Source organism: Mesorhizobium sp. P2_C7 (assembly GCF_056404515.1).
On the sequence record NZ_JBFUDW010000008.1, the window covers coordinates 225916 to 283586 of the forward strand.

Annotated in this window: 50 protein-coding genes, 1 pseudogene and 1 riboswitch (1 of these 52 running past the window's edge); of the genes and pseudogenes, 22 read left to right on the forward strand and 29 right to left on the reverse strand. The window is 63.0% G+C overall.

Annotation, left to right across the window (positions count from 1 at the left end; all coding sequences use genetic code 11):
- The 3 genes from glmS to AC1D2G_RS18840 form a co-directional block, all read right to left on the reverse strand.
- Nucleotides 1–762, reverse strand: the beginning of a protein-coding gene (glmS, locus tag AC1D2G_RS18830; RefSeq protein WP_477227334.1) for a glutamine--fructose-6-phosphate transaminase (isomerizing). It extends 1062 nt beyond the left edge of the window; 762 of the gene's 1824 nt are visible here — the first part of the coding sequence; its start codon is at nt 760–762; its stop codon lies off the left edge, out of view.
- Between the two features lie 175 nt (nt 763–937).
- Nucleotides 938–2296: a bifunctional UDP-N-acetylglucosamine diphosphorylase/glucosamine-1-phosphate N-acetyltransferase GlmU gene (gene glmU / locus AC1D2G_RS18835; RefSeq protein ID WP_477415848.1), complete on the reverse strand. Its 1359-nt coding sequence runs from the start codon at nt 2294–2296 to the stop codon at nt 938–940.
- 153 nt (nt 2297–2449) lie between these two features.
- Nucleotides 2450–3196 (reverse strand): cytochrome c biogenesis CcdA family protein, encoded by a 747-nt coding sequence (locus tag AC1D2G_RS18840; protein ID WP_184873922.1) that lies wholly within the window; start codon nt 3194–3196, stop codon nt 2450–2452.
- Between the two features lie 180 nt (nt 3197–3376).
- Here AC1D2G_RS18840 and AC1D2G_RS18845 point away from each other — a divergent pair, with 180 nt between their 5' ends.
- The 8 genes from AC1D2G_RS18845 (at nt 3377) to rpmG (ending at nt 12442) form a co-directional block, all read left to right on the forward strand.
- Nucleotides 3377–3754: a COG4315 family predicted lipoprotein gene (locus tag AC1D2G_RS18845; protein WP_477303771.1), complete on the forward strand. Its 378-nt coding sequence runs from the start codon at nt 3377–3379 to the stop codon at nt 3752–3754.
- 364 nt (nt 3755–4118) lie between these two features.
- Nucleotides 4119–6755, forward strand: coding sequence for a type I DNA topoisomerase (gene topA / locus AC1D2G_RS18850; RefSeq protein WP_477415850.1), 2637 nt, complete (start codon nt 4119–4121; stop codon nt 6753–6755).
- 6 nt (nt 6756–6761) lie between these two features.
- Entirely contained in the window at nt 6762–9068 is a 2307-nt protein-coding gene (gene rnr, locus AC1D2G_RS18855; RefSeq protein WP_477415852.1) for a ribonuclease R, read from the forward strand.
- On the forward strand, nt 9068–9514 hold the full coding sequence (locus AC1D2G_RS18860; RefSeq protein ID WP_477415854.1) for a DUF983 domain-containing protein: 447 nt from the start codon (nt 9068–9070) through the stop codon (nt 9512–9514). The genes rnr and AC1D2G_RS18860 overlap by 1 nt, the downstream gene beginning before the upstream one ends.
- An 86-nt stretch (nt 9515–9600) precedes the next feature.
- Nucleotides 9601–10341 carry an NUDIX hydrolase gene (locus AC1D2G_RS18865; RefSeq protein ID WP_477415856.1) on the forward strand — a complete coding sequence of 247 codons (741 nt, stop codon included), beginning with the start codon at nt 9601–9603 and terminating at the stop codon, nt 10339–10341.
- Nucleotides 10342–10364: 23 nt separating this feature from the next.
- A complete protein-coding gene (locus tag AC1D2G_RS18870; protein WP_477415858.1) occupies nt 10365–11543 on the forward strand; it encodes an MFS transporter in 1179 nt (392 codons plus the stop codon).
- Between the two features lie 118 nt (nt 11544–11661).
- Nucleotides 11662–12120, forward strand: coding sequence for a YqfO family protein (locus AC1D2G_RS18875; protein ID WP_457152723.1), 459 nt, complete (start codon nt 11662–11664; stop codon nt 12118–12120).
- 154 nt (nt 12121–12274) lie between these two features.
- A complete protein-coding gene (gene rpmG, locus AC1D2G_RS18880) occupies nt 12275–12442 on the forward strand; it encodes a 50S ribosomal protein L33 (protein ID WP_006201775.1) in 168 nt (55 codons plus the stop codon).
- A gap of 85 nt (nt 12443–12527) precedes the next feature.
- Here the strand turns inward: rpmG and AC1D2G_RS18885 are convergent, their stop codons facing one another.
- From AC1D2G_RS18885 to AC1D2G_RS18930, 10 genes and pseudogenes are all read right to left on the reverse strand, one after another.
- A complete protein-coding gene (locus AC1D2G_RS18885; protein ID WP_477415860.1) occupies nt 12528–13211 on the reverse strand; it encodes a DJ-1/PfpI family protein in 684 nt (227 codons plus the stop codon).
- A gap of 52 nt (nt 13212–13263) precedes the next feature.
- Nucleotides 13264–14331, reverse strand: a complete 1068-nt coding sequence (locus tag AC1D2G_RS18890; RefSeq protein WP_477415862.1) for an ABC transporter ATP-binding protein — start codon at nt 14329–14331, stop codon at nt 13264–13266.
- A gap of 4 nt (nt 14332–14335) precedes the next feature.
- A complete protein-coding gene (locus tag AC1D2G_RS18895; protein ID WP_095085142.1) occupies nt 14336–15184 on the reverse strand; it encodes a carbohydrate ABC transporter permease in 849 nt (282 codons plus the stop codon).
- Nucleotides 15184–16107, reverse strand: a complete 924-nt coding sequence (locus tag AC1D2G_RS18900; protein WP_457155155.1) for a carbohydrate ABC transporter permease — start codon at nt 16105–16107, stop codon at nt 15184–15186. Before AC1D2G_RS18900 ends, AC1D2G_RS18895 begins: the two co-directional genes overlap by 1 nt.
- Nucleotides 16108–16287: 180 nt before the next feature.
- Nucleotides 16288–17565: an ABC transporter substrate-binding protein gene (locus AC1D2G_RS18905; protein ID WP_477415864.1), complete on the reverse strand. Its 1278-nt coding sequence runs from the start codon at nt 17563–17565 to the stop codon at nt 16288–16290.
- A 29-nt stretch (nt 17566–17594) separates the two neighbouring features.
- The gene (locus tag AC1D2G_RS18910; protein ID WP_477303789.1) at nt 17595–18782 is read right to left on the reverse strand and encodes a PLP-dependent transferase; all 1188 of its coding nucleotides are present in this window, start codon (nt 18780–18782) and stop codon (nt 17595–17597) included.
- Entirely contained in the window at nt 18779–19513 is a 735-nt protein-coding gene (locus AC1D2G_RS18915) for a FadR/GntR family transcriptional regulator (RefSeq protein WP_457153576.1), read from the reverse strand. The genes AC1D2G_RS18910 and AC1D2G_RS18915 overlap by 4 nt, the downstream gene beginning before the upstream one ends.
- A 126-nt stretch (nt 19514–19639) precedes the next feature.
- Nucleotides 19640–21119, reverse strand: a pseudogene (locus AC1D2G_RS18920) (FAD-dependent monooxygenase).
- 553 nt (nt 21120–21672) lie between these two features.
- Nucleotides 21673–23046: a PleD family two-component system response regulator gene (locus AC1D2G_RS18925; protein ID WP_457153577.1), complete on the reverse strand. Its 1374-nt coding sequence runs from the start codon at nt 23044–23046 to the stop codon at nt 21673–21675.
- A gap of 33 nt (nt 23047–23079) precedes the next feature.
- Complete coding sequence (locus tag AC1D2G_RS18930; RefSeq protein WP_095088146.1) at nt 23080–23451, reverse strand: response regulator; 372 nt, start codon at nt 23449–23451, stop codon at nt 23080–23082.
- A 225-nt stretch (nt 23452–23676) separates the two neighbouring features.
- On the opposite strand from AC1D2G_RS18930, the gene AC1D2G_RS18935 reads away from it, so the two are divergent.
- Both AC1D2G_RS18935 and AC1D2G_RS18940 read left to right on the forward strand, forming a co-directional pair.
- The gene (locus AC1D2G_RS18935; protein WP_477415866.1) at nt 23677–23976 is read left to right on the forward strand and encodes a DUF3572 domain-containing protein; all 300 of its coding nucleotides are present in this window, start codon (nt 23677–23679) and stop codon (nt 23974–23976) included.
- Nucleotides 23973–24626: a hypothetical protein gene (locus AC1D2G_RS18940; protein ID WP_477415868.1), complete on the forward strand. Its 654-nt coding sequence runs from the start codon at nt 23973–23975 to the stop codon at nt 24624–24626. Before AC1D2G_RS18935 ends, AC1D2G_RS18940 begins: the two co-directional genes overlap by 4 nt.
- Nucleotides 24627–24699: 73 nt before the next feature.
- Here AC1D2G_RS18940 and AC1D2G_RS18945 read toward each other — a convergent pair whose 3' ends face one another.
- The gene (locus tag AC1D2G_RS18945) at nt 24700–26226 is read right to left on the reverse strand and encodes a hypothetical protein (protein WP_477415870.1); all 1527 of its coding nucleotides are present in this window, start codon (nt 26224–26226) and stop codon (nt 24700–24702) included.
- A 201-nt stretch (nt 26227–26427) separates the two neighbouring features.
- The gene (locus AC1D2G_RS18950) at nt 26428–27003 is read right to left on the reverse strand and encodes a GNAT family N-acetyltransferase (protein WP_477227347.1); all 576 of its coding nucleotides are present in this window, start codon (nt 27001–27003) and stop codon (nt 26428–26430) included.
- 65 nt (nt 27004–27068) lie between these two features.
- Between AC1D2G_RS18950 and AC1D2G_RS18955 the strand changes: the two genes are divergently transcribed.
- Complete coding sequence (locus tag AC1D2G_RS18955; RefSeq protein ID WP_477415872.1) at nt 27069–28397, forward strand: DNA polymerase IV; 1329 nt, start codon at nt 27069–27071, stop codon at nt 28395–28397.
- 154 nt (nt 28398–28551) lie between these two features.
- Here the strand turns inward: AC1D2G_RS18955 and AC1D2G_RS18960 are convergent, their stop codons facing one another.
- Nucleotides 28552–29058: a hypothetical protein gene (locus AC1D2G_RS18960; protein WP_477415874.1), complete on the reverse strand. Its 507-nt coding sequence runs from the start codon at nt 29056–29058 to the stop codon at nt 28552–28554.
- A gap of 200 nt (nt 29059–29258) precedes the next feature.
- Between AC1D2G_RS18960 and AC1D2G_RS18965 the strand changes: the two genes are divergently transcribed.
- Both AC1D2G_RS18965 and AC1D2G_RS18970 read left to right on the forward strand, forming a co-directional pair.
- Entirely contained in the window at nt 29259–30140 is an 882-nt protein-coding gene (locus AC1D2G_RS18965) for a DMT family transporter (RefSeq protein ID WP_095088135.1), read from the forward strand.
- A gap of 140 nt (nt 30141–30280) precedes the next feature.
- The gene (locus AC1D2G_RS18970; protein ID WP_457153417.1) at nt 30281–30739 is read left to right on the forward strand and encodes a hypothetical protein; all 459 of its coding nucleotides are present in this window, start codon (nt 30281–30283) and stop codon (nt 30737–30739) included.
- A 43-nt stretch (nt 30740–30782) separates the two neighbouring features.
- On the opposite strand, the gene AC1D2G_RS18975 is transcribed toward AC1D2G_RS18970, so the two are convergent.
- The 3 genes from AC1D2G_RS18975 to AC1D2G_RS18985 all read right to left on the reverse strand — a co-directional run bounded on the left by AC1D2G_RS18975 (nt 30783) and on the right by AC1D2G_RS18985 (nt 37303).
- Complete coding sequence (locus tag AC1D2G_RS18975) at nt 30783–31571, reverse strand: potassium channel family protein (RefSeq protein ID WP_477415876.1); 789 nt, start codon at nt 31569–31571, stop codon at nt 30783–30785.
- Between the two features lie 52 nt (nt 31572–31623).
- The gene (gene dnaE / locus AC1D2G_RS18980) at nt 31624–35118 is read right to left on the reverse strand and encodes a DNA polymerase III subunit alpha (protein ID WP_477415956.1); all 3495 of its coding nucleotides are present in this window, start codon (nt 35116–35118) and stop codon (nt 31624–31626) included.
- Nucleotides 35119–35290: 172 nt separating this feature from the next.
- The gene (locus AC1D2G_RS18985) at nt 35291–37303 is read right to left on the reverse strand and encodes an acetyl-CoA carboxylase biotin carboxylase subunit (protein ID WP_477415878.1); all 2013 of its coding nucleotides are present in this window, start codon (nt 37301–37303) and stop codon (nt 35291–35293) included.
- Nucleotides 37304–37499: 196 nt separating this feature from the next.
- On the opposite strand from AC1D2G_RS18985, the gene AC1D2G_RS18990 reads away from it, so the two are divergent.
- The 6 genes from AC1D2G_RS18990 (at nt 37500) to AC1D2G_RS19015 (ending at nt 42276) form a co-directional block, all read left to right on the forward strand.
- Nucleotides 37500–38627, forward strand: coding sequence for an S-(hydroxymethyl)glutathione dehydrogenase/class III alcohol dehydrogenase (locus AC1D2G_RS18990; RefSeq protein WP_477415880.1), 1128 nt, complete (start codon nt 37500–37502; stop codon nt 38625–38627).
- Between the two features lie 67 nt (nt 38628–38694).
- Entirely contained in the window at nt 38695–39264 is a 570-nt protein-coding gene (gfa, locus tag AC1D2G_RS18995; RefSeq protein ID WP_477415882.1) for an S-(hydroxymethyl)glutathione synthase, read from the forward strand.
- Between the two features lie 67 nt (nt 39265–39331).
- Nucleotides 39332–39799, forward strand: a complete 468-nt coding sequence (locus tag AC1D2G_RS19000) for a YaiI/YqxD family protein (RefSeq protein ID WP_477415884.1) — start codon at nt 39332–39334, stop codon at nt 39797–39799.
- A gap of 27 nt (nt 39800–39826) precedes the next feature.
- Nucleotides 39827–40504 (forward strand): DUF1345 domain-containing protein, encoded by a 678-nt coding sequence (locus AC1D2G_RS19005; RefSeq protein WP_477415886.1) that lies wholly within the window; start codon nt 39827–39829, stop codon nt 40502–40504.
- A gap of 97 nt (nt 40505–40601) precedes the next feature.
- The gene (locus tag AC1D2G_RS19010; protein ID WP_477415888.1) at nt 40602–41483 is read left to right on the forward strand and encodes a cytochrome b/b6 domain-containing protein; all 882 of its coding nucleotides are present in this window, start codon (nt 40602–40604) and stop codon (nt 41481–41483) included.
- A gap of 1 nt (nt 41484) precedes the next feature.
- On the forward strand, nt 41485–42276 hold the full coding sequence (locus AC1D2G_RS19015; RefSeq protein ID WP_095087897.1) for a molybdopterin-binding protein: 792 nt from the start codon (nt 41485–41487) through the stop codon (nt 42274–42276).
- Between the two features lie 57 nt (nt 42277–42333).
- On the opposite strand, the gene AC1D2G_RS19020 is transcribed toward AC1D2G_RS19015, so the two are convergent.
- Nucleotides 42334–43335 (reverse strand): hypothetical protein, encoded by a 1002-nt coding sequence (locus AC1D2G_RS19020; RefSeq protein WP_477415890.1) that lies wholly within the window; start codon nt 43333–43335, stop codon nt 42334–42336.
- Nucleotides 43336–43556: 221 nt separating this feature from the next.
- Nucleotides 43557–43643, forward strand: a riboswitch (glycine riboswitch).
- A 149-nt stretch (nt 43644–43792) separates the two neighbouring features.
- On the opposite strand from AC1D2G_RS19020, the gene gcvT reads away from it, so the two are divergent.
- Genes gcvT through gcvP form a run of 3 tightly spaced genes read left to right on the forward strand, consistent with a single transcriptional unit; the run spans nt 43793 to nt 48095 of the window.
- The gene (gene gcvT / locus AC1D2G_RS19025) at nt 43793–44893 is read left to right on the forward strand and encodes a glycine cleavage system aminomethyltransferase GcvT (protein ID WP_477415892.1); all 1101 of its coding nucleotides are present in this window, start codon (nt 43793–43795) and stop codon (nt 44891–44893) included.
- A 5-nt stretch (nt 44894–44898) separates the two neighbouring features.
- Complete coding sequence (gcvH, locus tag AC1D2G_RS19030) at nt 44899–45267, forward strand: glycine cleavage system protein GcvH (RefSeq protein ID WP_095088133.1); 369 nt, start codon at nt 44899–44901, stop codon at nt 45265–45267.
- Between the two features lie 17 nt (nt 45268–45284).
- Nucleotides 45285–48095, forward strand: a complete 2811-nt coding sequence (gene gcvP / locus AC1D2G_RS19035) for an aminomethyl-transferring glycine dehydrogenase (protein ID WP_477415894.1) — start codon at nt 45285–45287, stop codon at nt 48093–48095.
- Here the strand turns inward: gcvP and AC1D2G_RS19040 are convergent, their stop codons facing one another.
- The 9 genes from AC1D2G_RS19040 to cpaB form a co-directional block, all read right to left on the reverse strand.
- Nucleotides 48096–49271 carry a GGDEF domain-containing protein gene (locus tag AC1D2G_RS19040; RefSeq protein ID WP_477415896.1) on the reverse strand — a complete coding sequence of 392 codons (1176 nt, stop codon included), beginning with the start codon at nt 49269–49271 and terminating at the stop codon, nt 48096–48098.
- A gap of 279 nt (nt 49272–49550) precedes the next feature.
- Nucleotides 49551–50021 carry a tetratricopeptide repeat protein gene (locus AC1D2G_RS19045; RefSeq protein WP_457151445.1) on the reverse strand — a complete coding sequence of 157 codons (471 nt, stop codon included), beginning with the start codon at nt 50019–50021 and terminating at the stop codon, nt 49551–49553.
- Between the two features lie 200 nt (nt 50022–50221).
- Complete coding sequence (locus tag AC1D2G_RS19050) at nt 50222–51187, reverse strand: type II secretion system F family protein (protein ID WP_477415898.1); 966 nt, start codon at nt 51185–51187, stop codon at nt 50222–50224.
- Nucleotide 51188: 1 nt separating this feature from the next.
- Nucleotides 51189–52154: a type II secretion system F family protein gene (locus AC1D2G_RS19055; RefSeq protein ID WP_477415900.1), complete on the reverse strand. Its 966-nt coding sequence runs from the start codon at nt 52152–52154 to the stop codon at nt 51189–51191.
- 4 nt (nt 52155–52158) lie between these two features.
- Entirely contained in the window at nt 52159–53580 is a 1422-nt protein-coding gene (locus AC1D2G_RS19060) for a CpaF family protein (RefSeq protein WP_477415902.1), read from the reverse strand.
- Nucleotides 53577–54791 carry a CpaE/TadZ family protein gene (locus AC1D2G_RS19065; RefSeq protein WP_477289049.1) on the reverse strand — a complete coding sequence of 405 codons (1215 nt, stop codon included), beginning with the start codon at nt 54789–54791 and terminating at the stop codon, nt 53577–53579. Before AC1D2G_RS19065 ends, AC1D2G_RS19060 begins: the two co-directional genes overlap by 4 nt.
- Nucleotides 54792–54823: 32 nt before the next feature.
- Nucleotides 54824–55093 (reverse strand): hypothetical protein, encoded by a 270-nt coding sequence (locus tag AC1D2G_RS19070; RefSeq protein ID WP_477415904.1) that lies wholly within the window; start codon nt 55091–55093, stop codon nt 54824–54826.
- Between the two features lie 4 nt (nt 55094–55097).
- Nucleotides 55098–56543 (reverse strand): type II and III secretion system protein family protein, encoded by a 1446-nt coding sequence (locus AC1D2G_RS19075; protein ID WP_477415906.1) that lies wholly within the window; start codon nt 56541–56543, stop codon nt 55098–55100.
- A 32-nt stretch (nt 56544–56575) separates the two neighbouring features.
- Nucleotides 56576–57502, reverse strand: a complete 927-nt coding sequence (gene cpaB / locus AC1D2G_RS19080) for a Flp pilus assembly protein CpaB (RefSeq protein ID WP_245331172.1) — start codon at nt 57500–57502, stop codon at nt 56576–56578.
- Nucleotides 57503–57671 lie beyond the last annotated feature (169 nt).

The window sequence follows — 57671 nt, forward strand, 5'->3', positions numbered from 1 at the left end:
CTTCTCCATGAAATGGCGCCGGTTGCCCTTGTCGACCATGAAGCTGGTCGAGAGCGACTGCTGCCGCTTGCGGTCGACCTTGTTGCCGTCGATGTCGAAGATCGTGACGCCGTCGCGGCGCACCACCGCCCAATCGCCATCTTCGAGATAGGTGATCGAATTGGTGAACGGGGCGAGCGCGATGGCGTCGGAACCCAGGAACATCTCGCCGTCGCCATGGCCGACAGCCAGCGGCGGGCCATTACGGGCGCCGACGATCAGGTCCTCGTCGCCTTTGAACATGATGGCCAGCGCGAAGGCGCCTTCCAGCCGCTTCAGCGCCTGGTGCGCGGCCTCGACCGGCTTCAGCCCCCTGGCCAGTTCGCGCGCCACCAGATGGGCGACGACCTCGGTGTCGGTCTGCGAAGAAAAGCTGTAGCCGTCACGCTTCAACTCGTCGCGCAATTCCGCGAAGTTCTCGATGATGCCGTTGTGGACGATGGCGACGCCGTCGGAAAAATGCGGATGCGCATTGGTCTCGTTGGGCACACCGTGCGTTGCCCAGCGCGTGTGGCCGATACCGATCGTGCCATCGAGCGGATCGTCCTTGAGCCGACGTTCGAGGTTGATCAGCTTGCCTTCGGCGCGCCTGCGTGCAAGCTGACCATGTTCGATGGTGGCGACGCCGGCCGAGTCATAGCCGCGATATTCGAGCCGTTTCAGCGCGTCGACGATGAGCGGCGCAACCTGCGAGTGGCCGACGATTCCAACGATACCGCACATGCAGACAGCCCCCAATTCCCCATGGAAAACCAGCACTATTTAGGGATGGCCGGCCTGCCGCGAAAGTCACATTGCATTTCGCCCCGTGTAACGGAACGCTTCTGTACGCATGCACCATGACAGACCGCTCTTGCAATCCGGTTACTGCAATCATTCGGTTTTTTGCCGGCCGGTTTTACTTTTTCTTCGCGGCCGCGGCCGAAGCAAAGCGCTCACGCAATTCCTTGGCCTTGCCAGGAATGGTCTTCTGGCGGGCGCGACCGAAGGCCAGCGCATCGTCCGGCACGCTTTCGGTGATGACGCTGCCCGACGCGATGTAGCCGCGCCTGCCGATGGTGACAGGCGCCACCAGAGAGGAGTTCGATCCGATAAAGGCGCCCTCGCCGATGTCGGTGAAGAATTTCGAGTAGCCGTCGTAATTGCAGGTGATGGCGCCGGCCCCGATGTTGGCGCCCGCGCCGACGCGGGCATCGCCGATATAGGTCAGGTGATTGACCTTGGCGCCGTCCTCGATGGTCGCCTGCTTGACCTCGCAGAAATTGCCGACCTTGGCCTTGTTCCTGAGATCGGCCCCGGGTCGCAGCCGAGCGAATGGCCCAACTTCGCAATTCGAGGCGATGGTGGCACCCTCGAAATGGCTGAAGGCATGGATCTTGGCGCCGGTGGCGATCTTCACACCCGGACCGAACCAGACATTGGGCTCGACGATCGTGTCGGCGCCGATTTCGGTATCATGCGAGAAATACACGGTCTCCGGCGCGATCAGCGTCACGCCCGACAGCATCGCCTCGTGGCGGCGGCGCGCCTGCCAGATACCTTCGGCCTGCGCCAGTTCGGCGCGGTTGTTGATGCCGAGCGCGCTTTCGAAGCTGGTCTCGGTGGCCACGACATCGAGGCCTTTCGCGGTGGCGATCTCGACGATGTCAGTGAGATAGTACTCGCCCTTGGCGTTCTTGTTGCCGACCGCATCGAGCAGCGTCAGCGCCTGGCTGCCGGCCACCGCCATCATGCCGGCATTGCAAAAGCCGATCTTCCTTTCCTCCGCGCTGCAGTCCTTCTCCTCGCGGACGGCAATCAGCTTGCCGCCTTTTTCGATCAGCCTGCCATAGCCGGTCGGATTGGGCGGGCGGAAACCGATGACCACGACGGCAGCACCTTCCGCCAGTTTCAGCCGCGCCACGGTGAGCGCGTCGGCGTCGATCAACGGTGTGTCGCCGAACATCACCAGGATATCGTTGTAACCCTTTGATATCGCTTCACGCGCGGCAAGCACCGCATGCGCGGTGCCCAGGCGCTTTTCCTGCACGAAGGTCTCGGCCTTCGGCGCGAATTTCGCGGCTGCCTTGCGCATCTCGTCAGCGCCATGACCGATCACCAGCGCCTGGCTCCCAGCACCGGCGGCCTCGGCCGCCTTCACCACATGGGCGACCATCGGCAGCCCGGCGATCTGGTGCAGCACCTTCGGCAGCGTGCTCTTCATGCGCGTGCCTTCGCCGGCGGCGAGGATGACGGACAGGCAGGATCTCTGGCTCATGGGTGAACAACCATATGAAAAGGGTTGGGAATCAAGACAGGATAGCAGTGGCGCCTTGCTGCACCAATGCGGTTAAATTCCGGTGAGATGGTAGAGCAGCTAACTCTTAATCAGCGAGCCCACTCCGCGCCTTTCGCATCTTAGGCAAGGGGATCACCCCAGTCGTCCGAGCACCGGGAAATTCTCGAGCAGCCAGTAGGATACGGTCTGTACGCCGCCAGTGAGGAAAAACACCCCGGCGACGACCAGCAGCGCGCCAATGGCTTTCTCGACGCGGCCGAGATGGACGCGGAATTTGCCGAGGAAGCGCATGAAGGCGCCGGAAAACAGCGCCGCGATGAGGAACGGGATGCCGAGGCCAAGCGAATAGGCGGCGAGCAGCAGCGCGCCCTCGCCCACCGTCTCGCGGCCGCCGGCCAGCGTCAGGATCGGCCCCAGCACCGGGCCGATGCAGGGCGTCCAGCCGAACGCGAAAGCCAGTCCCATGACATAGGCGGCGATCGCACTTGCCGGCTTGCCCTGCGACTGGAAGCGCGCCTCGCGCGACAAAAGCGGAATGCGCAAGATGCCGAGGAAATTCAGGCCCATCAGGATGATCAGCACGCCAGCGGCCATCGCCAGCGGCTCCTGCCAGACCCTCAGCCAGTGGCCGATGGTCGAGGCGCCGGCGCCGAGCGCGACGAACACGGTCGAGAAGCCGAGCACGAAGGCGATCGAGGCATAGAGCAGCGCGCCGCGCGCGCCCTCACGAGCCGTCACGCCCGCATTGCCACGAAAATCGTCGACCGAGACGCCGGCCATATAGCAGAGATAGGGCGGCACCAGCGGCAGCACGCAGGGTGACAGGAACGAGATCGCTCCCGCCCCGACCGCGCTGACATAGCCGATGTCCAATGCCATTCCAAAGCTCCGACCGTTCCGGCGCCGATATAGGCTCGACCTTGCTTCTCCACCAATCACCATTTTGTGGCAAGTCGTCGCGGCATGTGCAGGTCGGGGAAGAAACGCCGGCTCGCAAGCGTTGATACAGCGAGGCCGCGATTTCCCGCGCGCCTCCAGATATCAGCCAGGGAGATTTCCATGAAAACCATAACCGTAGGGCTGGCCGCGCTTTTGCTGAGCACCGCCGCATCCTTCGCCGCCGAGGCGTGGAAGGAAGCTGAGGTCAATGGCACCAAGATCTACACCGACGCCAACGGCATGACGCTTTATACCTATGACAAGGATGAGAAGGGCAAGACCAATTGCTACGACAAGTGCGCCACCAACTGGCCGCCGCTGAAGGCCGAGGCCGGCGCCAAGGCGGATGACGAATGGAGCGTCGTCGACCGCACCGACGGCACCAAGATGTGGGCCTATGATGGCAAGCCGGTCTATACCTTCATCAAGGACAAGAAGGCCGGCGATGTGACCGGCGACGGTGTCGGCGAGGTCTGGCACATCGTCAAGGCCGACTGAGTTCTCAATCCGGGTCCTGCCGCTGGCGGGACTTCGGCTGGCTGCCGGGTATCCCTCCAAACCCGGCGGCTGGCACCAAACAAGCTCTCATAGCGTCTACCCCTGCGATACCCGGCCGGCTTTCCTCGACTCGGCAGTAAAATGAATCGGCTCGTTTCCGCTGACTCGGACTGCCATCTCCCTTTCCCGGAATACTGTGATTTTCTCCATACACTCTAAGAGTGTATTGCTGCGGACAGCCCTGCAATTTGGGCACTTCCCCTTGACCAGATGCAAAAGCGCGGCCATGTGAGCGGCAAATAGAACGAGATTTCGTCGCGCGCAGCGGAATTCTTCTGCCGCATCACAGCTGATATGAGACCTCATGGACGTCGTCGTCGTCGAATCGCCGGCCAAGGCAAAGACAATCAACAAATACCTCGGCAAGAACTACAAGGTTCTGGCCTCGTTCGGCCATGTCCGCGATTTGCCGGCCAAGGATGGCTCGGTGCGTCCGGACGAGGATTTCGCTATGTCCTGGGCGGTCGACACCGCCTCGGGCAAGCGGCTTGCCGACATAGCCAAGGCGGTCAAGGATGCCGATGGCCTGATCCTCGCGACCGACCCTGATCGCGAGGGTGAAGCCATTTCCTGGCACGTGCTGGAAGTGCTGAAGCAGAAGCGTGCGCTGAAGGACAAGCCGGTCAGCCGCGTCGTTTTCAACGCCATTACCAAGTCGTCGGTGCTGGAAGCGATGGCCAATCCGCGCCAGATCGATGCGCCGCTGGTCGATGCGTATCTGGCGCGCCGGGCTCTCGACTATCTCGTCGGCTTCACGCTGTCGCCGGTTCTGTGGCGCAAACTGCCGGGCGCCCGTTCCGCCGGCCGCGTCCAGTCTGTCGCATTGCGCCTGGTCTGCGACCGCGAATCCGAGATCGAACGCTTCATCCGCGAGGAATACTGGCAAATCGCTGCCCTCCTCGGCACGCCGCGCAACGAGAACTTCGAAGCCCGGCTGACCGCCTTCGATCGCAAGAAGCTGCAAAAGCTCGACATTTCGAACAAGGCGCAGGCAGATGACATCAAGTCGATGCTCGACGGCGCGACCTTCAAGGCGGTGACGGTCGAAGCCAAGCCGACCAAGCGCAATCCCGGCCCGCCCTTCACCACCTCGACGCTGCAGCAGGCCGCCTCATCGGGCCTCGGCTTCTCGGCCAGCCGCACCATGCAGGTGGCGCAGCGCCTCTATGAAGGCATGGAAATCGGCGGCGAGACGACCGGCCTGATCACCTATATGCGAACCGACGGCGTGCAGATGGCGCCGGAGGCGATCTCGGCCGCCCGCGACGCCATCGCCAAGGAATTCGGGCCCAAATACCTTCCGGAAAAGCCGCGCCTTTATACCACCAAGGCCAAGAACGCCCAGGAAGCGCACGAAGCGATCCGCCCGACGGACTTCATGCGCACCCCAGCTTCAGTCAGGCAATATCTCGATTCCGACCAGATGCGGCTTTATGAGTTGATCTGGAAGCGCGCCATCGCCAGCCAGATGCAGCCGGCCGAGATCGAACGTACCACGGCCGAGATCGAGGCCGTCAACGGCCCCCGCACCGCCGAGCTTCGCGCCATCGGTTCGGTCGTTCGCTTCGACGGCTTCATCGCTGCCTACACCGACCAGAAGGACGACGATACGGAAGACGAGGAAAATCGCCGCCTGCCGGAAATCCGCGCCGGCGAGCAGCTTGCCCGTCAGGCGATCAACGCCACCCAGCACACCACCGAGCCGCCGCCGCGTTACTCCGAAGCCTCGCTGATCAAGAAGCTGGAAGAGCTCGGTATCGGCAGGCCGTCGACCTACACGGCGATCCTGAAGACGCTCGAGGACCGCGACTACGTCACCATCGACAAACGCCGGCTGGTGCCGCAGGCCAAGGGCCGTTTGCTGTCGGCCTTTCTCGAAAGCTTCTTCGAACGCTATGTCGAATACGACTTCACCGCCTCGCTCGAGGAGAAGCTCGACGAGATCTCCGACGGCAAGCTCGCCTGGAAGGACGTGCTGCGCGATTTCTGGAAGGATTTTTCGGGCGCCGTCGCCGACATCAAGGAATTGCGCGTCACCGACGTGCTCGACGCACTCAACGAAGAACTGGCCCCGCTGGTGTTTCCCACGCGTGAGGACGGCTCGAACCCCCGCATCTGCCCGAAATGCGGCACCGGCAATCTGTCGCTGAAGCTTGGCAAGTTCGGCGCCTTTGTCGGCTGCTCGAACTACCCCGAATGCTCCTTCACCCGCCAGCTCGGCGACGCCGCCAACCCCAATGGCGAGAACGGCAATGGCGAGGACGGCACAAAGGTCATCGGCAAGGACCCCTATACGTCAGAGGAAATCACGCTGCGCAGCGGCCGCTTTGGCCCCTATCTGCAGCGCGGCGACGGCAAGGAGGCCAAGCGCTCCAGCCTGCCCAAGGGCTGGACGGCTGAAACCATCGACCACGAGAAGGCGCTCGCCCTGCTGTCGCTGCCACGCGATGTCGGCCAGCACCCGGAATCCGGCAAGATGATCTCGGCCGGCCTCGGCCGCTACGGTCCGTTCGTGCTGCATGACGGCACATACGCCAATCTCGACAGCATCGAGGACGTGTTCTCGATCGGCCTCAATCGCGCCGTGTCGGTGATCGCCGAGAAGCAGTTGAAGGGCAAGGGCGGGCGCAATGGCGGCACAGCCGCCGCCTTGAAGGAGCTTGGCGACCATCCCGATGGCGGCGGCAAGATCGTCGTGCGTGACGGCAAATACGGGCCTTACGTGAATTTTGGCAAGGTCAACGCCACCCTGCCCAAGGGCAAGGATCCGCAATCGGTGACGGTTGAGGACGCGCTGGCGTTGATAGCCGAGAAGGAAGCCAAGGGCGGCGGCGGCAAGAAGCCGTTCCGCAAGGCGGCAGCGGCCAAGGCGCCGGCAACCGGAAAGACGACGGCCAAGAAAACGGCGGGCAAGAAGCCGGCCGCGAAGAAAAAAGGGTAGGACGGCGTGGCGCGCAGGATCACCGGTAGAAGCCACGGCGATCCGCGCACCGCCGACACGAGGGCCAAGGTCAAGGACGACTATCGGCCCTCGCGTGACGAAATCCTGCGCTACATCGCCGAAAATCCCGATCGCGCCGGCAAACGCGACATCGCCAAGGCGTTCGCGTTGCGCGGCGACGACCGCATCTGGCTGAAGGATATTTTGCGCGACCTGCAGGACGAAGGCGTCCTGACCAAGGAGCGCAAAAAACTCGCCCGCGTTGGCGCCCTGCCCCATGTCGCCGTGCTCGATATCTTTGGCCGTGACGGCGACGGCATTTTGCTGGCGCATCCAGCGGAAGCCGTCGGCACTGGTGAGCCACCCGTTGTCTCCATCCGGATCTCGCGCAGCGGCAACGGCCCGGCGCCCGGCATCGGCGACCGCGTGCTGGCCAAGACCTTTCCAACCAACGAAGCGACAGGCCCCGCCTATACCGGGCGGGTGATGAAGATCTTCGAGAAGCGCAGCGATGCGGTTCTCGGTGTCTTTCGCATCCTGCAGGACGGCACCTTCCGCATCGAGCCGGTCGAGCGGCGCCAGCCCGAACTGATCGTCGACAAGGAATTCCAGAACGGCGCCAGGAACGGCGACCTCGTCGAGGTCGAGCCGGCGCGCGCCTCCCGCTATGGGCTGCCGAGAGCCAAGGTGCTCAACGTGCTGGGTTCGCTGACCAGCGAAAAGGCGGTCTCGATGATCGCCATCCACGCGCATGACATTCCGCATATTTTTCCAGCCGACGTCATCGCCGAGTCCGAAGCGGTCAAGCCTGCAACGATGGATCACCGCGAAGACTGGCGCGACCTGCCGCTGGTCACCATCGATCCGGCCGACGCCAAAGACCACGACGACGCCGTTTTCGCCACCCCCGATCTCGACGAGAAGAACCCTGGCGGTGTGGTCGCCACAGTGGCGATCGCTGATGTCGCCGCCTACATCCGCTATGGCACGGCACTCGACCGCGAAGCGCTGAGACGCGGCAATTCGGTCTATTTCCCGGATCGCGTCGTGCCGATGCTGCCCGAGCGCATCTCCAACGATCTCTGCTCGCTGCGCGAAGGGCAGGACCGCCCGGCGCTGGCGGTGCGCATGGTTTTTTCGGCCGACGGCCGCAAGCTCCGGCACTCCTTCCATCGCGTGATGATGAAGTCGGCGGCAAAACTTGCCTACCAACAAGCCCAGGCGGCGATCGACGGCGTGCCGGACGACAAGACCGGTCCGATCCTCGACACCGTGCTGAAGCCGCTGTGGGACGCCTATGCGATCCTGAAGCGTGGCCGCGACGGCCGCCAGCCGCTCGAGCTCGACCTGCCCGAGCGCAAGATCCTGCTCAAGCCCGATGGCACAGTCGATCGCGTCATCGTTCCGGAGCGGCTCGATGCTCACAAGCTGATCGAAGAATTCATGATCCAGGCCAATGTTGCCGCGGCCGAGACGCTGGAGGCGAAGAAGCAGGCGCTGGTCTACCGCGTCCATGACGCGCCTTCGCTGGCCAAGCAGGAATCGCTGCGCGAATTCCTTCAGACGCTCGGGCTGTCGCTGGCGCGCGGCGCGCAGATGCGGCCAAGCCAGTTCAACGGCATTCTGGAGGGCGTGCGCGGCGCCGACAATGAAGGTCTGGTCAACGAGGTGGTGCTGCGCTCCCAGAGCCAGGCTGAATATTCGCCCAAGAACATCGGCCATTTCGGCCTCAACCTCAGGCGCTACGCGCATTTCACCTCCCCGATCCGCCGCTACGCCGACCTGATCGTGCATCGCGGACTTATCGCCGCACTCGGCCTCGGTCCGGGCGGGCTGACGCAGGACGAGGAGGCACGGCTCGAAGACATTGGCGTGCTGATCTCAGCCACGGAACGGCGCGCAATGGCGGCTGAGCGCGATACAGTCGACCGGCTGATCGCCGCCTATCTCGCCGAGCGCATCGACGACCGGTTCGACGCCCGCATCTCCGGCGTCACCAAATCGGGACTATTTGTCCAATTGCCGCAGTATGGCGCAGATGGTTTCATCCCGGTGTCAACTTTGAATGGCGATTACTATATATACGACGAAGCGGCCCGCTCCCTGTTCGGAGAACGTTCGGGCAAAGGCTACCAGCTCGCGGACCGCGTTGAGGTCCGGCTCGTCGAGGTGGCACCAATGGCCGGCGCGATGCGCTTCGAGATGTTGACCGACCCGAAGCCTTTGCCAGGTTCCAAGCGGTCGTTTCACAAGGCCAAGGGCCGCGCCCGCGCGTCGCAATCGCGACCGGGTTCGCGTGGCAGGAGAAGATGATGGCAACAGCCATGGAAGACCAGGTTTTCGGCGGCGAACATCACTCGGGTCGGGCCGCCCGCCCGCTGTGGACGGCGATGAAACGCGGCATGCTCGGCCGCTGCCCGCATTGCGGCGAAGGCAAGTTGTTTCGCGCCTTCACCAAGACCGTCGATAAATGCAGCGTCTGCGGCGAGGAATTGTACCACCACCGCGCCGACGACCTTCCAGCCTATCTCGTCATCGTCATCGTCGGCCACATCGTGCTTGGCGCCTTCATGGCCGTCGAGGCGACATCGACACTGTCCACCTGGCAACACATCGCCATCTGGGTACCGCTGACCATCATTCTGGCGGTGGGGCTGCTACAGCCGGTCAAGGGTGCCGTCATCGGACTGCAATGGGCCTTCTATATGCACGGATTCGGCGGCGAGCATGACGTGATCGACCCCCATCCCGGGGTCTAGGTCAAAGTTGGCTGCGCTCGCTGGTGCAACATACCGACCGTGAAAGGCCACTTTCGCTTGCCAGAAGTTTCCGCTAGGTCCTGCGCATGGACGGTATGACCAAGGCGGAAGTCGACAGGATCGAGCGGAGCATGATCGCACACAGCGACCAGCCAATTCGTCCGCGCGACGCGGCGACCCTGATCCTGCTCGACCGCGAGGGCGACGAGGTGCTGGTCCTGATGGGCCGTCGTCATGCCGGCCACGCCTTCATGCCAGGCAAGTTCGTCTTTCCCGGCGGCCGCACCGATCCGGCCGACAGCCGCATCGCGGTCGCCGCCGCTTTGCATCCGGAGCAGGAGGCAAAGTTGATCGCCGGGCCGGGCCGTACAAGCGCTGCGCGGGCCCGCGCCATTGCCTTGTCGGCCATTCGCGAGACCTATGAGGAAGCCGGGCTGCTGATCGGCCGCAAAGGTGCTTTCGCCACCGCCAGACCCGATTGGCAGGGCTTTGCCGAACACGGCGTGCAACCCTCTCTCGACATGCTGCGCTTCGTCGCGCGCGCCATCACGCCACCCAACCGGGTGCGCCGCTTCGACACACGTTTCTTCAGCGCCTGGCGCGATGACGTCGCCGTCGAACTGCCGGGTGGCGGCCCGACCAATGAACTCGAAGAACTGGTCTGGCTGCCGCTGGCCAAGGCCAGGGAAGCCGACATACCCGACATCACCCGAACGATCCTGGACGAGCTCGAAAAGCGCCTCGCCCATGATCCGCAGTTGCGTCCGGGCGGTCCTGTGCCCTTCTACCGGCTAGTCCGCAACCGCTTCACCCGCGAAATTCTGTAGAACATCGAGTATTTAGACATCCCATGACGGTCGATACCCAACCACAGGGCGACGAACGCGTACACTGGCTGCCGATGGTGGCGGCGATCTCGTCGATCAGCGTCGTCGGCATCGCCATCGGCCTCGGTATGCCGCTGCTCAGCGTCATTCTCGAAACGCGCGGCCATTCGGCGTCGATGATCGGCCTCAACACGGCCGTCGCCGGCCTGGCCTCGATCGCCGGTGCCCCGCTGGCGACACCACTCGCCATGCGCTTCGGCGTGGCCTGGACGATGATTGCCATGATTGCCACCGGCGCCCTGGCCTTCGTCGGCTTCCACTTCGCACCGGATTTCTGGATGTGGTTTCCGCTGCGCATTGTGCTGCACATCGCTCTGACGGTGCTGTTCATCCTGTCGGAATTCTGGATCAGCACCTCGGCGCCGCCGCATCGGCGTGGCCTTGTGCTCGGCATCTACGCCACTGTCCTGTCGCTCGGCTTTGCTGCGGGACCGTGGCTGTTTGCCCATCTCGGCAGTTCGGGCTTCAGGCCATTCGGCGTCATCATCGCATTGGTGACGCTGGCCGCCATTCCGGTGCTGGCGGCGCGCAATGAGAGCCCGACCATCGCTTCCGATGGCGAAACCAGCAATTTCCTGCGCTACATCTGGCTGGTGCCGTCGGCAACCGCCGCCGTGCTGGTGTTCGGCGCCGTCGAAACCGGCGGCTTTGCGTTGTTCCCGGTCTATGGCAACCGCATCGGCTACTCCGAGGCCGACGCAGCCCTTCTCCTGACCATGATCGGCCTCGGCAATGTGCTGCTGCAGATCCCGATCGGCATGATCAGCGACCGCGTCAGCGACCGCCGCTATCTGCTGATTGCCTGCGCCACTGTCGGCCTTGCCGGCACGGTCTTCATGCCCTGCTTTGCGCAGAACTGGCACCTGATGGCGGCCCTTCTGTTCGTCTGGGGCGGTGTCGTTGCAGCCATGTACACAATCGGCCTTGCCCATCTCGGCTCGCAGCTCTCCGGCCACGAGCTGGCGTCGGCCAACGCCGCCTTCGTGCTCTGCTACGGCGTTGGCATGGTGCTCGGTCCGCAAGCGATCGGCATCGGCATGGATGCGTTCGGTCCATCTGGCTTCGGCTGGTCGCTCGGCCTGTTCTTCGCCGCCTACATCGGCCTGGTCAGCGTCAGGCTGGTCCGCAAGATCCTCCTGTAGCGCCACGCTGCTTCCAGCCTGCATTTCACGCGGCGACACGACAGGCTGCTGACAGAACCGTGTCAGCAGCCTCCGGTTATAAGGTTCCCTCAAAATATCTGAAGTTGAGGATTCTCCCATGATCGACAGCGGCTTTGAAACCACTTCGTTGCGAATGACATTGCTCCTGCTGGTGACCTTTCAGGCGCCGGCCGCCGATGTCGACCGCATCATGGATGCGGTGGTGGCGATAGCGCCGCTGGCGATGGGCAAATATGACCGCAACGCCTACCAGTCGGCACATGGCATCGAACGCTACAGGCCGCTCGACGGGGCGGCCGCCGGCGCCGAGACCGAGTTGCGGCGTCGCCCCGGCACAGTCGAGGTTTCGTTCGAACTGCCCGACGACCAGGTGCTGGCCGCGCGCGTCGTTGAGGCTATTTTCCAGGCGCACTCCTACCAGGAGCCGGTGATCCGCATCCAGCCGATCCTGGCCAGCCGCTCCAAGGGGCTGGACGACCGCGCCAATCCGAATCGCTGGTGGAACACCACCGGAGACTGGAAGAAGGTTGGGGCGCCCGCGAGAGAAAGCGCATGATTTGAGGCTACTGGCCTGCTCCGGCGGGTGGTACAAGCTTCGCCGGGCTTGACTTTCCAGGCACGTTCTTTATGTGTCGCGCCAAGTTTCCCGCGTCCGGGTGTTTCCCCGTGCTCCAGCGGCCAAAACCCCACGAACATAACGGACTGAAATCATGGCCAAAGCCGCAAACATCAAGATCAAGCTTCTGTCGACCGCCGACACCGGTTTCTTCTACGTGACCAGCAAGAACAGCCGCACCAAGACCGACAAGCTGTCGTTCCGCAAGTACGACCCGGTCGCCAAGAAGCACGTCGAGTTCAAGGAAACCAAGATCAAGTAATCTGGTTTCTCCTAAAATGCCGAGACGCCGCCCAATGGGCGGCGTTTTCGTTTGCAGGACCATCGGACGGCAGCCCGTTGAGGCGTTACGCTTTTCGCGGAATTTCTGCGGAGTCGCCGTGATGGTGCGGTCGCCTGGGTCGCCATGTCACCGGGCAGGCCGGCGTTGCTGGAATTTTGCCAGCCACTGGCGGACGCGGAAAATACTGCGTGGTGACCTGAACCGCCTCGGCTGTCGCCTCATCGAACAGCAGCTCGATCACCTTCAAGGCCTCGTCGAGGCCTGATGAAATGCCTCCACCGGTCAGTCGGTTGCCGGATCTGACGAAGCGGGCATGAGTCGTATCGACCTCGATCTTGGGGAAGGTCTGCAGGCATTTGACGAACGCCCAATGGGTCGTGGCTTTGTGACCGTCGAGCAGCCCGGCGCGTGCGAGCAACAGCGCCCCCTCGCATACGGAGCAAACCCAGAGCGCATCCGCCGCCACCTGTCGGAGGTAGGCGAGAAAAGGCGAATTGGCATTCGACATGATTGCGCTCAACGCTTCCGGCGCACCGCCCGGGACCCAGAGGACATCGAGCGTTGGCGTTTTGGCAAAGCTGGCATGGGCTTCGAAACGCAACCCGTTCACGGTCGTGACCGGGCCACCGTCGGCGGAGAGGATCTGGCAATCGAGACCCTTCGCCGGGTCGACCCATTTGAACATCTCGTAGGGCCCGGCCACGTCGAGCAAGTCCACGCCGTCATAGACCGGAATTCCGAGTTTCATGGCCTCCCTCCTCCTGCTTCCGCAAAATCACTATGCAGCAGCAGGCGCCGTTTTAGCCAACGCGATCGCCGCTTTTCGGATCGAACAGATGCAGCGACGCCGGGTCGGCCGACAGCCGTACCACGTCGCCGGGCTTCACGCCGGCGCGGCCCATGGCGAAGACGCAAAGCTGCTGGCCAGCCAGCTTGACGTAGAACTGCGTCGAAAGCCCGAGCGGCTCCACCACCCCCACCTCGCCCTGCAATTCGCCGTCAGCGGCCAGCCTGATGTGCTCGGGCCGCAGACCGACGGTGATGACGTCACTGTCCTTCAGCGCCAGGCCATCCGGCAGGCGCAACGCCTGACCGTCGGCCAGCATGGCTTCCGACGTGCCCCCCTTCCGAACCGTTGCCGGTAGGAAATTCATACCCGGTGAGCCGATGAAGCCGGCGACGAACATGTTGGCCGGCCGGTCATAGAGATCCAGCGGAGCGCCGACCTGCTGGATCAGCCCGTCATGCATGACGACGATCCTGTCGGCCATGGTCATGGCCTCGATCTGGTCGTGGGTCACATAGACCGAAGTGGTCTTCAACTGCTGGTGCAGCGCCTTGATCTCGGCACGCATATGGACGCGCAGCTTGGCGTCGAGGTTCGACAGCGGCTCATCGAACAGAAACACCTTGGGATCGCGCACGATGGCACGGCCCATGGCGACGCGCTGGCGCTGGCCGCCGGACAACTGCCGCGGCAGGCGCTGCAGGAAAGTGTCGAGCCCGAGCCGCTTGGCCGCACCGTCCACCCGCGCGTCGATCGCCGGCTTCTCGGCCTTGCGCAGCATCAGGCTGAAACCCATGTTCTTCGATACGTCCATATGCGGGTAGAGCGCGTAGGACTGGAACACCATGGCGATGTCGCGGTCCTTCGGTGCGACGTCGTTGACCAGCCGCTCGCCGATGCGGATCTCGCCGCCGGAAGCCTCCTCCAACCCGGCGATCATGCGCAAAAGCGTGGACTTGCCACAGCCTGACGGACCGACCAGGACGACGAACTCGCCATCGGCGATTTCAAGGTCGACCGCGTGCAGGACACGGACAGTGCCATAATCCTTGCGGACCTTATCGAGCGTAACAGAGGCCATCGATCTATCCTTTGACGGCGCCGGCGGTCAGGCCGGTGACGAGATAGCGTTGCAGGAAAGCGAAGAAGATGCAGACCGGGATCAGCGCCAGGATGGACGCCGCCATCATCTGCCCCCAGTCGACGGCGAACTTGCCGATGAAGGTGAGCAGGCCGACCGCGAAGGTCTTCTGGTCGTCGCTGGAAATCAGCATCAGCGCGAACAGAAGCTCACTCCAGGCCGCGGTGAAGACGAAGCCGAGCGTCGCGCCCATGCCCGGCAGCGTCAGCGGCACGATCACCTTGCGCATCGCCTGCGCGCGCGTACAGCCGTCGATCATCGCCGCTTCTTCCAGGTCCTTCGGGATGCCGTCGAAGAAGGATTGCATCAGAAAGGTGGCAAAGGCGGTGTTGAAGGCGGTGTAGATGATGATCAGCCCGGTCAGGCTGTTGATCAGGCCGATCTGCCCCATGACGCGGTAGATCGGCGGAATAACCATCACCAGCGGAAACGTCTGGGTCAACAAGAGCATCAGCGCCAGTGCTGCCTTGCCGCGAAACGTGAAGCGCGACATGGCGTAGCCGGCGAGCGTGGCGACGACCGTCACCAGTGCCGCCGTCGACACCGAGACGATGACGCTGTTGAGGAAATAGCGCGGGAAATCGGTGGCCTCGAGCACGGTGACGAAGTTCTGCAACGTCATCTGCGAGGGCCAGAAGGTGATGCCTTCGGAATAGAGAAGCCGCTCCGGCGTGACCGAGATCTTCAGCGTCCAGTAGATCGGGAACAGCGCAAAGATCACGTAAGCCGCGACGGCGGCGTAGAGGCCGATGCCGCCGAAGAAGCGCTGCGAGGCTGAGCGTCCTGCGATCATCAGACGTGCCTCACCAGGGAGCGGCGGATGCCTATCAGTGCGATCGCATAGGCAATGAGCAGGACGAGCAGCAGCACGGCCACCGCCGAGGCATAGCCCTTGTCCAGCGACTTGAAGGCGCTGACATAGATGTAGACCGGCACCGTGTTGGTCGAGCCTGCCGGTCCGCCCTCGGTCATGACGAAGATGAGGTCGGCGAAGGTGGCGATCCAGATGGTGCGCAGCATCACCGTGATGGCAATGGTCGGCGCCAGGAACGGCAGCGTCACTTTGGTGAAGCGCTGCCAGGGCGAAGCGCCGTCGATCGCCGCCGCCTCATGCAATTCCGATGGAATGGATTTCAGCGCCGCCAGCAGCGTGATGGCGAAGAATGGAATGCCGAACCAGATATTGGCGACGATCGGCCCCCACATGGCGGTCGAGGGATCGGACAGAACATTGGTCGGTTCGGCCTTCAGCCCCAATGCATACAGCCAGTGCGGCAATGGGCCGATGATCGGATTGAACAGCCAGGCCCAGGTCAGGCCTGACAGGAAGGACGGCACCGCCCAGGGCAGGAACACCAGGGCCTGCACCACCTTGCGGCCCGGGAATGGCTTGTCGAGCAGCAGCGCCAGGCCGAGACCGAGGAAGAACTGGAAGAACAGGCTGGCGACGGTCCACCACAGCGTGTTGACCAGCGCCTGCCCGAGCACCGCGTCCGACAGCATTGCCCGATACTGTGCGAGCCCGACATATTCCGACTTGAAAGCCGAGAATTTGCGGAAGGAGTAGCTGATGCCGATGACCAGCGGCACCAGAAGCACCACGACCAGAAGGATGATCGCCGGGCTGAGATAGAGCCAGGGCTCGATGGCGGCGTGCGATCGCCACTTGCGACGCGGCTTGCCGGCGGATCGTATTTCGGACACGGCATAGGTCATTGGGGGCTCTACGGTGAAAGGTGGATGCCGGCGTCGGCGACAGCGTCCTTCTCCCCGTTTCACGGGGAGAAGATGCCGGCAGGCAGATGAGGGGCTGCGCAAACCTTCAAACGATGGCGCCGCCCCTAATCTGTCACTTCGTGACACCTTCTCCCCGTGAACGGGGAGAAGGGAACAAAACTACTTCTTGTTCTTCGCCAGCCAGTCCTGCTGTTCCTTGGTCAGGAAGGCAGCCCATTGGTCGGCGACGTCCTTGGCCGTCTTCTGGCCAAGCAGCACTTCCTGGAAATTCTTGATCGCCACCTGGTCGACGAAATTGCCAAGGTTCTCCAGATGCGTCGGCGGCGTCACCATTTCATACTTGGAGGTGTCGCTCAGCTCCGTGAACCAGCCCTTGAACTGCTCGGTCTTGAAATGGGGATCCTGGTCGGCACCATTGTGGATCGGGACGACGCCAACCTCCTTGGCCCATTCCAGATTGTCCTTGGGGGACAAAAGCGTTGCCATCAGCCTCCAGGCGTCGTCCTTGTGCTGCGAGTTGGCGAACATCGCCCAACCGGCATAGCCAAGCGTCGGATAAGACTTGCCGCTCGGCCCGACCGGCAATGGCGCCACAGCGAAGTCGTCGGCACTCATCTTGTCGGCGATGCCGAGCAGTGCGTCCGGATCCTGGTTGAGCATGGCGCAGGTACCGGAATAGAAGCCGGTGACCGTCTCGTTGAAGCCCCAGCTCACAGCATCCTTCGGCGCCAAGCCATTCTTGTACATGTCGGCCAGCATCTGCAGACCCTTGACCGAGCCTTCGTCGTTGATGGTCGAGGTGCCATCCTCGTTGAAATAGCCGCCCTTGCCGGCTGCGATATTCATGAACATGTGCATGCCGTTGAAGGCGCCCGGACCGCCGCGCAGGCAGTAGCCATATTTGCCCGGTATTGCCGAGATCTTCTTGGAGTCGGCGATGAAATCGTCGAGCGTCGCCGGCGGGCCGTCTAGGCCGGCTTCCTTGAACAGCTTCTTGTTCCAGAACAGCGCGTTCACGTAGTAGCCGTACGGGATCATGAACTGCGTGTTGTTGACGGTCGAGCCGAATTGCTTGGCGCGCTCGCCGAGCGTCTTGGCGTCGTCCCACTTGGCCATGTAGGGGCCGAGATCCTCGAGCTGGGCATTGTTGGCATAGAGGCCCATCCAGCGTTCCGGCATCTCGACCACATCGGGCGTATCGCCGGCCTGCACCATGGTCAGGAATTTTTCGAAGGCCTGGCCCCAGGGCAGCGAGATCAGCTCGACCTTGACGCCGGGATTGGCGGTTTCGAATTCGGCGATCTGTTTCTTCAGGAATTCGGTGCGCGGCGGGCTGGTGATGACTTCGACCATCTTGAGGGTCGAATCGGCCACAGCACTTCCGGCGGAAATCGCCAGCCCCGCAACGGTGGCAAGCATGACGGTCAGTTTTTTCATGTTCAAGACTCCCATTTTGAACCCGCTTGTTATTTTCTGGCTTTTTCGAAGGCCTGGGCGACGTCCGCCCACAGGTCTTCGACACTTTCCAATCCGACATTGAAGCGGATGGTTCGGGGGCTGACGCCGAAGCGCGCCATCGAATTTAGGCCCGGCGTCTGCTCGAGCGACGCCTTGGCAGGCACGACCAGGCTCTCATGCCCGCCCCAGCTGACGCCGATGCGGAAATAGTTGAGCGCGTCGACGAAGACGGGGATGTCGATATCGTCCGTCACCTCGAAGGAGAACAGCCCGGCATAGCCGGCCAGCGTCGCCTTGCCGGGATGGTTCGAATAGGCAGGATGGTTGACGCGCTCGACATTGGCATGCGCCTTCAGCCGCTCGGCGAGGGTCAGGCCGCTTTTCATGTGGTGCGGCAGGCGCAGCGGCAGCGTGCGCAAGCCGCGCAGGAGCAGCCAGGCCTCGAACGGCGACAGCTTGCCGCCGAGATAGGAATAGGTCTGCTCGTTGATATGCTTGATATGGGCGGCAGATCCGGCCACGACGCCGGCCACGGTGTCGCTGTGGCCACCGAGATATTTCGAGGCCGAGTGCAGCACCAGGTCGACGCCGTGGGTGATCGGCTTCTGGAACACCGGCGTTGCCCAGGAATTGTCGATGCTGGTGATGATGCCCTGCTCCTTCGCCAACCGCGTCAGATGCGCGATGTCCTGGAGCTCGAACATCATCGAGGTCGGGCTTTCCAGGTAGAGCAGCTTGGCGCCGGGAAGTGCCGCCGCGACCGCGTCCGGGTCGGAGCCATCGACGTAATCGACTTTGATGTTGAGCCGCGGCAAGAGCCGCTCGAAAAGCCGGTACGCATCGCCGTAGCAGTTGCGCACCGCCACGATGCGCTCACCGGCACCGACGAAAGCAAGCACGGTGGCGCTGATCGCGGCCATGCCGCTGGAAAAGCCGCGCGCGGCCTCAGCGCCCTCGAGCGCGGCCACACGCGCCTCGAACTCCATCACCGTCGGATTGTCGCCGCGTGAGTAGATCGGCTGCTTTCGTTTGCCGGCGAAGGTGTCGGCCATCTCGGCATAGTTGGCGAACGTGAACAGCGAGGTCTGATAGATCGGCGGCACCACCGCGCCGCCGGGGAACGGCTCGTCATGCGCCAACAGCGTTGCCGCCTCGGCGAGATAATCGTGGTCGAAACCGGATGGCTGCTCGTTCATGTCTGGCTCGAAAGTTTGAGTTTGGCCGCACCGCGCTTCAGATCGTCCTCGACGGTGGCGATCAGCTTGAGCGCCTCGGCGCGGGCGCCTTGCGGGTCACGCGCGGCGATGCATTCGTAGATGGTGCGGTGATAGGGAAAGCTGGCATGGCCGAAGTCGCGCACGCCGAGCGGATGCTCCCAAAAGCGATGGAACAACTCGTGCATGGCGGCGATGATCTGCTCGAACAGCGGATTGCCGGAGACCCGGTAGATCGCCTGGTGGAACTCCCAGTCCTCTTCCGACGACATGCCGTCGCGCGTGCGAAACGCCTGCTCCATGATGTCGAGCTTGCGCGCGATCTCGGCAATGTCGGTCTGGCTTGCACGCTCGGCACAGAGTGCGGCGGCCTCGGCTTCCAGCGCGCGGCGGATTTCCAGCGTCTGCATCAGGCTGGTGAAATCATTGCCGCCCGCCAGCGTCAGCGGCATATGCAGCATGCCGGGTGAAACGGCCGCCTTGAGGTAGGTTCCGCTGCCCTGCCGGCGCTCGACCAGACCGAGCCCTTCCCAGCGCGTTAGCGCCTCACGCACCGTGTTGCGGCTGACCTTCAGCCGTTCGGCAAGAATGCGCTCTGTCGGAAGTCGCTCGCCGGGCTGCAAGGCTTCGGCGCGAACAAACCCAACCAACGCCTTCAGCACGGCGTCATCGCGCGCCGTCGTCTGAATGGGTGGCAGGCTGTTCTGGTCCACGCTCTCTCCAAGTGGTCCAATGGTCCAACCAATTTCTGCATGGAAAAAAGCTCCTGTCAATCGATTGTCAGCAGACCGCGCCGCCGCAAGCGGCGACGCGATGCGTTTCAAGAGGTTACGTCTGCTTCATTGTAGCCGTGGCGCCACGGCAGGCGGGCCGAACCAGGCTGTCAGCGCCTCGGCAAGCCCAAGACGGGTTCCGTCCCCTACCCAGGCCACATAGCCGTCGGGCCGGATCAACACCGCGGTCGGAGCGGCAATGGGACCAAGGACCGGAAGCTCCCACGGACCGGAATATGTGGCGTCGATCTGCTGGACCCGCTCCCCCCACGGTGTGATGTCGAAGCCGCCTGGCTGACCGAAGTTCAGCATGACCGGCCGGGCATCATGCAGCAGGGCAAAGACTCTCAGCGGGCCGTTGGCAGTGAGCAGGTCGAGGTCGGGCATCCGCCGGCCGAGCAGAGGATGCCCCTCGCCGAGATTGTAGTGAACGCCCAGACCGGACATCTCGCCGGCCATTCGTCTGCGCGGTTCGTCCATCCCGAACAGTTCGGCAACGATGTCGCCCATCGCCTTGCCGCGGTCGTCCATACGCCGAAGCGCAACCTGTGCCATCGTGTTCTGCAAGACACGGGCGGCGACCGGGTGGCGCTCAGCCTGGTAGGTATCGAGGAGGCTCTCAGGTGAGATCCGCTTGACCACCTGCGCCAGCTTCCAGCCGAGGTTGACCGCATCCTGTACGCCGATGTTGAGACCCTGCCCGCCCATCGGGGGATGGATGTGCGCGGCATCGCCCGCCAGCAGGACGCGTCTGTCACGATAGGTCGCGGCTTGCCGCGTCATGTCGGTAAATCGTGAGAGCCAAGTCGGACTGTGGACTCCATAGTCGGTCCCATAGATGGCAACCAGCGCCTCGCTGAGATCGCGAAGCGTGGGTTCTCCACCGGTCTCCAGTCGCGGTTCTGTCAGCAGGACGCCGACTGTCCCACCCTCTCCGGTCTTGCCCAAAAGCGTGGATACCGGAGTCCGTCCTCCGGAAGCCGAATGGCGGCTCCTCAGACATCTCGACCTCGGCGATCATCCAGCTCATCGTCGGATCCCATCCGGCGAATTCGATGCCGGCTGCTTTTCGGATGAGGCTTCGCCCTCCGTCACAGCCCACCAGATAATGTGTCTTCATACGTTGGCCATCGGCCAACTCGATGATGACCCGGCTGTCGTCTTGCGCCAACGCCGCGACCTCCTGTCCGCGATAGATCGGCACTTTCAACTCGTCGACCCAACCGGCCAATATGCGTTCAATGTGGTTTTGACGCAGCCCGAGCAGGCAGTTGTGCCGCGTTGGAAAGTCGCTGATGTCCAGCCGGATCATGTGGAAGCCCACGACCTGAAAGCGTTGTCCTTGCGACAAAAACCGGTCGGCGATCCCACGCTGATCCAGAACTTCGATCGTGCGTGCATGCAGGCCGCCCGCACGCAAGCCAACAAGCTCCTGGTTGGGACGCCGTTCGACAATGGCAACGTCGACACCCACCAGCGCGAGTTCAGCTGCCAGCATCAACCCTGTCGGGCCACCTCCGGCAATCACCACCGCATGATCGGTCATTACAGCCATTATCGCACTCTCCGTTCCGTACCCTTGGGTTAGGCCGACGGTTTTACGGGAGGAGCCGGGTCTTGCCGCAAGCCCCTTGTGCGCCATATGTATGAACTGGAGAGGTAGCCCTCCCTCAGAGGCCAGCCACCAACAAAGCCTCTCGCGCAATGACAGGGCGCGCCATATGGCTATCGCCGCTGATCACAGGATCCGGATTTTTCACACGCAAAAAGCAGAGTCATCCGTGCCTTGGCACGGAGCTCCGATGTTCTGTTTGGAGAAGGGGGCCGGTCGGCGTTTGGCAGCGGTACGAGGAGGCCACTATGCGCCAGCGCCGGCCGGCCGACCCCACGGACCCAGGAGATGCGGCGGACCTGAGCATCATGGGGTATTTCTAGGGATCGAGCCGGCTGACTACCCTCGTGCCGGCTTCGTCTTGGCCTGCACACTTGCGCAAGAGCTTATGAAAATCAACCATTTCTTAACCAAGGCTCGCGAATCGCTTGGATTAAGGTAAACGGGTAACCCTATCGGCTTGACTGGAAAATCGGGCCTTTGCGGGTTACGCCGCCTTGGCGACGACGCGGTTGCGGCCGCCGCTCTTGGCTTCGTAGAGAGCGAGGTCGGCACGTTTCATCAGCGCCGCCACCGTGTCCACCCCCTTCAGCACCGACGACACGCCGACACTGACGGTGACTTCGGTCGTCTTGCCGTCCGGGCCGATGGCAAAAGGCGCCTGGGCAATTTCGGCGCGAATGCGTTCGGCCACCCTTTCGGCCACCGTGCCGTCAGTGTCCGGCATGACCACGACGAACTCCTCGCCACCAAAGCGGCAGGCAAGGTCGATGCCCCGGACATTCTTGCGCAGCCGTCGCGCGAATTCCCGCAACACATCGTCGCCGCCGTCATGGCCGTGCGCGTCGTTGATCGACTTGAAACGATCGAGGTCGGTGATCATCACCGACAGCGGCCGCCGCCGCGCCACGGCGCGATCGAACAGCGTCTGCAGATGGCTGTCGAGGTAGCGGCGGTTGTGCAGTCCGGTCAGCCCGTCGGTCACCGCCATTTCGATGGTTTGGGTGACGCTGGCGCGCAGCTGGTCGTTGTAGCGCTTGCGGCGCACCTGGGTGCGCAGCCGCGCTGTCAGTTCTTGCTGGTCGATCGGCCGTATCAGATAGTCGTTGATGCCGAGCTCCAGGCCACGAATGATGCGCTCGTCCTCGCCCGCCTCCGCCAGCAGGATGATCGGAACGAAACGGGTGCGGTCGAGCGAGCGCAACTGCGAACAGAGCCGGAGCGGATCGAAATCCGCAAAGGCCGTAGAGATCATCACGCATTCGTAGGGCGTCTCGGCGGCCTGGAAGAAGCCGGCATGCGGATCGCTGGTGACGTCGACGTCGGCACGGTCGCGCAGCATCTTCTGGATGCGCTCGACCGAGGATTTGCGCTCGTCGATCAAAAGCACTTTCGGCGTCGTGTCCTCGGAGGCGAAATTGCGGCTCAGCAATTCTTCGATACCAATGTTGCGCGTCGTCGAGGCGCGCAGCCGCAACTCGTCGGTCAGCGACTTCAGCCGGACCAGGCTCTTGACGCGCGTCATCAGTTGCAGGTCGTTGACCGGTTTGGTCAGGAAATCATCGGCGCCAGCTTCGAGCCCGCGCACGCGGTCGGAAACCTGGTCGAGCGCGGTGATCATCACCACCGGAATGTGCGACGTCGCCGGGTCGCTCTTCAGCCGTCGGCAGACTTCGAACCCGTCCATGTCGGGCATCATCACGTCGAGCAGCACGACATCGACCTTGCCATTCTCGCAGGTCTCGATGGCGTCCGGCCCGTTGGTGGCGGTCAACACCTCGAAATATTCGGCCAGCAGCCGGACCTCCAGCAGCCGCACATTGGCAGGGATGTCGTCGACGACGAGGATCCGTGCAGTCATGTCACAAGGCTCCGGCTTGGCTGGAAGGGCGCATCACGCATCGCCCAGATAGGATTTGATGGTTTCGATGAAACGCGGCACCGAGATCGGCTTGGAGATATAGGCTTCGCAGCCACCCTGGCGGATGCGTTCCTCGTCGCCTTTCATCGCGAAGGCGGTCACCGCGATGACCGGGATGACGTGCAACTCGTCATCCTCCTTCAGCCATTTGGTCACCTCCAGCCCCGACACTTCAGGCAACTGGATGTCCATCAGGATGAGATCCGGCCGGTGCTTGCGCGCCAGATCGAGCGCTTCCAGGCCGTTGCGGGTGCGCACGGTCTCGTAACCGCTTGCTTCGATGAGGTCCCGAAAGAGCTTCATATTGAGCTCATTGTCCTCGACGATCATGACCTTCTTCGGCATCGATATCCCGTCCCGGCCGTCCTTCCGCTCGAAGGCAGCCGTCATGCGTCCATCTGAAAGACGCACCAAACCCTGCGTCACTCTACGGCAATATCATTGACGAAACGGAAATCCGTGGCGCAAAAAGCTGTCTGGATTCCACCTCGGGCGCCGCTCTAATGGCTTGCCGCAAGCATCTCTTGCCATTACTGCGGGAGAGACTCATTCCACACACCGAAGGTAGTGATGGCAAACGCAGCGTCAATGCGCGAGGAAGCGGAATCGATTGCGGTGAAGGCTCTGGCCTTCGTCGCCTCCGATCCGGAGCTGTTGCCGCGCTTTCTGGCAATTACGGGCATCGAGGCGCATTCGATCCGCAAGGCTGCCGGCGAACCAGGATTCCTGGCTGGCGTCCTGCAGTTCATTCTCGCCCACGAACCGACGCTGATGCGGTTTGCCGAGGAAACCGGCACGCCGCCAGCAACTGTCGGCAAGGCCTTGCGGGTGCTGCCGCTGGGCGACGACAACCATGAGCATTCCATATGAGCGATGATCCCGAGACCGCACGCCAGATCGAGGAACTGGCGGCGGACAGCCGCCCGCTGCTGGTGCTCGATGTCGACGACGTGGTGCTCGAATTCATCCGCCCGTTCCCGAATTTCCTCAAGGCGCGTGGTTTCGGCCTGACGCTGGCCTCGTTCCGGCTGACCGGCAACATCGCCGAGACGGCGAGCGGCCGCCTGATCGAACAGCCCGAAGTCACAGCACTTCTGGGCGATTTCTTTGACGCCCAAGCCGACTGGCAGAGCATCGCCGACGGTGCCGCGGATGCCCTGACGGGATTGGGCGATCGCGCCGAGATCATTCTGCTGACGGCCATGCCGCACAAGCACCGTGCCGTGCGTCGCGCCCATCTCGATGCACTCGGGCTGAGCTACCCGCTCCTGACCACTGAAATGGCCAAGGGACCAGCAGTGGCCAGGCTTCGCGGTAACAGCGGCCGGCCAGTGGTTTTCGTCGACGATCAGCCGCACAATCTGGCGTCGGTGCGGGCCTCGGTCGCCGACGCCGGTCTGTTCCATCTGATGGCCGACAATTCGCTGCGCGCATTCCTGCCGCCGGTGCCGGACGACATCATCGTCGTCCAGGACTGGCACGAAGCCGCGCCGAAGATTGCGAACGCGCTGGGGCTCTAACGCAATTCCAGGAAAAAGTTTGAAACGGTTTTCCGCCCGGAATTGCGCCAAAACAGAGAGATAGAGGCCAGCCTCAGGGATTCAGCTTCGCTCCCGCCCCGCCGCTGTCGTCCCCACTGTCGTCGCCGCTGTCATCCACACTGTCGTCCACGGCCGGATCGGCGGGCTTGACCATGACGCCGTTGACCATGACTGAACCGTCGGCCTTGGCGTTGACGACCCATTCGATGCGTCCATCGGGCAGGGTCTTGCCAAAACCCTTCACCATGAGAGCGGCAGGTACGTACTGCGCCACCTCCGGCTCCGACTTTGCCGCCGTCTGCAGGCCCTCGACGAGCTTGTCGAAGCCGGTGACGTCGACCGTCACGCTTGCCTCCGGCTTCTCGTCGGGGAAGGTCATTTCACCTTCCAGGGCGATCTCCGTATCCTTGTTCTTCACGGTGCTGTGGCCGATCACGACCTTCGGCGTCTTGGCCATGAAGTCGGCTTTGATTTGGTCGCCGAAATCAGCCGACAGCGGCGGATTCTTATTGAGATCAAAGGCTTCGATCGTCTTCTTCGCCATACTGTCGAGATCGATATTGGCGCCGCCGAAGTTCAGGTCGACATCGGTGGGCAACAGCGCCACGCTCCAACTCGGCAGAAGCTGTTGCGGCACGGTCAGCCCCGACGCCTTGATGGCATAGCTGATCTTGCCGTTCTGGGCGACGCCGTCGGACGCGAACGCAGTGCTGAGTTGCGTCGCGCCGAAATTGCCGACCGGGCTTTCCACCGTGAAATCCCTGAAACCGTAGGTTCCCTCGACATGCTCCCAAACCGGCAAGGCGGCGAGCAGAAGCGATTTGAGTTGCGCCTGGTTTGCCTTCAGCGTCGTCTCGTCTTCATTGGCCACGGCAAACGCCAGGAGATCGAGCAGCGGCTTTGTCCGCACTCCCTTGCCGCTGGCCTCGACCGACAGCTCCGGCGATTTGACGTTGACGGGGAATTTCAGCCCGCTTTCAGGGTCGTCGAAATTGATCGTCTCGACGAAATCAGACACCTTTTGCGAGGTTGTGAAATCGACACCGCCGGTCGCGGACTTGGTCGTGGCGATCGTTGCTGTGCCGGCTCCGGTGCTTGCTTCCATATGCTGTTTGGCATCCTTCGATGCCATCGTCATGCCGGCCATCGAGCTGCTGCCGCTGGTGAAGGCCGCAAGATTGGGGTCGTAGACGCCGGAACCCTTGCCGTCCTTGATCGAAAACTGCGTGCTTTGCAGACCCTCGGGCCCGTTGAACTCGAAAGAGGCGCTCTGCGAAAAATCCATCGAGACATCCCAGGATCCGTCGCTGCGCGGTTTGACCATCAAGGCATAGGGCGCAACGTCGACTTTCAGCAGCTTTTGATCGGGCAGTGATCCGGCAAGCGCCTTGAAATCAAACAAGATCTTGTAGGCATCGCCTTCCAGCGACACCTTCAGAATGCCTTTGTCGAGCGCCTGTTTGCCGACATAGCGGGCCAGGTCTTCGGACAATTGCTTCGCACCCTGACTGTCGACGGTCTGGCCGAAAGCAGGCGCGCTCAACGCAAGAAGAAAAACGAATGGCAGGGCACGGTTCACGCGAATTCTCCGTTTGACCTAATAGTGCCCAAAAGCGCGCAGCGGTTTGGGACAACGACATGCATAAAACAAAAGCCCAAAGCGCGTCGACTGAATCCGTTTCCGTGCAACGCGTCTCGGCAGGAACGCCTCGTTCGTCTGGTATGAAATTACCGCCACAACCGCAAGGTGAGATACAACGCCGCCAAGGTGCAAAACTGATTATAGCACAAGCCGCATCAACGGCCGGCCGGCCTTGCGCTCTACGAGCCGCTCGAAACCGGCCTTCTCGAACACCCGCGACGAGCCGACGAACAGGCCGATCGAACGCGAATCCCGGGACAGGTCTATCGGGCAGGCCTCGACCAACCGGGCTCCGTTGCTGCGGGCGAAATCGATACCGCCTTCGACCAGGCGATGCGTGATGCCTCTGCCGCGCGCCTTGGTGCGGATGAAGAAGCACGAGATCGCCCATACGGCCGGATCCATGGCGTCGGCGGCATCGACTGGTGCCGACCCCCTGCCCTGATTGTTCCATTCGGGCACGTCGGCGCGTGGCCCGATCTGCATCCAGCCGACCGCCTTGCCGTCTTCGAATGCCAGCAGGCCTGGCGGCGGACCGGCTTCGATGCGCGCCTTGATGTGGTCCTTGTTGCGTTCCCGGCTGCTCTCACGCCGTATCGCCGGCGCCAGCCGGAAATGCGTGCACCAGCAGCCATAACAGGCGCCCTGCTTGCCGAAGAGGTCCTCGAAATCCGCCCAGAGTTCGGGCACCAGCGGCGCTATGGTCGTGCTCATGCGTTCTCCCCAGGCCAGCCTTGTCGCAGGCCTTGCACTGTCGTACCATTGCTTCTGTTCTCTTTATGTTCGCAGCGATGGCGGCCCCTGTCAACAATCCCGATCACGGTTTTTGCCGCGACTGCCTGACGTTTCAGCGCAGCCTGACGCGCCGCTGCGAACGCTGCGGCAGCCCCCGGCTGGCGCGCCATCCGGAGCTTTACCGGCTGCATCTGGCCCATATCGATTGCGACGCCTTCTACGCGGCGATCGAAAAGCGCGACAATCCAGCACTCAAGGACAAACCGCTGATCATCGGCGGCGGCAAGCGCGGCGTCGTCTCCACCGCCTGCTACATCGCCCGCATCCAGGGCGTGCGCTCGGCAATGCCGATGTTCAAGGCGCTCGAAGCCTGTCCCGAGGCGGTCGTCATCAGCCCCAACATGGAAAAATACGTGCACGTCGGCCGCGAGGTGCGCGCCATGATGCAGGCGCTGACACCGCTGGTCGAGCCGCTCTCGATCGACGAGGCATTTCTCGACCTCGCCGGCACCGAACGTCTCCACGGCCTGCCTCCGGCAGTGGTGCTGGCGCGCTTCGCGCTTGCGGTCGAGAAGGAGATCGGCATCACCGTTTCAGCCGGCCTGTCCTACTGCAAGTTCCTCGCCAAGATAGCGTCCGATTTCCGCAAGCCGCGCGGATTCTCGGTCATCGGCGAGGCCGAGGCGGTCGGCTTCCTGGCAGCCCAGCCGGTGACGATGATCTGGGGTGTCGGCAAGGCGTTCAACGCCACGCTGGAACGCGATGGCATCCGCACCATCGGCCAGCTGCAGCAGATGGATCGTGGCGACCTGATGCGCCGCTACGGCACGATGGGCGACCGGCTCTACCGCCTTTCGCGCGGCGAGGACGTCCGCCGCGTCGATCCGGACCAGGACGCCAAGAGCGTATCGGCCGAAACCACCTTCGACACCGACATCGCTTCGCTCGATGAGCTTGTCGCGGTGCTGAGGGGGCTTTCGGAAAAGGTCTCGGCACGGCTGAAGAAATCCGGCATCGCCGGACGCACCGTGGTGCTGAAGCTCAAGACCCAGGATTTCAAGCTCCGCACGCGCAACCGCCAGCTCGGCGACCCGACCCGGCTCGCCGATCGCATCTTTCAGACCGGGGTGGAGCTCCTGCGCAAGGAGACCGACGGTACGAAATATCGGCTGCTCGGTATCGGCGTCAGCGACCTTTCGGACGACGACAAGGCCGACCCGCCCGACCTGGTAGACGTCCAGTCGCGCAAACGCGCCATGGCTGAAAGCGCCATCGATGCCCTGCGCGACAAGTTCGGCCGCAGGGCGGTGGAAACCGGCTATACGTTCGGCAAGGGCCGCGACGCCCACCCGCCCGAGCCGATCGAGGACTGACCCTGCTTGTCGGGTTTGTTGAGATTCACATCAGGCCGCGCCGAGAATGGTGGCTGCCGGGAACCGGAGCGGTGCGTACTTAACGCACCTGAGCGCCGTAAGCGCAGGATATCACCGTTGGAAGGCCGGCCTCACCTGAACATCGGCACGGTCGTCAGGTGCGCTGCAGATCGATCCTGCTCGTCACCACGCTCTTGCCGGTTTTCGGGTCGGTGTCGGTGACGGTCAGCCGCATGCCGTTCTCGCCTCGCTTCTCGACCTTCATCTGGGCCTTTCGATCACCGTTGACCGCCTTGGCCCAGCGGATGCCGAGATTGATCGCGTTGCCCGAGCGGCTGCCGTTGAGCTGTGCAGGCCCTGTACGAGAGCCGACATAGGTGCCGCTGTACTTCGCACCGCTGGATGTCAGGTCCGCGCTGATGGCGCGTGTCACCATAACCAGCCCGCGGCAATTGCCGTCCAGCGACAGCGAGGTCGACGTCGCGTTGGACTTGAACGTGCAGGACACGTTCACCGTCGGTGCCTCGGTGGTGACCTTGACGATGCCCTTGCCGGCGAAATTGCCCTGGAACGACTGAAGAAATTTCCCTTCGTCGGCATGTGCCGCGCCAGCCGCAGCCAACAGACAGCCAGCAAGCGCGAATTGCGCGAATGATCTCATCGAAGCTCTCCCTATCGATTTCGAAAAGGCAGGACGGCTCGCAAGGCAAGGCACGGCAATATCGAGACTCAACGCCCCTTGCCGTTACCAGGTTCCGCCCGCAGCATGACTGATTTGCAACATCCAGCCATTGCGACTGGCCCAGAAGAATGCAGCTTCTAGCGATTGCGGCAAAAGCCCCGGCCTGCGAGATAGCGGGCATGGTCCCTACCCCCTCCATCCCCAAGGCCGCATTCTGGATGGCGCTGTCGATCGCCTCGTTCCTGGCGATGTCGGTCGCCGGCCGCGCCACGACAGCCGAGCTCAACGTCTTCCAGGTGTTGGAACTGCGCTCGGTGATCGGCTTTTTCATCCTTCTGCCACTGGTGATGATGAGCGGCGGCTTTGCAGCCATGCGCACGCAGCGCCCCGTCGCCCATATCGCCCGCAACGTCATCCATTATACCGGCCAGGCGGCCTGGCTCTACGCGCTGACGCTGATCCCGCTGGCGGTGTTGATCTCGATCGAATTCACCACACCGATCTGGACGGCAATCCTGGCGGTGACTTTTCTTGGCGAAAGGCTCTCCCGACCCAGGCTTGCAGCGATCGTGCTGGGGCTGATCGGCGTGGTGATCATCGTCCGCCCCGGCGTCGGCGCCGTCGATCCGGGTCATCTTGTCGTGCTCGGTGCCGCCGTCTGTTTCGGCATATCGCTGGTGCTGGTCAAGTCGCTGACGCGCACGGATAGCGTCGTGCGCATCATCTTCTGGATGCTGATCATTCAGTCGGCACTCGGCCTCGTGCCGGCGCTCTATGAATGGCGCAACCCGCCGCTGGAGCTGTGGCCCTGGATCCTGCTGATCGCCTTCACTGGCATGTCATCGCATTTCTGCATGGCCCGTGCGCTTGCCTATGCCGACGCCACCGTCATTTCGCCGATGGATTTCCTGCGCGTGCCGCTATCGGCGCTGATCGGCTGGCTGCTCTATCAGGAGCAGATCGACGCCTTCACCGCCGGTGGCGCACTGCTGATTCTGATGGGCAATCTGCTCAATCTGCAGCGAAAAGCGCCACAACCGGTGAAGATCGCCGCGTCCTAGACCCTGATCCAGTCCGGGGGAGATTGAGTCTACGAGAATTTCGTGCCCTGATCCGACGTTGCCGCCTTGTAGCTGGGGCGGCGGGATGAGACGCTCCTGGAAACAGAGAGCAAGCGTGAGATGGTGCAACGATGCCTCTTGTGATCGTCGCTGTTTTACTGATGTCGACACTGGTAGCCACCGGCAAGGCGGAAGCCGAAGCGGGAACGCACCTTCTCGAGTCGGGTGGCCCTATGGCTTCCTCCTATGGCCCGACGATCGTGGCCGACTATTCCGCGTCCATGGCGCATTATCGAACAAGCCTGCGCGCGCATTCCGGGACCGGTGGCCTTGTCGGCGATTTCGTTTCCTCGCTGCGCATTCCCTGGACTTGGCGTTCCGACGACGGAAGCACGGTTCGGCGCCTGGGCAACAGCCTGTTCTTGCTCACCGAGGGCGATTGCCTGAGCCGAATGTGCCGCGAGATACCTTGCAAACAGACGGAGTGGCCCGTGTTCGACTGCCGCGATGGTCACAAGCGCAAGATGGCGGCTCCCGGCCTGACCGGCATCAGCTTCGGCGGCGTCAACTACAGCCAGATAGGTGGCCCGCAGTTCTGAGCGGATAGCATCCTTACTCCAGCGGGATGGGTCCTCCAGCCCGTCAATTGCCGTCGTCGGGTATGTTGAGGAGATGGCCGCAGGCCTTGCAGTGGACGGCGTCGGGCTCGTGCCGCTGCAGCCCGCACTGCGGACAGGGAAAGAATACCTTGTGGGGACGGAACAGCGCCTGCGCCAACCTCACGAACAGCGAAATGCCGATGATCATGGTGGCGATCGCGGTCAGCTTGCCGGCCATGCCCGGCAGGACGATGTCGCCGAAGCCTGTCGTCGTCACTGTGGCGACAGTGAAATAAAGGGCATCGATATAGTTTTCGAGCCCCGTCCCGGTGCGGAAGAAGAACGTGTAGACGAAGCCGGTGATGACGAACAGGAAGGTCAATAGGTTGATGACCGCCTGGCTCGCCTCGCGCCAGGGCCGCAGTCCGCGCATCTCGAAATGCCGCCACAGCGACCCGCTGCGCGACAGTGACCACAACCGCAGAATGCGCAGGAAGCCGAGATTGGCGAGCGCCGTCGGCATCAGCAGCGTCAAGAGGATGAAGCCATCGACCCACGATGTCGGCTGCTTCATCAGCCGAAACATGTCGTTGGACGCCAGCAGGCGGGCGGCCATGTCGGCAGCAACCAGCGCGGCCACCGCATAGTCGAGCCAGAGGAATGACGGCTTGTCCTGAAGAACCGGCGTCGCGATGAAGAAGGCAATGATAGCGAGGTCGATGACGACAGCCACCACCTGGAAGCGGAAAGCCGCCGGGGTGCGTCCGTGATAGAGCCTGCGCAGCCTGTCGCGCAGCTGCGCGGTTGTTGAGCTGTCTTCCGCCGCTTTCATGACGATCGCGCCGGCGTTCGCGACACCTGCCGCCAGCCCGCAAGAGCGGGCGTCACACCAGTTCCACTTCGACCACGCCGGGCACGGCGCGCATCGCCGAGGCGATCTGCGGCGAGATCCGGTAGCGATTGGGCAGCTCGATCTCGATTTCCCCCTCGCCATCTTCCTTGATCAACACGAAGCTGACCTGGCCTTCGCCCCTCACTGAAAGCTGGCCGGCCAGCGTGCCGATCGGCGCCGCATTGCGTACGAAAATGCGCAACGCCTTCTGGATGCGGCTTGCCTCGTCCTCCAGCGATTGCACCGAGTTGATGCGCAAATTGACGCCTTCCGGCCTGTCCTCGGCCGCAACGGTGATGACGACGGAGCGGCCGGGCTCGAGCAGGTCGCGATACTGCGCCAGTCCTTCGGAAAACAGCACGGCCTCATACTGGCCGGACGTATCGGAAAAGGCGACGACGCCCATCTTGTTGCCGGTGCGCGTCTTGCGCTCCTGCTTGGAGGTGACCGTGCCGGCCAGCCGTCCGGCGGCCGCCCCGCGCTTGACGGCCGCCGAAAACTCGGCCCAGTTTTGCACCCGCATCTTCTGCAAGGCCGCCTTGTACTCGTCGAGCGGATGGGCGGAGAGATAGAAGCCGACCACCTGGAATTCGCGGTGCAACCGATCGGCCGCAAGCCATGGATCGGTCGCCGGCAGATTGAGCGCCTGCGACTGGGCGCCGAGCGAGGCGCCGAAGATATCGTGCTGGCCGGAGACCGCGTTCTGCTGCGCTAGGGATGCCAGCCCCATCATGCGCTCGACGCCCGCCATCATCGCAGCGCGGTCGTGGCCGAAGCAATCCAGCGCGCCGGCCATGATGAGGCTTTCGAAGACGCGCTTGCCGACAATCTTGGGATCGACCCTTTCGCAGAAATCGGCGAGGTTCTTGAATGGCTTTTCGCCGCGCTGGGCAACGATATGCTCGACCGCCGCGTCGCCGACACCTTTCAGCGCGGCCAGCGAATAGTAGATACGGTTCTCGCCGACTTCAAAGGGACGAAAGCTTGATATCACCGACGGAGCCAATACCTCGATGCCAAGGCGCAGCGCGTCCTGGCGGAAATCGGCCAGCTTGTCGGTGTTGCCCATATCGAGCGTCATCGATGCCGCGAGGAACTCGACCGGATAGTGCGCCTTGAGATAGGCGGTCTGGTACGAAACCACCGCGTAGGCGGCGGCGTGCGACTTGTTGAAACCATAGTCGGCGAACTTGGCCAGCAGGTCGAAAATGAAGTCGGCTTGCGGCTTGCCGACGCCGCGTTCGACCGCGCCCGAGACGAAGCGCTCGCGCTGCTTGTCCATCTCGGCGCGGATCTTCTTGCCCATGGCGCGGCGCAGCAGATCGGCTTCGCCGAGCGAATAGCCGGCAAGCTCCTGCGCGATCTGCATCACCTGTTCCTGGTAGACGATGACGCCCTGCGTCTCCTTCACCAGGTGGTCGATCTTGGGATGGATCGACGCCATCTCCTCCTCGCCATGCTTTCTGGCGTTGTAGGTCGGTATGTTCTCCATCGGTCCCGGCCGGTACAGCGCGACCAGGGCGATGATGTCCTCGATGCAGTCGGGCCGCATGCCGATCAGCGCCTTGCGCATGCCGGCACTTTCCACCTGGAACACGCCGACCACCTCGCCGCGCGACAGCATGGCGTAGGTCTCGGGATCGTCGAGCGGGATCGTCGCCAGGTCGATCTCGATGCCGCGCCGGCGGATCAGCTTGACTGCCGTTTCGAGCACCGTCAGCGTCTTCAGGCCGAGGAAGTCGAACTTCACCAGCCCGGCCTGCTCGACATATTTCATGTTGAACTGGGTGACCGGCATGTCCGAGCGCGGATCGCGGTACATCGGCACCAGTTCCGACAGCGGCCGGTCGCCGATGACGATGCCGGCGGCGTGCGTCGAGGCGTGGCGGTAGAGGCCCTCCAGCTTCTGCGCCATATCGAGCAGCGTCTGGACGATCGGCTCCCGCTCGGCCTCTTCGGCAAAGCGCGGCTCGTTGGCGATGGCGTCGGCTAGCTTGACTGGATTGGCCGGATTCTGAGGCACCATCTTGGAAAGCTTGTCGACCTGGCCGTAGGGCATCTGCAGCACGCGGCCGACGTCGCGTAGCACGGCGCGCGCCTGCAGCGTACCGAAGGTGATGATCTGGCCGACCTGGTCGCGACCGTATTTCTGCTGGACATAGCGGATCACCTCCTCGCGGCGATCCTGGCAGAAGTCGATGTCGAAGTCGGGCATCGATACGCGGTCGGGGTTGAGGAAGCGCTCGAACAGCAGGGAGAAGCGCAGGGGATCGATGTCGGTGATGGTCGTCGAATAGGCGACCAGCGACCCGGCTCCCGATCCGCGGCCCGGCCCGACCGGGATGCCTTGCGCCTTGGCCCACTTGATGAAGTCGGCAACGATCAGGAAGTAGCCGGGGAACTTCATCTTGGTGATAATGCCAAGCTCGAAATTCAACCGCTCGCGATATTGTTCGACCGTGTAGCCTGGTGTCGGCCCGTGCGCGGCCAGCCGTGCGTCGAGCCCCTCATGCGCCTGGCGGGCAAGCTCGTCGGCTTCCGCCTGCACGGCGGCGTCATTGTCGGCGACATCGCCGCCCGTGAAGCGTGGCAGGATCGGGTTGCGGTTCTTCGGATAGTAGGAACAGCGCAGCGCGATCTCGACCGTGTTGTCGATCGCCTCCGGCAGGTCGGCGAACAGCCTGGCCATGTCGGCCTGGCTGCGCAGGAAATTGTCCGGCGACAGCCGCCGGCGATTGTCTGCGGCGACGACCGAGCCCTCGGCGATGGCGATCAGGGCGTCATGCGCGTCATAGTCGTCGCGCGCGGAGAAGAACGCCTCGTTGGTGGCGACCAGCGGCAATTCATGGGCATAGGCGAGATCGATCGAGGATTTCTCGATCACGCGATCATAACCGGAAACCCGGTCCAGTTCGACATAGAGCCGGTCGCCGAACATCGTCTTCAGGGTCAGGAGCCGTGCCTCGGCAAGATCGCGGCGATCTTCCTTGAGCGCAAAACCGACCGGGCCGCGCGGCCCGCCGCTAAGGCAGATCAGCCCGTCGCAATAGCCCTCCATCATGTCGGTGGTCAGGTGCACCGCCTCGCCCGGCGGCGTCTCGAGATAGACGCGGCTGACCAGCCTGACCAGATTGGCGTAGCCGGCCTCGGTCGCCGCGATCAGGACGACCGGCCGCATATCCGGACCTTGCCGCCTGCGGTCGCGCTGGCCATCGCTGTTCTCGCCGGAAAAGGCGACCGCGATCTGGCAGCCGATAATCGGCTGGATCCCGTCCTTCACCGCCTTCTGCGCGAATTCGAGCGCGCCGAACAGATTGTTGGTGTCGGTGACGGCAATCGCCGGGGCTTCGTCCTTGACCGCGTGGGCCACCACCTTGCCGATCTGCAAGGCGCCTTCCAGCAGCGAATAGGCCGAATGCACGCGCAGATGGACGAACGGCCGCGCAGGCGCCTCCGGCCGCGCAGCCGCTATCGCGGCTTCGCGCATCAGGGGATCGCGGGGAAGTCTGTCATCTGCCATGGTTTTTCGCGCTGCCCGAAGGACTTGAGTCGATGGAGATGTATTGTCCGGGACCGGGCGATACCAGTCCAGCACAAACCGCCGCTGACCACAGGCTTGCAGCGGCCTGCCCGGCTCGCCTTAAAGTTTCCAAACAATCTCAGGCGAATTCCATGATCACTGCGTCGACCGCCAGGCTGTCGCCTGGCTTGGCGTTGAGTTTCGCAACGACAAGATCGCGTTCGGCGCGCAGCACGTTTTCCATCTTCATCGCTTCGACGACGGCCAGCGTCTCGCCGGCCTTGACCTCCTGGCCTTCGGCAACGGCGATCGACACGACAAGGCCGGGCATCGGGCAAAGCAGCAGTTTCGACGTATCCGGCGCCACCTTCTCCGGCATCAGCCTTTCCAGTTCGGCGATGCGTGGCAACATGGTCCTCGCGGTCACCGACATGCCTTTCCAGGCGATGCGCAAGCCATTGGCAACCGGCCTGATCTGAGCGACGATCTTGTGCGTGCCGACCGTGCCGCGCCAGATCAGGTCGCCCGGACGCCAGTCGGAGGCAACGGTCAGCGCCTTGCCGCCCTCGATCAACAGATCGATTTCCATTGGAATGGAGATCATGCCTTCGAGGATGGACGCCGACAGATAATCTTCACCGATCTTCACCACCCAGTCGCGCTTCAGCGCCCCCGAATGCGGCGCCAGGCGCCCGCCGAGCCGGTCGAGCCGGTCGCGGCGCAGCAGTTCCACCGCGGTCGCAATCGACGCCAGCACGGCTTTCTCATCGTTGTTCGGCACGATTGGCGCAAAGCCGTCGGGATATTCCTCGGCGATGAAACCGGTCGATATCAGCCCTTCCCGCCAGCGTGGATGCTGCATCAGGGCGGCGAGGAACGGAATGTTGTGTTCGATGCCGTCGACGACAAAGCTGTCGAGCGCTTCCGACATGGCATCGATGGCCTGGATGCGCGTCGGTGCCCAGGTGCATAGCTTGGCGAGCATCGGGTCGTAAAACATCGAAATCTCGGAGCCTTCGGTGACGCCGGTGTCGTTGCGGATGACGATATCGCCGAATTGCCCTTCCTCCGGCGGCCGGTAGCGCGTCAGCCGGCCGATCGAGGGCAGGAAATTGCGGTATGGGTCCTCGGCATAGAGCCGGCTTTCCACGGCCCAGCCGTTCAGCTGGATATCGCTTTGCTTCAAGGCGAGCTTTTCGCCGGCGGCAACGCGGATCATCTGTTCGACCAGGTCGATGCCGGTGACGAGCTCCGTCACCGGGTGCTCGACTTGCAATCGTGTATTCATTTCAAGGAAATAGAAGTTCTTGTCCTTGTCGACGATGAACTCCACCGTGCCGGCGCTCTGATAGTCGACGGCCCTCGCCAGCGCAACCGACTGCTCGCCCATGGCCTTGCGTGTCTTGGCGTCGAGGAACGGCGATGGCGCCTCTTCGGCGACCTTCTGGTTGCGGCGCTGGATCGAGCATTCGCGCTCGCCGAGATAGAGTGCATTGCCATGCGCGTCGGCCAGCACCTGGATTTCGATATGCCGCGGATCGACGACGAATTTCTCGATGAAGACGCGGTCGTCGCCGAACGAGCTCTTGGCTTCCGAGCGCGCCCGGTCGAAGCCGTCGCGCACTTCCGCCTGGCTCCAGGCGATGCGCATGCCCTTGCCGCCGCCGCCGGCCGAGGCCTTGATCATCACGGGATATCCGATCTCGCCGGCGATCTTTTCGGCATGGTCGGCATTCTCGATGACACCGAGCCAGCCGGGCACGGTGGAAACCTTGGCGGCGTTGGCGAATTTCTTCGATTCGATCTTGTCGCCCATCGCCTTGATCGCCTTGGGCTTCGGGCCGATGAAGATGATGCCTTCCGCTTCGAGCGCCTCGCAAAACGCCGCCCGCTCGGACAGGAAGCCGTAACCAGGATGCACGGCCTGCGCTCCCGTCTCCTTGCAGGCGGCGATGATCTTCTCCGGTACGAGGTAGCTCTGCGCGGCCGGCGAAGGCCCGATATGCACCGCCTCATCGGCCATCTCGACATGCACGGCATCACGATCGGCATCGGAATAGACCGCGACGGTGGCGATGCCCATCTTGCGCGCCGTCCTGATCACACGGCAGGCAATCTCGCCGCGGTTGGCGATGAGGATCTTGGTGAACATGCGAAATATCCCTCGGGTCGGCCGTTCCTTTTATGGCCTGTGTCGGCGTGGTCAAGCCGGCCGGGTCAATCGCGGTCTTTCAATCGATTTGGGATAAAATTCTCCGCACTGGCCCAAGCCTGGAACCAGCTTCCAGTTGATCGCATCATTAAAACCTGAAAGCTTGGGCAAAAATCGCCTATGGAGGAATTGCCTGATGAAAACGCGCGCCGCTGTCGCTGTCGCCGCCGGAAAGCCGCTGGAGATCATGGAGGTCGACCTCGATGGCCCGCGCGACGGCGAGGTGCTGGTTGAGATCAAGGCGACCGGCATCTGCCACACCGACGAGTTCACGCTGTCGGGCGCCGATCCCGAAGGGCTTTTTCCGGCCATCCTCGGCCATGAGGGCGCCGGCGTCGTCGTCGACGTCGGCAAGGGCGTCACCTCGGTCAAGAAGGGCGACCACGTAATCCCGCTCTATACGCCCGAATGCCGCCAGTGCCCGTCCTGCCTGTCGCGCAAGACCAACCTCTGCACCGCCATCCGCGCCACGCAGGGGCAAGGCCTGATGCCCGACGGCTCATCGCGCTTCTCGATCGGCAAGGACAAGATCTTTCACTATATGGGCTGCTCGACCTTCTCCAACTTCACCGTGTTGCCCGAGATCGCGGTGGCCAAGGTCAATCCCGACGCCCCCTTCGACAAGATCTGCTACATCGGCTGCGGCGTCACCACCGGCATCGGTGCGGTCATAAACACCGCCAAGGTCGAGCAAGGCGCGACTGCCGTCGTCTTCGGCCTCGGCGGCATCGGCCTCAACGTCATCCAGGGCCTGAAACTTGCCGGCGCCGACATGATCATTGGCGTTGATTTGAACAACGACAAGAAGGCCTGGGGCGAGAAGTTCGGCATGACGCATTTCGTCAATCCGAAGGAGATCGACGGCGATGTCGTGCCTCACCTCGTCAACATGACCAAGCGCGGCGCCGACCAGATCGGTGGCGCCGACTACACCTTCGACTGCACCGGCAGCACCAAGGTGATGCGCCAGGCGCTGGAAGCCTCGCATCGCGGCTGGGGCAAGTCGGTCGTCATCGGCGTCGCCGGTGCCGGCCAGGAAATCTCGACGCGGCCGTTCCAGCTGGTGACCGGGCGCACCTGGATGGGCACCGCCTTCGGCGGCGCGCGCGGCCGCACCGACGTGCCCWGGATCGTCGACTGGTACATGGACGGCAAGATCCAGATCGATCCGATGATCACCCACACACTGAAGCTCGAGGACATCAACAAGGGGTTCGACCTCATGCATGAGGGCAAATCGATCCGAAGCGTCGTCGTTTACTGAAGAAGGCCACAAGCCGCCGACCAACCGGCCTGCGACCCTTGTGGTTCACAACTGGGAGGAGAAAAGAATGCCGGAAAAACTGCATCCGAAAATCGACAATGGTCTGCCCAAGGAGAGTGCAAGCTTTGCCGGCGGCACGCTGGTCTGCGCCTGCACCAGCAAGCCGGTCAAGGTGAAGGTCAAGGGCCAGATCGCCCACAACCATGCTTGTGGCTGCACCAAATGCTGGAAGCCGGAGGGTGCGCTATTCTCGGTCGTCGCCGTGGCCGGCACCGGTGACGTCACCGTCACCGAGAACGGTGACAAGCTCAAGGTGGTCGATCCCAGCGCGCTGATCCAGCGCCATGCCTGCACCGGCTGTGGCGTCCACATGCACGGGCCGGTCGAGCGCGATCATCCGTTCAAGGGCCTGTCGTTCATCCACCCCGAGCGCTTCCAGGAAGACGGCTGGTCGCCGCCGGGCTTCACTGCCTTCGTCTCGTCGATCATCGAATCCGGTGTCGACCCGAAGCGCATGGACGGCATCCGCGCGCAGCTAAGGTCAATTGGGCTGGAACCCTATGACTGCCTCAATCCCGGCCTGATGGATTATATGGCGACCTGGACCGCGAAGAAGTCCGGAGCCTTGCCGGCGTAACAACCGATCAGATTGTCTCCATGGGGCCGGCCGAAATCGCCCGGCCCCATGCCTTTTGGAACAGTAAATGCCTGCACCAGCCATCTTCGTCGACGCCGATGCCTGCCCAGTCAAGGCCGAGGTGGAAAAGGTCGCCGAGCGCCATGGCGTCGTCGTTACCTACGTCTCCAATGGCGGCCTGCGGCCATCGCGCGATCCGATGATCCGCAACGTCGTGGTGTCCAAGGGCGCCGACGCCGCCGATGACTGGATCGTCGATAATGCGCGGACCAACGACATCGTGATCACATCGGACATTCCGCTGGCTGCCCGCGCGGTGGCGCTCGGCGCCCATGTGCTCGGGCCCACCGGGCGTCCGTTCACACCCGAAACGATCGGCATGGCGGTGGCGATGCGCGATCTCAAGCAGCATCTGCGCGAGACCGGCGAAAGCAAGGGCTACAATGCCAGCTTTGTGCCGCAGGACCGTTCGCGGTTTCTCGGCGAACTTGACCGCATCTTGCGGCGGGCGCTCAAATCCGCCACACCGGACTGATCCGGGCGCTTTTCTGAAAGCTGGGCCATGGTCACCGACACCTCGATCAATTCACCAATGCATCGGCACAGGCAATTCGTCGTGGCGGCCGGCACAGGGGCCGTCGCGCTGGCGGCTGCGCTGCTGTTGCGCGCGCCACTCCCCTATTCGATCGGCACCAATGCGTTCTTCGCCGTCTATGTCATTTTGGTCGTCGCCCAGATGCCAAAGCTTACCGGTCGCTACCTCAGCAAGAACGCACGTGCCGCCGATCAGCCGGTGCTGGTTATCTTCGCTGTAACGCTGGTCGTGGTCGTCGTCGCCATTGTTTCACTGTTCCTGCTGATCAATCAGAAGGACAGAGGCCATCCCGTCGAGCTTGGCTTCGCGCTGTTGTCGATCCCGCTCGGCTGGTTCACCATGCATGCTATGGCAGCGCTCCACTATGCCCATGTCTACTGGATGGATGGCGATGCGGTCGACGCTGAGACCAAGAAGAAAATCCCGGTCGGCGGGCTGCTGTTCCCCGGCGACAAGCGGCCGGAAGGCTGGGATTTCCTCTACTTCTCGGCGGTCATTGGCATGACCGCGCAGACTGCCGACACCAACATCTCGACGACGCATATGCGTTGTGTCGTGCTCGTCCATTCGATCCTGTCGTTTTTCTTCAACACGGTCATCGTCGCCGCAGCCGTCAATCTCGCCGTCAGCCTGGGCAGCCCGTAATAATTCCGTGATCGGATGAAACAACGGTTTGGTTAGCGACGTATCAGGAGGACAATGAGCGTGTAGGTCACGCCGCGAGGCCGGGAGACGAGACAAGATGGAATCGGTTGCCAGAAGCCAACCCACCGCCGGAGCGGACCCTGCCGCCTCGAAGGATGAGACGCTGATCTACCGCCAGTCGCGCTGGACGCGATTGACGCACTGGATCTGGGCTATCTCGCTGTTCTTCATGCTGCTTTCCGGCCTGCAGATATTCAACGCCCGCCCGCAGCTCTACATCGGCAAGCAGTCGGGCTTCGACTACAACAACACCATCTTCGCCATTGGCGCCGAGAACACCAACGCTGGTGCGCGTGGCTACACCGAAATCTTCGGGCATCGTTTCGACACCACGGGCGTGCTCGGCTGGTCGGGTCCGGCCGGCAACGAAACTACGCGCGGCTTCCCGTCCTGGGCGACCATCCCGTCCTACTACGATCTGGGCACCGCTCGCGTCATCCATTTCTTCTTTGCCTGGATACTGACCACGACCTTGATCGTCTGGCTGGTCGCCAGCGCAGTGAACGGCCATCTGCGCCGCGATCTCGCGCCGCGCCTCGACGATCTCAAGCGACTGCCGCAAGACATCGTCGACCACGCCAAGCTCAAATTTCACCACACGCGCGAATACAACACGCTGCAGAAGATGGCCTATGGCGGCGTGCTGTTCGTGCTGCTGCCGCTGATGATCATTACCGGCCTGGCGATGTCGCCCAGCATGGACTCGGTGCTGCCGTTCCTCAACGATCTGCTCGGTGGCCGGCAGACGGCGCGCACCATCCATTTCACCGTCATGGTGCTGCTGGTCGCTTTCTTCGTCGTCCACATCCTGATGATCCTGGCTGCCGGCCCGATCAACGAACTGCGCTCGATCATCACCGGCTGGTACCGCACCGATCCTCCCGCGCGCGACGGCAATTCCACCGAGAGGAGTGCTTGACATGGCGAAGTTCGAGATCAGCCGCCGGAAATTCCTGACGGGCGCCAGCCTTGGCGCCTCCGGCATCATGCTGTCGGGCTGCGACGCCTTCGACAGCCAGCTGAGCATTGGCAGCGGCCTGCGCAGCTTCCTCGAAAACGCCAACGGCCTGACTTATCGGGCGCAACGCCTGCTCGCTGGACGCGATGCGCTGGCGCCGGAATTCACCGAGGCCGATATCCGCCAGCCGCAGCGGCCGAACGGCGTCACGGCCCCTGATGACGACGTCTACAAGGGCTTGCTCGCCAACAACTTCGCCGACTGGCGGCTGGAGGTTTCGGGCCTTGTCGAAAAGCCGCTGTCGCTCAGCCGCGAGCAGTTGATGAACATGCCGAGCCGCACCCAGATCACCCGCCATGACTGCGTCGAAGGCTGGAGCTGCATCGCCAAATGGACCGGCACGCCGCTGTCGCTGGTGCTCGACCAGGCAGTGGTCAAGCCGCAAGCGCGCTACGTCATGTTCCATTGCCTCGACACTATCGACCGCAGCCTCTCCGGCGACATCAAATATTACGGCACCATCGACCTGATCGATGCCCGCCATCCGCAGACGATCCTTGCCTATGGCCTGAACGGCAAGCCGCTGCCGGTCGAGAACGGCGCGCCGCTGCGGGCCCGCGTCGAGCGTCAGCTCGGCTACAAGATGCCGAAATATCTCTACAAGATCGAGCTGGTCGACGGCTTCGCCAATGTCGGCGGCGGCAGGGGCGGCTATTGGGAAGACAATGGCTACGACTGGTACGGTGGAATCTGATTCGCACACCGCAAAATAATGATCGGCCCGGGGGCGTAGCGAGCGCTGCCCGCCGGTTCAGGCAACCTTGTCGAGCAGCGGCTTAAGCGCCGGGTGAATCTCCGGTGACGCGTGCTTGATCAGCGTCAGCAGTGCACGTTCGTTCTCGTACAAAGGCCTGCCTACCCCGATGTGCTCGATCAGCCAGCCGGCTTCGCCGGCATCGATCGTCTCGGCGCGGCGGGCCAGGGCCTCGGCCGCCCTGTTCTTGGCTTCCCACTCGGCTTCGATGTCGCTGGGGGAGCGATAGGCCTCCATGATGCCGGCGAGGCCACCGGAGACCATGCGGCTGAAGAAGCCGCCGATTTCCGGATCGGCGTGCTCGAGGAAGGCATCACGGCGCAGCGCCACATCGCGTGTCGGCGCCTCATAGCCGGCCGAGCACATGACGAAATTGGCGATCGCCTTGACGAACAGATCGTTCCAGGACGGATCGTTTTGTCCTTGAGCAGTGCGCTCGTTGATCTTGAACAGCACCTTGGCCTCTGGGCGGGTAATGGCGATGTTGCCTTCGCCGCCATGGGCGTGGAGGATCCGGCGCAGCAGCTCGACCTCCGCCTTGGCGATCAGTCCGGGAACCAACGCACCACCGAGCATCAACGGCCCCTTGCCGTCGATGACGGCGTGGGCGACCTGCTCCAGCGCATAGACGCAAAGCTGGCTCGGCGACGATCTTGCTTCTTCCAGCACATGGACCAGCAATTCGAGTTCGGTTCGGCTGTCGACCATGCCGTCACGCGAGATCGTGCGGATCAGCCAGTCGGCATTGTCCTGCGAGATGTAGCCGGACGGCTTCTCCTGGTGGACGATGTAGTCGGTGACGGCCTCGACAAAGAACGGAGGCCATTCCTGGCACTTGTCCTTGGCCGTGGCGTCCAGCGCGAATAGCGCCTCGGCCTCGCCGCGCGTCACCACGCCGTCGCCGAACACTTCATGGCGCAACATGGCCACGTCTTCCCTGGTGATGCGGCTTTTCGAGGCCAGCCCCGCCACCGGCGCGCTCATGATCAATTCGCCCATTTGTCGTCCCCGTCCGCTGCCGGCAAGCGCCTGCCCAAAAGCCTCACCGCCGCCACGATATCAGCAGTGTCTTGAAAAACCGGCAAACGGCGTGGTTAGCGAAGACTTGTCAGCCAATGCATGTCACCCTGGGAAAACGACATGCATCAAAGACGTCGCTGACAGGTGACAATGTGTCGTCGACAGGCTATGGATGACGAGTCGAGGGCTCTTGCGAGTCCTACCTGTTTGCGGGAGAGAACAGCGAAAGCTGTCGCCGAAGGGGAAATCGCCCGAAATCTCTCAGGCAAAAGAACCGTAGACGGGAAAGACACTCTGGAAAGTCGGGGCTTGCCCCCGCGCCGAAGGTGTAAGCGCCGCTGACAGAGTTCCGGTTGCGCGAGTCTCTCAGGCTTCAGACAGAGGGGCACGGACTGGTCGCCATTCGCGACCGATTGCGTGCGACTCTGGAGATGACATGACGGGCGACGACACCAAACACCTTCCCCTCGAAGATATCCATGTGGCCGCTGGTGCGCGCTTTGGCGCCTTTGCCGGCTGGTCGATGCCGTTGACCTATCCGGCCGGCGTCATGAAGGAGCATCTTCACACCCGCGAGCATGCCGGCCTCTTCGACATCTCGCATATGAAGCTGTTCGAGGTCAGTGGGCCGGAGGCGGTTGCGCTACTCAACCGCGCTTGTCCTCTGGATGCCGCCGCACTCGAAATCTCGCAGTCCAAACTGTCCTTCTTCCTCAACGAGGCTGGCGGCATCCTGGACGACCTGATCGTCACCAGGCTGGGCGATATCCGCTTTATGGTGGTCGCCAACGCCGGTAACGCCGTGGCCGACGAAAAGCATTTGCGTGCGCTTGCCGCGGATTTTGACGTCAAGGTCGAGCCGCTCGACCGTGTCTTCCTGGCCATCCAGGGCCCTGAAGCCTGGGCCGCCCTTTCCCGCGCCGGCATCGAGACCGGCTTGCTGCTGTTCATGCATGGTGTCGAGCCTCGGCAGAACTGGTTCATGAGCCGCTCCGGCTATACCGGCGAGGACGGTTTCGAGATCGGCCTGCCGGAGGCCGATGCGCGCGACCTCGTCGCAAAATTGCTCGGCGATGAACGCGTACTGTGGATCGGTCTTGCCGCGCGCGACAGCCTGCGGCTGGAGGCCGGGCTCTGCCTGCACGGCCAGGACATCACACCGGAGACCGACCCGGCCAGCGCCGGATTGATGTGGGCGATCCCGAAAGAAATCCGCGCAACCGGCGCTTTCATCGGCGCCGACGCCCTGCGCGCCGCCGTGGAGCGGGGACCGGCGCAAAAGCGGATCGGGCTGAAGCCCGACGGCCGCCAGCCGGTGCGCGCCGGCGCCGCGCTCTTTGATGCCGACGGCAATCCCGCCGGCCATGTCACATCAGGTGGCTTCGGCCCCTCGGCCGGCCATCCGGTCGCCATGGGTTATGTCGCAACGCCGCTGGCAAAGCCCGGCACTCGGGTTTTCGCCGATGTGCGCGGCACGAAGATCCCAGTCGATATCAGTTCCCTGCCCTTCACACCGCATCGCTACCGCAAAGGATGAATTCGATGGCAACGACCTATTTCACCGAAGATCACGAATGGCTGCGCGTCGAAGGCGGCATCGCCACCGTCGGCATCACCGACTACGCCCAGGAGCAGCTTGGCGATCTCGTCTTCGTCGAACTGCCCGAGACGGGAAAGAAGCTGGCCAAGGGCGACACCGCCGTGGTGGTCGAATCCGTCAAGGCGGCCTCCGACGTCTATGCGCCCGTCGACGGCGAGATCACCGAGGCCAACGGGACGCTGTCGTCGGATCCGTCGCTGGTGAATTCGGCGGCGACCGGCGCCGGCTGGCTGTGGAAGATGAAGCTTGCCGACGAAAGCCAACTCGCCGGCCTCATGGATGAGGCCGCCTATAAAGCCCATATCGGTTGACATCAGGATCTCGACACATGACCGCAGCCCCCTACCCTTTCATGGCCCGCCACATCGGCCCGGGCGTCAACGACACCAGAGCAATGCTCGCCGTCATCGGCGTTCCCTCGATCGAGACGCTGATCAGCCAGGCCGTGCCGAGATCGATCCGCCTCGACCAGCCGCTCGCCTTGCCAGCTCCGGCCAGCGAAGCGGAAGCGCTGGCCGAACTGTCGGCGATCATGGCGAAAAATACGGTGCTGAAGAGCTTCATCGGCGCCGGCTACCACGGCGTCCACGTGCCGCCGGTCATCCAACGCAACCTGTTCGAGAACCCAGCCTGGTACACGGCCTACACGCCCTATCAGGCGGAGATCAGCCAAGGCCGGCTCGAAATGCTGTTCAATTTCCAGACGCTGGTCGCCGAATTGACTGGCCTGCCTGTGGCGTCGGCGTCGCTGCTCGATGAAGCAACGGCGGTCGCTGAAGCGGTCGGCATCGCCTTGCGCCATCACCGCGACAAGCGCACCAAGGTGGCGCTAGCCGGTACGCCACATCCGCAGACGCTGGACGTGGTGCGCACCCGCGCCGAACCGCTCGGCATCGAGATCGACGGCGAGGCGATCGACGACAACACCGCCGCCCTGCTTGTCTCCTGGCCAGACACGTTCGGCGTCTATGGCGACCACAAGGCAGCGATCGACAAGGCGCGCGCCACCGGCGCACTGGTCGTGTTCATCGCCGACCCGCTCGGCCTGACGCTGACCGACGCGCCGGCAAAGCTCGGCGCCGACATCGCCGTCGGCCCAATGCAGCGTTTTGGCGTACCGATGGGCTTTGGCGGCCCGCACGCCGCCTATTGCGCCGTCGCCGACAGGCTGACGCGCTTGATGCCCGGCCGCCTGGTCGGCCAGTCGACCGACAGCAAGGGCCGGCCCGGATACCGGCTTGCCTTGCAGACACGCGAGCAGCATATCCGCCGCGACAAGGCGACCTCCAACATCTGCACCGCGCAGGCGCTGCTGGCCAACATGGCGACCGCCTATGCCATCTGGCACGGCCCCGCCGGGCTGCAGGCGATTGCCGGGCGCATCCACGCACTGGCCAACCGTCTGGCAGGCGGCCTCGAGGCGGCAGGCGTGTCGGTGATCGGCGCCAGCCGCTTCGACACGGTGACGGTGGAGACGAAGGGCAAGGCGGCGCAGATCGCCGCTGCGGCCGAAAGGACCGGCCGGCTGCTGCGCGTCATCGATGCCGACCATGTCGGCATCAGCTTCGACGAGACCTCGACCGATGCCGATCTCGACGCAATCGCGGCATTGTTCGGCGCCAAGGCCGGTCCCGCGGCCGACAGCACGGTGCCCGGCAAACCGCGCGGCAAGGAGTTTCTGACCCAGCCCGTGTTCCACGAGAACAAGTCGGAAACCGAGATGATGCGCTTCCTGCGCCGGCTGGCCGACAAGGATCTGGCGCTCGACCGCACCATGATCCCGCTGGGCTCCTGCACCATGAAGCTCAACGCCGCGGCCGAGATGATGCCGGTGAGTTGGCCAAGCGTCGCCAACCTGCATCCGTTCGCGCCGGCCAGCCATTCGGCCGGCTACCGCGCCATGGCCGGCGAACTGGAAGGCTGGCTGTCGGAGATCACCGGTTTCGACGCGGTCAGCCTGCAGCCCAATGCCGGCAGCCAGGGCGAGTATGCCGGATTGCTTGCCATCCGCGCCTATCACCGCTCGCGCGGCGAAGGCCATCGCACCATCTGCCTTATCCCATCGTCCGCGCATGGCACCAATCCTGCGAGCGCGGCGATGGCGGGCATGAGCGTCGTCGTCGTGCGCTGCCTGGAGGATGGCAATATCGACATGGACGATATGAGGGCCAAGGCCAATGAGCATTCCAAGAACCTCGCGGCGCTGATGTTCACCTATCCCTCGACGCATGGCGTGTATGAGGAAGGCGCGCGCCATCTCTGCGCCCTCATCCATGAGCATGGTGGACAGGTCTATTTCGACGGCGCCAATCTCAACGCGCTGGTCGGCCTCGCTCGCCCCGGCGACATCGGCGCCGATGTCTGCCACATGAACCTGCACAAGACCTTCTGCATTCCGCATGGCGGCGGCGGCCCAGGTGTCGGCCCGATCGGCGTAAGGGCGCACCTAAAACCCTATCTGCCGGGTCATGTCACCGAAGGCTCGGCGCATGCCGTGTCGGCCGCCCCCTTCGGCAGTGCTTCCATCCTGCCGATTACCTGGATGTACATCCGCATGATGGGCGCCTCCGGCCTGAAGCAGGCGACCGAGACGGCGATCGTTTCGGCAAACTACGTAGCGACGCGGCTCGCACCGCACTTCCCGCTCCTCTACAAGGGCAGGCACGATCGCATTGCCCATGAATGCATCCTGGACACACGCGTGCTCAAGGAGAACGCCGGCATCAGTGTCGACGATGTCGCCAAACGCCTGATCGACTATGGATTCCATGCGCCGACCATGTCGTTCCCGGTCGCCGGCACGCTGATGGTCGAGCCGACCGAGTCCGAGCCCAAGCGGGAACTCGACCGCTTCTGCGAGGCGATGATCGCCATCGCCGGAGAGGCAGCGAAAGTCGCCAAGGGCGAATGGCCTTTGGCCGACAATCCGCTGGTCAACGCACCGCACACCGCCGCCGAGGCGCTGGCCGGCCAGTGGACCCATCCCTATTCGCGTCTGGAGGCGGCGTATCCCGCCGGTGACGCCGACACGGCAGCAAAATACTGGCCGCCGGTGTCGCGCATCGACAATGTTGCAGGCGACCGCAACCTGGTCTGCTCCTGCCCGCCTTTGTCGGATTATCTGGGTGCGGCCGAGTAACTACGCTGAGCGCAAGGCCGGGTTGACCGGTTCGGCCTTGCTCATTCCTTTGCGGCTGATGACGCAATTTCGCCCGGCGCGCTTGGCGGCATAGAGCGCTATGTCGGCCTCGGCCAGCACCTCGTCGAGGCTGCGGCCATCGGCCTCGCCAAAGCCGATGCCGCCGCTGACSGTGCTGCGCARTGGGCCGAGCGGGGTSGSMACGAYTTCGGTRCCGAASGCRACGCCGATCTTGCTGGCGAGRTCGTAGGCCYTKTCCTCSGTCATCCGCGACATGACSAMKGCRAATTCCTCGCCGCCCAGSCGRAAGGCGTCGACKCCGGYCCKGKCATAYTTCTTGATGACGGCGGCGAAGCGGCACAGGACCTGGTCGCCGACCGGGTGACCGTAGACGTCGTTCGTCCGCTTGAAGTGGTCGAGGTCGAACATGACGACGGACATGAATGGACCGAAACTCCGCTCGCCATAGAGCGACATCAATCCCCGGCGGTTCATCAACCCGGTCAGCGGGTCGGTCATGGTCTCGGCCTTCAGTTCGATCTGCGCCTGCAGATGATGGAGGGAGAGCGTCAAGGCGCCGAGCCCGGTCATGCAGGCCACCGCCACGACGGAGTTCAGCCGTTCGGCCCAATTGTCGGGCGCGACCGCGAGCGCCCACTGCCCCTTGCCCAGCAAAACCATGCCACAAAGCGCAAACGACACCGCACAGGTGCCGCTCAGAAACGAAACCACCAGCAGGATCCGGCGATCATGGCTGCCGTTGATCCAGAACATGGCGCCGATCGCCGAGAGCAGCGCCGTTACCGTCGCGTAGGTGATGATAAAGCCGACACCGTCGAGGCCGATGGAGGTCACGGCCGCGCAAATAGTCATGGCGGCGAGCGTCGGTACAACGGCACGTCTGTGGCTGGGCACGCCGAGATACTGCATGGCCGATAGGCAGAGGATCAGGAACCCCAGGCTGAGCAGCGCAAGCACGATCTGGCAGAGCACCGGATCGGGCTCCTTGGTGTATCGCCAGAACAGGATCACATGCGCGACGAGCACCAGAATGCCGCACGCCACAGTCAGCACAAAGCGCGCCTTGGGCGCGGTGAACCAGATCGCAAACATGGTAGCGCTAAGGCATGTGCCCGACAGCGCGGCCGCGAGCAGGAGCGAACTGAAGTCCAACATGTTGGGCGAGGGCCTCTCGAGAGTCGGCGGTTGCACTGCATTCTAGGTCAGCGGCAGCCCTCGGATACGGGTTTTCAGCCGGTCTTCCGACGCAACCTGCGCATAGGGTTTACAAAGCGTCCATGCCCTGTGTCCCGAAACAGCACCCTGGAGCATGATGCCGAAAAGTGTGAGCGATTTTCGGACGACATCTTGCTCTATCCCTTTGATTTAGACGCGGATTCAGATTTCAGGTCGATTCGACCTGAAATCATCCGGCTCCAGGACGCGACGACCAGATCAACCCTTGTTCAAGAGCGCGAGATTGGCGTTGACGACCGTCGGATCGGCCATGCCGGCCCTCGCTTCGAGCAGCAGCGCCTTGGCCTTCTTGCGATTGCCACGCAACAGTTGCGAATACCCCATGTTGTTGACGATCTGCGGCTTGCGGCCGGCGACTTTCAGAAGCTGGTCGTAGGCTCGGTCGGCGAAGTCGAAGCGGCCAAGTTCGTCATAGGAAGCGGCGAGCCCCATCCAGGCTTCGGCATTGTCGGCCTTCAACTCGACGGCCTTGCGGAAGTGCTGTTCGGCGAGGCCGTAATTGGCGTCGCGAAACTGCGCCTTGCCTTGCGCCAGATCGGAAGTATCGATGTCCTTTGCCACCGGTTGGATGGCCGTGGTCTTGGTGGTGTCGACGCCACCCGTCGTACAACCAGACATCATTAATACGGCCGCCACCGCAGCCATTGCCGTGAAATTACTGTGACGCATGCCCCTGCCTCATCGCCCGATTTGCCGGGTCGTTCTTCAGGAAACACATTACAGGAAAGGCGATTAAACTTCGGTGCCGAAACACGCTCAAAATTAAGCTTTGGGCACACCAGCCATTAACCACCCGGTGCAGGCCAGAGGATCTTGACCGGGCCGCGTGCAAGACACGGCTTGGACTGGGTGTTCGAGGGACGCGCTTCCTAGCGCTCCGTCATCATTTTGACGATGATCGGGATGATGGCGATCATCAGCACCACCGGCAGGATGCACACCGTTACCGGCACCGACATCTTGGCCGGCAGGGCGTGCGCCTTTTCCTCGGCCAGCGACATGCGCTTGTGGCGCATTTCATCGGAAAAGACGCGCAGCGCGCCCGACAGGCTGGTGCCGAGTTCCTTCGACTGCTGTAGAAGCGTGGCGAAGGAACGCACCTCGTCCAGGCTGAGGCGGTCGGCAAGCGCCTTCAGCGCATCGTCGAGGCTGCGCCCTGCCCTCAGCTCCAGCGACACAAGCTGCAGGTTCTGGCTGAGCGCGGGATAGGTCTTGGCGAGTTCCTTCGAAACGCGCTCGATGCCGGCCTCCATGCTCATGCCGGCATCCGAGCAGACGATCATCAGGTCCATGAAATCGGGAAAGCCGTTGCGGTATTCGCGCCGCTTTTCCCGCACCTTCTGGCTCAGCACCAGCCCAGGCAGGAAGTAGCCGGCCGCTCCCGACAGGATGACGAACGTCCACCGGCTGGCCATCGTCGCGTCTGGACTGGCCATCCATTGGTTGAGCACAAAGACACCGATGGCCGTGCCGATCATCGCAATGAACCGGACGAGGAAAAACATGCCGACGGCGCGCGGTTCCATGTAGCCCGCCTGGATGAGCGTCATGCGCAGCCGGGCGACATTTTCCGGATCGCTCTTGGCATAGAATTCCTGCGCCCTCTTCACCGCCTTCTCGCGCACGATGCTGGTATTCTTCTTCGGCACCGGCTCGGGCTTCGCGGCCACCGGACCGTGATCCACCTTGAGCCGGCGCATGACGTCGTTGCGGTCGCCCTTCGCCGCCACCATCGGCCAGGCCACCGCGACGGCGCCCACGGCCAGCAACAGGATGGCTACGGGCATCAACGAGGTCGGCGCAAGCGAGGCGAGGAATTCGATGAAGGCTTGCATGTCAGAACCTGAAATTCGACATCTTGAACATCATCAGATTGCCCAGCATCAGCCATGCGACCGAGCCGCCAATCAGGTACCAGGTCAGCGGCTCACCCCAGACGTTGCGGTAGAAGGCTGGCATCAGCGCCATGATGGCCGCAAACAGCAGCGCCGGTATCGCCGTCAAGATGTAGGCCGACATGCGGCCTTCGGTCGAAATGGCGCGCACCTTGCGGCGTAGCTTGCCACGCTCGCGGATCGTCAACGCCAGACCGTCGAGGATCTCGCGCAGATTGCCGCCCGAACTGCTCTGGATCGAGACGGCGGTGACGAACAGCGGCAGGTCCTCATGGCCGACCCGGTCGAACAGCGAGTTCAGGGCCGAAACCAGGTCCGATCCATAAGTCACCTCGTCGGCGATGACGCCGAATTCGCTGCCGATCGGGTCGGGCATCTCGCGCGCCACCATGGCGATCGCCACCGGCACCGGATGGCCGGCCTTCAGGCCGCGCGTGATCAGTTCCAGTGCCTCCGGCAGTTGCGTGCCGAACCGCTTCAGCCGGCGGCCGCGTTTGAAGCGCAGCGTCATCACCGGCAGGATCGGCACAAGCATGACAAACAGGACGAGCCCGAGCAGCGGCGGCAAGCCGTACCACATGGCGGCCAGAGCCGCGGCGAATGCCGCGCCGCAGGTGGTCATCAGGAATTTCGGCAGCGGCATGACCATGCCAGACTGGGTTCGCAAGGCGCGGAACCGTTCCGGCGAGAACAGCGACGTACCCGCGTCAAGGCCGCGCTCCTTGCGCAGTTGCACAAGCACCTGCTCCTGGCTGATCGTGTTTTCCTGCAGTTTCATGCGCCGGTTGATGGCGGTGCGCTTGTCGCTGCGGCCGGCATAGAGCAGGTAGCAGGCCTCGGCGATCAGGATGCCGGTAAGTGCCGCCGCGGCATAGACGACATAGATCGCGCTGAGCCCGTCGAACACCTGGCTACTCCTGCGGCCGGCCGGGTTCGAAGTATCGCCCGGGGAACTCGATGCCCATGGCGCGCAAATCCTCGAGAAAACGCGGCCGGATGCCAGTCGCCTCGTAGTGGCCGAGGATCTTGCCGTCGGCGTCCATGCCGGTGCGCACGAAGCGGAATATCTCCTGCATCTGGATGACATCGCCTTCCATGCCGGTCACTTCGGCGACGCTGGTCACCTTGCGGTTGCCGTCGGACAGGCGCGTCAGCTGCACGATAAGGTCGAGCGCGCTGGCGATCTGGCTGCGGATCGACTGCACCGTCATGGGCATGCCGGTCATGCCAAGCATCTGCTCGAGGCGCGAAATGGCGTCGCGCGGCGTGTTGGCATGGATGGTCGCCATCGACCCTTCGTGGCCGGTGTTCATCGCCTGCAGCATGTCGAAGGCCTCCTCGCCGCGGCACTCGCCGAGGATGACGCGGTCGGGGCGCATGCGCAGCGCGTTCTTGACCAGATCGCGCTGCTTCAGTTCGCCATGGCCTTCGATGTTGGCTGGACGCGTCTCCATGCGCGCGACATGCGGCTGCTGCAGCTGGAGCTCGGCCGCGTCCTCGATGGTGATCAGCCGCTCATCTTCAGGGATGAATGCCGACAGCGCGTTGAGCATGGTCGTCTTGCCGGTGCCGGTGCCGCCCGAAATGATCGTCGTCTTGCGGGCATGCACGGCCGCGGCCAGCACTTCGGCCATGTTCTGGGTGATGGCGCCGAACTCGACCAGCTTGTGCAGGCCGAGCTTGTTCTTGGAGAATTTGCGGATCGACACCAGCGGCCCGTCGACCGCAACCGGGCGGATGGCCGCGTTGAAACGCGAGCCGTCCAGCATGCGTGCGTCGACCATCGGCTGTGATTCGTCGACGCGGCGGCCGACCGCGGCGACGATCTTGTTGACGATGCGCAGCAGATGCGCCTCGTCCTTGAACGGAATATGGACCGGCTGCAGCTTGCCCTTCTTTTCGACAAAGCAGTTCTGGTGGCCGTTGATCAGGATGTCGTTGATGTCGGGATCCTTGAGCAACGGCTCCAGCGGACCGAGACCGACCATCTCGTCGACGATGTCGTCAACCAGCGCGTCAAGCTCGACGGTGTTGATCGCCATCCGCTCTTGCTTGGTCTTTTCCGACACGAAATCAAATACTTGCCGGCGCATCTCATCCTTGGGCAAACGCTCCAGCGCGACAAGGTTGATCTCCTCGAGCAGCAGCCGGTGGATACGCACGCGCGCATCGAGCACCTTGTTGGCATTCTTTGCAGGTGCGGCTTCCGGCTTTGCGGTCAAAGCCTTTCGGTTCGTCGGAATGACGACGGCATGATGCGCGACCGGCACCGGCTCGGCGGCGCGCTGCGGACGCGCATCGCGGTTCTGCAGGGTGGAAAAGCGGCTGGTCATCCGGCCTTCCTCTTCAGCAATCCCCGGCCCATGCCAAACAGCGAGCGCGATTTCGCCCGGGGTTGGACTGCTTCCTCCGGCAGGATGATCTTCTTCAGGTCGTTGACGACATTGGCGTTCGGGTCGATCTCGTGCAGCGGCACGCCCCGATCGACCGCCTCGCGCACCAGCCGGTAGTTGTTGGCAATGCCGCCGACGAAATGCTCGCCGAGGATTTCCTGGACGTCCGCCTGCTTGATGCCGTTGTCGAACATCTTCTGCTCGAAACGGTTGACGATGACGTTGGGCTTCACTTCCTTGCCGGCAGTCTCGTAGACCGCCTGGATCAGACGCTGCGTGTGGCGCAGGCACGGCACCGTCATTTCAGCGACGATGTAGAGTTTGTTGGAACCGAGCAGCACCGTTTCCGTCCATGGAAACCAGGTGCGCGGCATGTCGATGACGACATTGTCGAAATAGGCCGAAACGAGGTCCAGCATGCGCACCACGACATCGGTCTTGAACGAGCGCATTTCCGCCGGATGCGTCGGCGCCGCCAGCACGCAAAGCCCGCTGGCATGCTTCGACAGCATCACGTCGAGCAGTTGCCGGTCGAGGCGTTCGGGCTGGTTTTCGATTTCGGTGATGTCGAAGCGCGGTTCGAGGTCGAGATATTCGGCACAGGCGCCCTGCTGGAAATTGAGGTCGACCACGCAAGTCGAAGCGCCGCGCGTCACCGAGTGATGCAGCTGGAAGGCGGTCTGCAGCGCCAGCGTCGTGGTGCCGACGCCGCCGGCGGCCGGCATGAAGGTGTAGATCTGCGACTCGGTGTTTTCCTCGCGACCGGGCCCTTGCAGAGCCCGCACCACGGAGCGTACCAAGTCGGCGGTGGTGATCGGCTTGACCAGGAAATCGGCTACCTTGAGCTGTACCAGGATGCGCACCGCGGCGGCATTGAACTCCTGGGTGACGACGACGACCGGCACCTTGTCCTCCAGCCGGCGCATGATCCGCTGAAGCGACTCGACCTCCTCCAGCCTTGCCGCATCCATGTCGACGATGATGGCGCCGAAATCGGCCTCCTGGATCTCGCCGCGCAGCTCCGTGACATTCTTTTCCACTGTCGACAGCTGGATGACCTCGGAGGCGGCGAATGCGGTCCGCGTGTCCTGCACAAAGGTCCTGTCGGTCGATACCAGCAGAATCTTCCTGGTCTTGATGCCGTTTGCCATTCTGTCAGCCTGTCCGGTCGCCGCCTGTTGGATCAGTTGCCTGTCGTGGATTGCGACGCTTTCGCGCCGGCCGCCTGATCGGGAGTGATGGCCACCACGTCGCCGCGCTGGGCTGGAACAAGAAGTTTTGTGTTCTGGACACCGTATTTCCAGGGATCGACCATCTGCATGACGGTATCGGCGGCTTGCGCATTGCCAGCGGCCGGCGTCACCCCTTCGGTGCGCACATAGTCGTCGCTGGTGCAGCCGGCGGCGAAGCCGGCCAGCAGCAAGGCAATGCTCGATCTCAAAGCCAGGCGCATGGTTTCAGTCCTTCGGCAGGTCGAGGAAATGCCCGACCGTGGTAACGGCAGCCGGCTGCGCGACAGTGCCGCCGGCCATTGCCAATGCGCGATTGGTGTCGGACGTCTTCACTTCGTCGGTGTTGTTGAGAAAATAGTCGGCGTTGCTGGCCGCCTGCGTACCATCGGTCGGCACGATGAGTTTCTTCGACGGATCGACCGGCTTGACCAGATAGGGGGTGACGATCATGACCAGGTCGGTCTCGCGCCGCTGATAGGATTTCGACGAAAACAGCGCCCCAAGCACCGGCATTTTGCCAAGGCCGGGAATGCGCGAGGTGGTGATGTCGTTTTGCGACTGCAGCAATCCGGCAATCATGAAGCTCTGGCCATTCTTCAGGTCGACCGATGTCCTGGCGCGGCGCACGATGAAGCCGGGCACCGATATATTGCCGATATTGTAGGAGGCCGACGCGTCGATCGAAGAGACTTCCGGCGCGATGTCCAGGCTGACCAACCCGTCCTTCAGCACCGTCGGCGTGAAATCCAGGCTGACGCCATATTTTTTGTAGCTGACCGAGATCTTGCCGTTGTCTTCGGAGACCGGGATTGGAAATTCGCCGCCAGCGAGAAAGCTTGCCGTTTGGCCGGAACGGGCGATCAGGTTCGGTTCGGCCAACCGACGGGCCAGGCCGCGCTCTTCCAGCGCCTTGATGGCGATATCGATCGACACACCGTTCGACAGCAACCGGCCGATGATCTCGCCGGTCCCGGCCCCCGGCAGGGTACCCGGATCGATCGTGACGTCGCGCCCGCCGAGGCCGTAGGCGAAATTGGCGCTGTATTTGGCGCCGAGATCCTGACCCGCCTGGCGGTTGATCTCGACAAAGCGGACGTTGAGTTGGACTTGCTGCGACGACGAGATGTTGACCGAGTTGATCACCTCCTCGGCGCCGGAAAAACGCGTCGCGATCTTGTTTGCCTTTTCGGCGGCGACCGCGTCATCGGCCTCGCCCGACAGCACGACACGGCCATTGGCCGAGCCGACCTTGATCCTGGCGTCCGGCACGCTGGCGCGGATGGTGCTTGCCAATTGGTCGGTGTCGAGTGTCACCTCGATGTCGACGGTGCCGACGAGCCGCTTCTTCTCATCGAACAGCGCGATGCCGGTGGTGCCGAGGTTGTTGCCGAGCACGTAGAAAGATTTGTCGGTCAGCGGATTGACGTTGGCGATCTCCGGATCGCCGATGACGATCTGGTAGAAGGCAGCGCTGGTCATGATCGTCTTCGGCTTGCCCTTGGCCACCTTGATCGACGCATTCTTGGTCGTCGACACGTAGACGATGTCGTTGTCGGCCCTTGCCGAGGCGCCGAAGGCCAGCATCCCTGCGGCAGCCAGTGAAGCAGCCACAGCCACGGTGCGCAACACGCGCAACCGTCCCATGACCCGATATGCAATCAGCCCGAACATTGTCCCGTCCCTCACCCAGTCCCCACTGGTTTCTATTGCTGGTCCGGCGAAGGAACCTGGTATTCCTCTGCCTTCGTGCCGCGCGTCACGATGACCGTCTTGAATTTCGGTTTCTCCGGCTCTTTCGCCACGGCATTGAACAACGAACTGGCCGCGGCCTGCACGTTGGAGGCGACCGATCCGCCGAACGAAGAGATGGTGGTGACGCCGTTCTTGCCGTCATCGCCTTCGCTGGCGGAGCGGAGCGACAGCGACAGCGAGCCGACGGTGCGGGCAAGTGCCACTTTCTTCGCGCCTTCGGTGGTCACCTCGATGGTCACGGAATTGGCAATCTGCGGCGTGGTCTGGCGCTCGTCGGCGCCCTGCCCGACGCTCAGCACCTTGGCATCGGAGACGACGATTTCGGAGGTGATGGTCGAACCGGCGGCGCCTTGCGCGTTCTTGGCCACCTCCTGGATTTCGCCGGCATCGCGGGTCAGCACGACGTCAACCCGGTCGCCCGGTGTGACGAAGCCGCCGACACCTGCAATCTCGTCGGTGCGGATGGTCACCGCCCGCATTCCGGGCGTCAGCATGTTGGAGAGCGTCGCGCGGCCATTTGGCCCCGACAGCTTGGTGAGCAGCACCGGCTCGTTGACCTCGATCGGCGTCAGCACCACGCGATTGCCGTCGCCAAGCAATCCATCGATGGTCGGGAAGGCGCCCTGCGGCAGGGAATCCTGCGGCCAGGGAATTTCGCTGAGCTTTGTGCGGTCGAGCTCCATGCCATAGCGCAACGGAGCATTGGCCACCACGATGGTCTTGAACTCGATCTTGGGTGCAACTGGCGCGGGGATCGACGCCGTCTTCGCTTCGCTATCTGCCCTGGCCTGGCTCTTGACCCAGAAATCCGCGGCAAAGATCGATATCGCGCCAAAAACGGCGGCGATGCCGATCATCGATATGGCCTTGCCCCTCACGCCCGAAACCCCTGATGCCCGCAGTTTCTTGTTTTGTTGGGCTCATGCTAGGCGGCATTGTTAAAGAATCAGGAATCCAACGCGGTGGCATTTGACCTATTTCCGCCGGATTGGTTATCGAATGGTTCTGGGCTAGGACGGGCAATTCCCCGAACGGAACAGGAACCTC

Excerpts from the sequence above, each read along its gene's own strand:
- glmU (WP_477415848.1), bottom strand. The coding sequence starts at position 2,296 with ATGAGCCAGAGATCCTGCCTGTCCGTCATCCTCGCCGCCGGCGAAGGC.
- AC1D2G_RS18840 (WP_184873922.1), bottom strand. The coding sequence starts at position 3,196 with ATGGCATTGGACATCGGCTATGTCAGCGCGGTCGGGGCGGGAGCGATC.
- AC1D2G_RS18845 (WP_477303771.1), top strand. The coding sequence starts at position 3,377 with ATGAAAACCATAACCGTAGGGCTGGCCGCGCTTTTGCTGAGCACCGCC.
- topA (WP_477415850.1), top strand. The coding sequence starts at position 4,119 with ATGGACGTCGTCGTCGTCGAATCGCCGGCCAAGGCAAAGACAATCAAC.
- AC1D2G_RS18860 (WP_477415854.1), top strand. The coding sequence starts at position 9,068 with ATGGCAACAGCCATGGAAGACCAGGTTTTCGGCGGCGAACATCACTCG.
- AC1D2G_RS18865 (WP_477415856.1), top strand. The coding sequence starts at position 9,601 with ATGGACGGTATGACCAAGGCGGAAGTCGACAGGATCGAGCGGAGCATG.
- AC1D2G_RS18870 (WP_477415858.1), top strand. The coding sequence starts at position 10,365 with ATGACGGTCGATACCCAACCACAGGGCGACGAACGCGTACACTGGCTG.
- AC1D2G_RS18875 (WP_457152723.1), top strand. The coding sequence starts at position 11,662 with ATGATCGACAGCGGCTTTGAAACCACTTCGTTGCGAATGACATTGCTC.
- rpmG (WP_006201775.1), top strand. The coding sequence starts at position 12,275 with ATGGCCAAAGCCGCAAACATCAAGATCAAGCTTCTGTCGACCGCCGAC.
- AC1D2G_RS18885 (WP_477415860.1), bottom strand. The coding sequence starts at position 13,211 with ATGAAACTCGGAATTCCGGTCTATGACGGCGTGGACTTGCTCGACGTG.
- AC1D2G_RS18890 (WP_477415862.1), bottom strand. The coding sequence starts at position 14,331 with ATGGCCTCTGTTACGCTCGATAAGGTCCGCAAGGATTATGGCACTGTC.
- AC1D2G_RS18895 (WP_095085142.1), bottom strand. The coding sequence starts at position 15,184 with ATGATCGCAGGACGCTCAGCCTCGCAGCGCTTCTTCGGCGGCATCGGC.
- AC1D2G_RS18900 (WP_457155155.1), bottom strand. The coding sequence starts at position 16,107 with ATGACCTATGCCGTGTCCGAAATACGATCCGCCGGCAAGCCGCGTCGC.
- AC1D2G_RS18905 (WP_477415864.1), bottom strand. The coding sequence starts at position 17,565 with ATGAAAAAACTGACCGTCATGCTTGCCACCGTTGCGGGGCTGGCGATT.
- AC1D2G_RS18910 (WP_477303789.1), bottom strand. The coding sequence starts at position 18,782 with ATGAACGAGCAGCCATCCGGTTTCGACCACGATTATCTCGCCGAGGCG.
- AC1D2G_RS18925 (WP_457153577.1), bottom strand. The coding sequence starts at position 23,046 with ATGACTGCACGGATCCTCGTCGTCGACGACATCCCTGCCAATGTGCGG.
- AC1D2G_RS18930 (WP_095088146.1), bottom strand. The coding sequence starts at position 23,451 with ATGCCGAAGAAGGTCATGATCGTCGAGGACAATGAGCTCAATATGAAG.
- AC1D2G_RS18935 (WP_477415866.1), top strand. The coding sequence starts at position 23,677 with ATGGCAAACGCAGCGTCAATGCGCGAGGAAGCGGAATCGATTGCGGTG.
- AC1D2G_RS18940 (WP_477415868.1), top strand. The coding sequence starts at position 23,973 with ATGAGCGATGATCCCGAGACCGCACGCCAGATCGAGGAACTGGCGGCG.
- AC1D2G_RS18950 (WP_477227347.1), bottom strand. The coding sequence starts at position 27,003 with ATGAGCACGACCATAGCGCCGCTGGTGCCCGAACTCTGGGCGGATTTC.
- AC1D2G_RS18955 (WP_477415872.1), top strand. The coding sequence starts at position 27,069 with ATGTTCGCAGCGATGGCGGCCCCTGTCAACAATCCCGATCACGGTTTT.
- AC1D2G_RS18960 (WP_477415874.1), bottom strand. The coding sequence starts at position 29,058 with ATGAGATCATTCGCGCAATTCGCGCTTGCTGGCTGTCTGTTGGCTGCG.
- AC1D2G_RS18965 (WP_095088135.1), top strand. The coding sequence starts at position 29,259 with ATGGTCCCTACCCCCTCCATCCCCAAGGCCGCATTCTGGATGGCGCTG.
- AC1D2G_RS18975 (WP_477415876.1), bottom strand. The coding sequence starts at position 31,571 with ATGAAAGCGGCGGAAGACAGCTCAACAACCGCGCAGCTGCGCGACAGG.
- dnaE (WP_477415956.1), bottom strand. The coding sequence starts at position 35,118 with ATGCGCGAAGCCGCGATAGCGGCTGCGCGGCCGGAGGCGCCTGCGCGG.
- AC1D2G_RS18985 (WP_477415878.1), bottom strand. The coding sequence starts at position 37,303 with ATGTTCACCAAGATCCTCATCGCCAACCGCGGCGAGATTGCCTGCCGT.
- gfa (WP_477415882.1), top strand. The coding sequence starts at position 38,695 with ATGCCGGAAAAACTGCATCCGAAAATCGACAATGGTCTGCCCAAGGAG.
- AC1D2G_RS19000 (WP_477415884.1), top strand. The coding sequence starts at position 39,332 with ATGCCTGCACCAGCCATCTTCGTCGACGCCGATGCCTGCCCAGTCAAG.
- AC1D2G_RS19005 (WP_477415886.1), top strand. The coding sequence starts at position 39,827 with ATGGTCACCGACACCTCGATCAATTCACCAATGCATCGGCACAGGCAA.
- AC1D2G_RS19010 (WP_477415888.1), top strand. The coding sequence starts at position 40,602 with ATGGAATCGGTTGCCAGAAGCCAACCCACCGCCGGAGCGGACCCTGCC.
- AC1D2G_RS19015 (WP_095087897.1), top strand. The coding sequence starts at position 41,485 with ATGGCGAAGTTCGAGATCAGCCGCCGGAAATTCCTGACGGGCGCCAGC.
- AC1D2G_RS19020 (WP_477415890.1), bottom strand. The coding sequence starts at position 43,335 with ATGGGCGAATTGATCATGAGCGCGCCGGTGGCGGGGCTGGCCTCGAAA.
- gcvT (WP_477415892.1), top strand. The coding sequence starts at position 43,793 with ATGACGGGCGACGACACCAAACACCTTCCCCTCGAAGATATCCATGTG.
- gcvH (WP_095088133.1), top strand. The coding sequence starts at position 44,899 with ATGGCAACGACCTATTTCACCGAAGATCACGAATGGCTGCGCGTCGAA.
- gcvP (WP_477415894.1), top strand. The coding sequence starts at position 45,285 with ATGACCGCAGCCCCCTACCCTTTCATGGCCCGCCACATCGGCCCGGGC.
- AC1D2G_RS19045 (WP_457151445.1), bottom strand. The coding sequence starts at position 50,021 with ATGCGTCACAGTAATTTCACGGCAATGGCTGCGGTGGCGGCCGTATTA.
- AC1D2G_RS19050 (WP_477415898.1), bottom strand. The coding sequence starts at position 51,187 with ATGCAAGCCTTCATCGAATTCCTCGCCTCGCTTGCGCCGACCTCGTTG.
- AC1D2G_RS19060 (WP_477415902.1), bottom strand. The coding sequence starts at position 53,580 with ATGACCAGCCGCTTTTCCACCCTGCAGAACCGCGATGCGCGTCCGCAG.
- AC1D2G_RS19065 (WP_477289049.1), bottom strand. The coding sequence starts at position 54,791 with ATGGCAAACGGCATCAAGACCAGGAAGATTCTGCTGGTATCGACCGAC.
- AC1D2G_RS19070 (WP_477415904.1), bottom strand. The coding sequence starts at position 55,093 with ATGCGCCTGGCTTTGAGATCGAGCATTGCCTTGCTGCTGGCCGGCTTC.
- AC1D2G_RS19075 (WP_477415906.1), bottom strand. The coding sequence starts at position 56,543 with ATGTTCGGGCTGATTGCATATCGGGTCATGGGACGGTTGCGCGTGTTG.